This is a genomic window from Planococcus citreus, assembly GCF_003664125.1.
Taxonomy (GTDB): Bacteria; Bacillota; Bacilli; order Bacillales_A; family Planococcaceae; genus Planococcus; species Planococcus citreus.
In genome coordinates this window covers 861,424-919,094 of the sequence record NZ_RCCP01000001.1, presented here as the reverse complement: position 1 = coordinate 919,094, position 57,671 = coordinate 861,424, and the positions used below count along the sequence as shown (strand labels likewise).

The following is a 57,671-nucleotide window of genomic DNA, read 5'->3' as shown; positions in this document are numbered from 1 at the left end:
AGGGAGCTGCTTGGGGCTCGCAGGATGCGGGTCATGCAGTTGATACGATAGATAGCTATGAAATGAGAAGAAGCGAGTGGAAAAGCTTTCGCTTTTCGACTACGTTGCAGGGGGACGCTTGCCGGGGGGCGGGTGTTGAGCCAATGTGCCGAAGAGCTTGGCACATTTGTCTCGCCAGCCCGCGCGGTCCCCCAGGCGTCGCCCCCTTTCACTCCGTCTCTAGTTTTAGAGAGGAAGAAATTTTTTCTGTCCACTCAATAGAAAATGTTGAAATGTATCATGTTTTGTAGCTTGAGTAACTTTTGTTTTGGAGGGACGCTGGTTCTGACCAATTAAAATAATTTTTGGTTCAAGCACCAACTTGCCAGATGCTGCATTCCGGGAAGCGATTCCCCCACTAGCCGGCAACTGGGTATAGAAGCAGATATACCTAAACACACTCGACTCAACGAAATCACCAAGCCGCCTAGCGTAAAAGGGTGAGCCGACGCCGTAAGACAAGTGTTCTTCTTGGCTTATGGCAAGAGGCCAACCCAAAGCAAGGTGGCGACTACGAAGCTGAAGCACAAGTAGAATGCTGAAACACTTCAACACGTAAACCCTCACTATCCACTTCAAATATGTTCGCGAAGTGATTCCCCCACTAGCCGGCAACTAACTACAGAAGCAGAACAGCTTAAACAATAAACGTCCAATGAAATCTCTCAGCAGCCTAGCGCCAAGGGTGAGCCGAAGCCGTAAGACAAGTGTTCTTATTGGCTTATGGCAAGAGGCCAACCCAAAGCAAGGCGGCGAATGCCAACATGAAGCCAGAATCGAATGTCAAAACAGATTGGCATGCAAACTCTCCTATCTCCCTGAAAAAGCATTTCCCGCTGTCATTTTTAACTTCATCCAATAGAACTCTGGAATCTATCTACCTGATTTTCTATAATAATTTTCTGTAAAAGCTCAACAACTTGAAAATCTAGCGATGTCTTGCTACTCAAGGGATGGGGGCATAAAGGAACCTTGCGCCACGGTCTGGCGTCTTTACCTAATATTAGCGCTATTGTAATAATTGTAATAAAAGTGCTATGATGGATTCATTGATTATGAGGTGTTTATTATGAAAAAGACAAAAAAACTTAATTCCCCGTTGCTGGTTTTAGTGATTTTATCCGTCATTCTGCTCATCAAGCTAGGGGTATTCCGTACCCTGGTCTACGGTGAAGTCTCCTGGCTGCGCCTAATAGCCATCGATTTTCCGGTATTCATGCTCTTGCCGGTGCTATTGTTCGTTGTGCTGCGCCGGGTCAGCCCGCTAGTGGCGTTAATCTATAACCTGTTCGTCTCGGCGCTTCTTGTGTCGATCGTCTGGTATGAGCGCTATTTCCAGACCGTGCCGAGTTATTTTGACCTTCAGCAAGGCGATCAAGCCGGCTCGGTCATGGAAACGGTTAGCTTATTGTATGCACCGCTCGACTTCCTGTTCTTTGCCGATATCATCGTCTACATAGCTTTGTTCGTTTTATACTGGAACCGGCCGCTGACAATGAAAAACCGCAAGAAGATCAGCGTAGCAGCTTTTGTACTGGTGGTGCTGAGCGTGGTGACGACAGTGGTCGCCCTGCAAAAGCCGATTTTGGATATGACTTTATTCGCAAAGGAACAAGGATTTGTCCAGACCCAATTGGTCCAGGCAGCGCAGCAAAATAGCGCATCGGCCCAAATGCATTTGCTATCGGATGAGGAGCTGGCTAAGCTGAAAGGCAATGAGTTCGTGCCTTATACGGAACACGATCGCTTCGGCATCGCAAAAGATCGCCACCTGTTCATCATTCAAGTCGAATCCTTGCAGAACTTCGCCATTAACCAATCGATCGATGGGCAGGAATTGACGCCGAATCTCAATGAATTGCTTGGCGACAGCCTGTATTTTGACCGCATGTTCCAACAAATCGGTGCAGGCAACACATCTGATGCCGAGTGGCTATTGCATATGTCACTGTTGACGAGAGGCTTGGATCCGACGGTCAATTATTTGAACGGCAGCCCATTGCCATCGCTTGTCAATATGCTCAATGAGCGTGATTATTACACAACGACTTATCATGCAGACAAGTTAGAGTATTGGAACCGCGCGGAATTGTACCCATCGCTTGGATTTGATTATGCGTATTCGAGCGAGGAGATCCCGAATGAAGACCTGATTGGGTTATGGCCATCCGACCGGACGATGTTCGAGTTTGCAGAAGGTGAAATACAAGAGCAAATCGCCTCTGGGAAAAAAATCTATGCAAACTTGATGACCGTAACGAGCCATACGCCTTTTGAAGTGCGTGAACAAGACAAGTATTTGGAGTTGCCGGAAGAATACGTGGATACCTACACAGGAAATTACCTGCAATCCATCCGGTATGCCGATGAAGCGGTAGGGGAATTCATCAATTTCCTAAAAGCGGAAGGCATTTATGAAGACTCACTGATTGTCGTCAATGGCGACCACTCAGGGCTTCATGGCCGGCCGATGACAAAAGAGGACAACGAGCTGATGGCCGACTTGCTCGGGCATACTTATTCGTTAAAAGATCGTTTCCTTTTGCCATTCATTGTCGCAGCTCCTGGATTACTCGAGTCAGAAGTGAATTCGAATTTTGGCGGGCAAGTGGACATGATGCCAACCATCATGAATTTGATGGGCATCGAACCGCAAGCGCCGATGGTCGGGCATAATATGCTGCAATACGAGAATAACTTGCTCGCAGTGCGCTATTACTTGCCGGGGGGCTCATATATCACCGGCGACCATATGTACTTGGGCCAAAACGCCAGATATCCCGAACGCTATTATGACTTCGAGACGATGGAGCGGATCGAACCGGAGCCTGAAATCATCGAAGAGCAGCAGGAAAGAGCGTTGAAAATCTTAAACCATTCGGATGCATTGCTGAGCAATTTCCTGGATGATGACGAAGAAGCAGAGACCGGAGAAGAGAGTTAACTCTTCTCTGGTTTTTTTTGTTAATTCAAATTTACGAATGATAATGCAAATTTATTGCATAATCAATAAAAAGATATTGATTATAAATACCTAAATTGTGTATACAATTAAAGGATTTTTCGTAATTTACATAGGACTATTATCTTTGCGTCTGAAAAATTCACTTTTAAACGCTGTATAAAGAATCATTTTAAGAAAATATTGTAAAATTCTCTTGTTTCTCCTAATTTTCCCCCGTACTATTAGGTCAGAAAGAGGGGAATGTAGCATTGAAAAAGAAACTTTTGTTTGTGTTGTTGCTGCTGCTAGCCATTGGAATGGGAACCGGAACTGCTTCGGCAGCCGGTAAACCAACTGTTATATTAGACCCGGGACACGGAGGAGCTTACGGCGGAACGGCTGGTTACTCAGGAAACCGGACCGGCTATTACGAGAAACACGCCAATATGGAAGTGTCGAAGCGATTGAAATCCGAACTAGAGAAAAGAGGATTTGTCGTTCACATGACCAGAACATCCGATGTCCAGTTTTCACGCATTTCATCCAGTGCGGATCTCGTCGAGCGGATGAAAGTCGCAAACGGCATGATTGCAAGCGGAAATAATGACAATACCATTTTCATGTCCGTGCACCACAATGCGACGGGTTCACCTACATACGGTGGATACGAAACGTATTACTTCGATAATCGATATGCGAGTTCGTCATATCCACCATCAGTCTTACAGCGCCATTACTCGCCGGAAAGCGGCCGTTTGGCAACGAACACGCACCGCGCAGTCATCAACTCAGGCGTTAAGGAAGGCCGCGGCATCGTCGCAAACAGCCTGTACGTAACACGTACATCAAATGTGCCAGCTGTGCTGCTCGAAGTCGGCTATATGTCCAATCCGACAGAAGAAGCGATGATCAAGCAAGCTTGGTTCCAACAGAAAATTGCAGCGAATGTTGCAAAAGGGGTAGATGATTTCTTCAACGTTTATGTCGTCAACGACAAAAACGGCAAAGCGATCAAACACTATACATCGAAAACCGATGCGTTGAATTATTCAAAAACTATTTCAGGCAGTTATGTAATTCATAAGAAAACCGGGAAAGTGGACGGCGCAACGAAGCCTGATCCTGAACCAGTTGACCGCCCATTAGTCTATGGCATTTATCATCCATCCGTAAAAATGAGCAATAATCTATTCGGGACAGAACAAGAAGCGGTCAACGAAGCGAAAAAATGGAAGAACACAAGAGTTGTCCATACGACAACGGGAATTGTCCTGTGGTCCAACTACTTGCCGAAGAAATTCGTCGTCCTGGACGGCAGCGATAACGAAGTAGAGCGTTTCTATCAAGAAGAAGCAGCGATTGCCCGAGCTGGAAAATTATCGCAGGCATCTGTCATCGATGAGTCGACGCTCGAAGACGATATCGTCTGGTCGAACTTCAAACGCAAAAACTTCATCGTCCGTTCGAAAGATAAAGGCGAGATGGTCCACCTTTACAACCGCGAGGAAGCTCGCAGCTATGCCCGCAACTGGCCGAACTCGGAATTGTATGATGTGTGGGCTAAGAAAGTAATCTATACGAACACAGATGAAACCAAGTATTCGTATACTCCGCAAAATGTGCAAGGCAAGAGCCGCATCGATACAGCCGTTGCCGTGTCCAAGTTGCTCTACCCTAACGGATTTGCATCTACGAAGAGTCAGAAAACGGTAGTTTTAGCTACATCGAACCAATATGCTGACGCATTGTCAGCTGGTCCTTTGGCGGCACATTACGGCAATGCTCCTATCCTTTTGAGCAGAACGGATGCTCTTACTCCAGCCGTGGAACAAGAGCTAAAACGCTTAAAAGCCAATAAAGTGATTATAGTGGGCGGTACAATTGCGCTCTCTAGCTCTGTAGAAAGCAAGTTGAAGAATATGGGGTTATCGGTTGAACGCTTGTCTGGCCAAACCCGCTATGACACAAATGAGAAAATCAACGAAAAATTGCCTGCTACTGATGGCGTATTTGTTACCGCGGGCAATAATTATCCGGATGCTTTAACTGCTGCCAGCATTGCTGTAGTTAAGAACTGGCCGATTGTTCTTGTTGGCGATGGTCAGGCCGTACCGGCCAGCTTGAAGACAGCTTTCGGTGACGAAGTCGTCATCGTCGGTGGTACATCTGCAGTTTCAGCTTCATTGGAAACAGCCGTGAAACGTGAAATTGGTTCTGACGCTGTCCGCCGCCTATCAGGCAAAACGCGTTATGAAACAGGAACGGCTGCGATCGATTACTTCGCAGATGAATTCATGTCGAACCGTTTGATTGTCTCAACTGGCACGAACTACCCGGATGCGCTTGTATCATCCGCAGTCTCTGCCCGTTACAATGCACCACTCTTCCTGGTGCCCGATAAATCATTGCCATCTACACTAACGGATTCATTGACGCAACACAGCACAGAGAAACTGATCAACCGCACATATTACATTGGCGGCGCAGTCAACTCGTCTATTAAAACAACGATCAACGCAATGCAAAAATGATAAGGTGGTTAAATACATGAAGAAATTCAGTGGTCTTTTGCTCACAGCCGTCCTCCTCGGAGGCTGTGGTACCGCTGTGACCGATTCTGCAGAAGACGATAAAGTCAATGGCACAGGCGGCACAGAAACAACCGAAACCGAAGCCGCGGAAACAGAAACAACTGAAACAGATGTGGAATCAACAGAAGACGCACCAATCGAAGTGACAGACCCGACAGGTATCCAGTTGTACATGCCAGAACTCGGCCTCGTCAAGAACTTCCAAGTGGAAGACTTCGAATTGACGCGTGAAGTTCTTGAAGTATCCGGAAACCAAGTGCTCGAGGAAATCACATTCGGCGAAGCTGCTACGATCGAAGTGACTGAATGGACAGAGTCGTCCATGAACATGCTGATTGAAACATCTGAACTCGAAGGCGAGCGCGACATTTCGATCGAAGGTTTGGTGCCGATGAGTGCGCCGGTCGTCATGATCGATGAAGCCAACAGCACTGAAGGTGAATGGATTATTACGTCGAACGGCGAAACGCTGGAAACACAAGCGGGCACATTCGAAGACGTATTGGTCGTCGAGCAAGTCCTGAAATCCGAATCATCCGACCAAGTAACGACAATGACGCGTTATTTCGCGCCAGGTCTTGGATTCATCCAGGAAAAAACAGTAGTCGCTAACGGAGATGACAAACAGGAATCTGTTGTTGAATTGGTGAGCTACAAATAATACGAAGAACCATCTGCCTCTCTTGGTGGATGGTTTTTTTGTGTGGATGAAAGAGAGAGGGGCTATTTAGTTTTGGCGACTGCGTTGCAGGGGAGCGCTTTCCGGAGGGGGCGTAGGATACGGGTCATACAGTTGATGAGACATAAATTGTGAAGTAAATAAAAAAGAGATAGGAGAAGCTTCCGCTTTTCGACTGCGTTGCAGGGGGCTGCTTGGGGCTCGCAGGATGCGGGTGCCCAGCCAACGTACCGAATTTCTCTGTGTTCGAGCATCGCAGAAGAACCGTTGCTCCCACATCTGCGTAGCAGATGCGTCGCAAATGAATGGACTCGGCTACCCCTCGCCATCCATTCACCCCCTTCCACTCCGTCTCTAGTTTTAGAGTGGAAGATCGTTTCTTCAGTTCATTTAAAGTGAAGTGTGGAAATGCATCATGTTTTGTAGCTCATATCGTTTGGATCAAAGAGAGTGTGATTTTCAGTTCAAACACTTGTGTGTCAAATGCTGCATCTCGGGAAGTGAGTCCCCCGCTAGCCGGCAACTTGATATAGAAGCAGAACAGCTTAAACAGAAAACGTCCAAAGAAATCTCTCAGCCAGCCGGCGCCAAGGGTGAGCCGACGCAGTAAGACAGGCGTACTTTCTGGCTTAGTGCCAAAGGCCAACCCAAAGCAAGGCGGCGACTACTCAGATGACACTTCAATAGAATATCCGAACAATTCCACTGTCGAACTCTCACTCTCTGCTCTAAGCACGTCCAAGGAAGCGATTCCCCCGCTAGCCGGCAACTGAATAAAGAAGTAGAACAGCTTAAACAATCAACGTCCAAAGAAATCTCTCAGCCAGCCGGCGCCAAGGGTGAGCCGACGCAGAGGACAAAAAGTTTATTCGAGCATCACATCAAGCACCTTGCTCCCACATCTGCTATGCAGATGCGTCGCAAATGAAATGACTCAACTTCCTTTCGCCATTTCATTGGCTTAGTGCCAAAGGCCAACCCAAAGCAAGGCGGCGAATAGCAAAATGAAGATCGAATCGAATATCGAAACTGTTTAACACATAAACCCTCACTATCTGCTCTTTAGCCAAACCCCCATTTCCGAATCATCACTCTTGGATTCCCACAAATAAGCTCCCTGAATGAAGAGAATTGCAAGAAAACTAGCAAAAAGTAAAAAAATACTAGAAAAAATCAGAGGTTTTTTTCTGACACTCAGTTCTATTGGAAAAAGCATTATTTATACCTATTATTTTTCAAAAATCCAAATCGATAAAAATAAAATCGTTAAATATAGATATAAATACCTAATATTATTCGTAACTCGAAAATTTATTTTTTCGAAAAGGTCCCTTATACACATGCAATTCGCAGGAATATATTGTCCTATTAGTCATCTTTTATGCTTATATGATTTCTATTAAATTCCATTAATTCAATTCACAAGAATATTCAAATAACATATTGACATAATTGTATGACTATTGTTACTATTTTATCTGTGAGGAAATACGTACATAAGTGGGAAACATACATAGGGTGAATTTCCTCGAAAAAAACATTAGGGGAGGCTACATTGTGCAAAACGGTTCAAAGACTTGGAAAAAGTTTGTATCTGTTGCAATGATCGCAGGTTTAGTTGCAAGTAACGGTGTTATGACTGCAAGTGCTACATCTGGCGACAAAGAGAAAGCCAATGATAAGGATTTGCAGGCAATCAACGTTCTTTCCAACGAAAAAGCAGAGCTGATCAAGCAGCTTAAGAAAAAAGAAAATGCTGAAATGGTACAAAAAGATGCATTAGACCCGAACGAAGAAGTTCGTGTCATTGTTGAAATTGAAGGACAGTCAGCGGTTGAAGTAGCATCTGCAAAAGGTGTCCAATACAAAGAGCTTGCTAAAACAGAAAAAGAGCAGATTGAAGCTCAACTAGTGAAAGCGCATGCAAATGTGAAGAAATCCATTTCTTCCAAAGGCGTTGAACTAAATTCCCAATATGAATATACGACGGCATTCAACGGTTTCAGCGGCGTAGTTAAATTCAGCGATGTCCAGAAGATCAAAGACTTGCCGAACGTTAAGAACGTATATATTGCAAATGAGTACGAAAGACCAGAAGCTACTCCAGATATGACAACGAGCCACGATTTCATCCAGTCTCGCCAAGTATGGGCTGATAGCAAGTTCCAAGGTGAAGGTATGGTCGTTGCTGTAATCGATACAGGAATCGACCCTGACCATAAAGATTTCAACATCACTGATGAGTCAAAAGTTGATTTGACGAAAACTGATGTTGAAGGTCTGGTTTCCAAAGACGGCTTGAAAGGCGCTTACCAAAACGTTAAAGTTCCTTATGCATATAACTATTATGATAAAAACGCTGAAATCAGCGACGATGCTCCAGGCGCATCCATGCACGGCATGCACGTAGCGGGAACAGTCGGCGCTAACGGCGATGAAGAAAACGGCGGAATTAAAGGGGTAGCACCTGAATCCCAAATCCTCGGCATGAAAGTATTCTCGAATGACGTCAACTTCCCGTCAACGTTCTCAGATATCTATTTGGCAGCTATCGACGATGCAGTTAAACTTGGCGCGGACGTATTGAACATGAGCTTAGGTTCAACTTCCTCATTCTACGACGCTGACAGCGCGGAAGATAAAGCCATCACGAACGCTGTAAACAACGGAATCGTTTCTTCGGTGTCTGCCGGCAACTCAGGACACATCGGATACGGATACGATAACCCACATTATGACAACCCGGATTATGGTTTGGTTGGGTCTCCAGGGCTTAACAAAGACACCATCCAAGTCGCGGCTACTGGGAATGTTGTCAACCACTACACGCATGATGTTGAGTTCGATGACTTCACAGTAGAAGGATTCGGCGTAGATGACTGGACAGATTTCGAAACAGCTGGCGATGATTTTGAAGTAGTTTCTTTGAAAGAATTGACAGGTGATTCAACTGCTTTAGGATCTGCTGAAGACTATGAAGGCATCGATGTAGAAGGCAAAGTAGTTGTCGTTGAACGTGGCGAGCATACATTCGTGGATAAAACAAACTGGGCAGCGGCAGCTGGCGCAATCGGCATCATCGTTTATAACTCTACTAGCCCGATATTCTATAAAGACCAAGGCGGCTGGGATATTCCGTTCATGAAGATTACGAGAGAAGACGGCTTGGAGCTTGAAGAAGCGCTTGCTGCAGACGGGGAACTTGGCGCAGATGTTGAGCAAACAGGCAAAGAACTTGGACCTGAAGTGGGCCGTGCAACGGACTTCACATCATGGGGCGTAACGCCGGATCTTGAGTTCAAACCTGAATTGTCTGCACCAGGCGGAAACATTTTGTCTACGCTTGAAAATGACAAATACGGTGTGATGAGTGGAACGTCAATGGCAGCTCCACACGTTGCCGGCGGTGCGGCACTTGTCCAGCAGTACTTGAAAAACCATGACGAGTTCAAAAACCTTTCACTTGAAGAACGCACTCGCCTAGCGAAAGTATTGATGTTGAATACTGCAGACATCACACACGGCAAATCAGGCGACACGATCTCGCCTCGCCGCCAAGGTGCCGGAATGATGCAGCTTAACGGCGCTGTCACTACACCAGTTATCATGACTGAAAAAGCGACAAACGAAGCGAAAGTGAACGTCAAAGACTTCACTGGCGATTCCTTCTCCTTCACATTGAAAGCTGAAAACATGTCGGATAAAGATGCGACATACTCAGTCGACACTTCAGTACTTGTCGATATGTTCCAAGAAGAAGGCGCAGTAACTTCCAACTTGCTCCAATCAGGCGCACTTGAAGGAGCAAAAGTAACGGCTCCTGAAACAGTAACTGTACCAGCTAACGGAACGACAGATGTGACGGTGACAATCGATATCAGCGAAGGCAAAGTGCCAGGGCTTGATAAAGACGGCAACGCCATCACAAAAGCACTTGAAGAAGATGTTTTCGTAGAAGGCTTCGTGAAATTGACAGCTGAAGAAGGATCGTCTAATCCTGATTTGGTCTTGCCATACATCAGCTTCTACGGCGAATGGGACCGTCCGGACATCATTGATTCCTTCGGGGTTGAAGAAAAAGACGAGCCGCATTTCTACCAGCAGTACTATGATCTCTACAAGATTAAAGACGCTGACGATGGAGCTTACTACTACGATCTAGTAGAAGTTGATGGCGAATGGGTTTACCCAGTATCTCCAAACAACGATGGCTTGAACGATAAGATCAACGGCAACATCACGCTGCTCCGGAATGCGGATGAGCTGCAAACGAACATCTTGAACGAATCGGGCGAAAAAGTCCGTACAGTAAACATCGAGAAAGATGTCCGCAAGAACTACTTTAACGGCGGCTCTGGCACGTTCATCAGCTATTCAGAAGCCCGTGCTTGGGACGGCAAAGTGAAAGGTGAAGTTGCGGCAGATGGTTTGTACGAATATGAGTACAAAGCGAAAGTCGACTACGAAGAGGCAGATTGGCAGAGCAAGAAGTTGCCGGTCTACATCGATACAACTGCACCGAAAGCTTCTGTTACTGTAAATGAAGAAGACAACACATTGGAAGTTTCCTTGTCTGACGAAGGTGTCGGCGTTAAGGAATTCTCTGTGAATGTAAACGGGAAGCGTTTGCCGGCAGAAGGATTCTTCGGGGCTGATGAAACGGTAATCGACTTGGATGAGTTTGGCGTTGATGCTTCAGAAGCTGACTTGATTGAAGTCGCTGTCTACGATCATGCTTACAACATGGGTTACGCCATCTCGAACGCCGATGACACAGTTAAACCTGTCATCTACGTTGATGATAACGGCCCAGCAGCGCTTGGCCTTTACGGGAAAAATGAAGTGCCTATCAAAGGTTATGTAGTCGAAGAAAACTTGAAGACCTTGAAAGTGAACGGCAAAGAAGTGGCATTCACTGAAACGGAGAAAGGCTTCGCGTTCGATACAACAATCGAACTTGAAACTGGCCGCCACGATGTGAAGTTCGAAGCGACAGATTACAATGGCAACACATCTTCGATCATCCGCCCAGTCTATGTGGATACAGTGAACCCGACGCTTGCAATCGACGCCCCTGGCGTGGTTGACCAAGACGAGGAATCAGTGGAATTCGACATTACGGTGAAAGACAACTTCAACATGGTGAAACTATCACTTGATGGAGATGTTCTTTATAACCAGGACGTCTTTGATGAAATCACGTTGGCTAATCCAGTCAGCAAAACAGTAACAGCGAAAGTCGACTTGGCACCTGGCGTTAACACGTTCATGGTAGTTGCAGAAGACGGAGCTGGCAACAAGATCGAAAAAGAAGTGAAGATCGACCGTTCTGATTCTGAACTACGCGCTGAGCGCATTTCCGGTGTAAGCCGTTATGACACAGCTGTTGAGTTGAGCAAAGAAGGATGGGATTCTTCAGAAACAGTCGTCCTTGCGCGTGGGGATAACTATGCAGATGCACTAGCGGGCGTACCGCTTGCGAAGCAACAAGATGCTCCACTTCTTCTGACTCGCACAGCGAAATTGCCATCTGAAACATATGATGAAATCAAGCGTCTAGGCGCGAAGAAAGTTCAAGTCCTGGGTGGAACAATTGCCATTTCTGATGATGTCGTGAAGCAATTGAAATCTGACGGCATTGAAGTGGAACGCATCAGCGGGGCAAGCCGTTATGAGACTGCAGCTAAGATCGCTGAGAAATTCGGTAAATCTGCATCTGCTATCGTAGTAAGCGGCGAGAACTTCCCGGATGCACTTAGCGTAGCAAGCTATGCAGGTTCTGAAGGCACGCCAATCCTATTGGCACGCGAAGGATCTATTCCGAATGCTACAAAAGCGGCGTTAGTGAAAATGGGAGCGGAAAGCAGCTTGATCATCGGTGGTACTCAAGCGATCAGCGAACAAGCAGCATCCGAACTTCCGAATTCGTTCCGCATCAAGGGCTCTAACCGCTATGAAACTTCCCTTGAAGTAGCGAAATACTTCGGCAGCCCTACTGATACAGTGTACATCGCGACAGGCACAGCGTTTGCGGATGCTCTAGCAGGCGGCGCGCTGGCAGCGAAACATGACACTGGCGTTTACTTGGTAGGAAAATCCGTACCAGCAGAACTTGGCGAACACTTGCAGAAGAATGGCGTCGAATACGCGAAAGTGATCGGTGGATCGCAAGCAGTATCCGATGAAATCCTGAAGCAATTGGACGAGTACTTGAACAATAAGTAAGAGTTATGAAAGCGGAGTGCCTAAAGGCGCTCCGCTTTTGTTTTTTGCTTTATTGAGAGTAGTCATGTAATCACTATTATAATAGTAGAAACTCATCACATAAAAAGAAAGGAAGTATAAAAATAACCAGATTTGCATGTTAAAGGCGCTATGTTATTTTTCCTTTATATGGAATTAATTCAATAAATTTATTGCAATCTGAAAAAATGTAAACGTTTTCGAAATATTTATCAAAATTTTACTTACCTTCGAAATATTTTGTAGTATCATGGGTAATAGGGACAAACGTCTTCATACATAGTCAGAAAGATACAGCCCTGAGAGACGTTCGTCAAAAAAAATTGATAGGATGGTGTAGAAATGCCGAAAAAGATTTTCACTTCTGTAATGGCGACGACACTGGCTTTGACAGTCGTCGGGATCTACGATTCGCAAAAAGCGGAGGCAGCTGAAGGCGATTTCGAGTTAACGATCATGCACACGAATGACACGCACGCGAACCTGGACAACGCGCCGAAACGCGCAACATTGATCAAGCAACTCCGTGCGGAGAATGCGAACAACCTATTGCTTGATGCAGGCGACGTCTTCTCAGGCTCATTGTATTTCAACACCTTCGAAGGGCAAGCGGATTTGGCGTTGATGAATTATATGCAGTATGACGCCATGACGTTCGGTAACCACGAGTTCGACCTTGGTTCGAGCGAAGAAGGCCACGCTTCACTAGCTGAATTCGTTGGAGGAGCAGACTTCCCGTTGGTCGGGGCTAACGTTGATTTCTCAGGCGATGCGAATATGTCACCGCTGGTAGCAGGCGAAGCGTTTACGAAAACGGCTGCTAACGGACAAATTTACAGCGGTGTTGTAAAAGAAGTGAACGGCGAGGAAGTCGGGATCTTCGGTTTGACGACTGCTGAAACCGCAGACATTTCCAGTCCTGGCAATGTTGAATTCACTGATTATCTTGAAGCGGCAGAAGAAGCTGTAACATGGTTTGAGGGTCAGGAAGTCAACAAGATCATCGCTTTGACGCATATCGGCTACGATGACAACGCGGCAGTCGACAACGACCGTACACTAGCTGCAGAAGTTGATGGCATTGATGTCATCGTCGGTGGGCATACGCATACGAAACTATTGCCGCCGCAGCAAGTCGAAGATACAGTGATTGTTCAAGCGAATGAGTACAATAAATTCCTCGGCCAACTGGACGTAACTTTCGATGAAGCTGGAAATGTGACAGATTTTGTCGGTGAACACCATGAAGTTGCACTTGCAGAAGCAGATGCTGAAGCAGCAGAAATTCTTGCGCCATATAAAGAAGAAGTGGATGCATTGAAAGACACGGAAATCGGCGTTGAAGCGAATGTCTTCTTGAACGGCACACGCGGAGAGTTCGGAATCCGTGCAAGCGAAACGAACCTTGGAAACTTCATCACGGATGGCATGCTCGCAAAAGCGAAAGAAATCAACCCTAACACGACAATCGCACTTCAAAACGGCGGAGGCATCCGTGAGTCTATCGACGAAGGGCCGATCACTTATGGTGAAGTCTTAACAGTCTTGCCATTCGGCAATGCCTTGGCAATCATGGAAGTCACTGGCCAGGAACTCAAAGACGCACTCGAGCACAGCGTCCGTGAATACCCGAAAGAAAACGGTGGATTCCTTCACGTGTCCGGCATGTTCTTCAACTATGACGGCAAAGCGCCAGCCGGCGATCGCGTCTTATCAGTGTTCGTAGACACAGGGGATTATTACGATGAATTGGATCTTGAAGAAACCTATACAGTCGCAACGAACTCCTTCACTGCTAAAGGCGGCGATGGTTTTGAATCGTTTGGAAAAGCTTACGAAGATGGCCGTGTCACAGAGCCAGGATTCACGGACTGGGAAATGTTCGAAGAGCACGCACAATCATTTGCTGACGAAGGCGTAGAGCCTTACGAAGAGCGCCGCATCAACCAAGTGCGCTTGTCAGGTGAAAGCCGCTATGACACAGCGATTTCCGTTTCGAAACAAGGCTGGGATTCTGCGGACACGGTTGTCATCGCTCGCGGCGACCAGTATGCAGATGCTTTAACAGCAGCACCTTTGGCTGATCAGGAAGACGCACCGGTGCTATTGACTCGTTCTGGTTCATTGCCAAGCGCGGTAGCCGAAGAAATCGAGCGCTTGGGTGCAACAAAAGCGATCGTATTGGGCGGTAGCCTAGCGGTATCAGACGATGTTGCTGACCAATTGGGCGATTTGGGACTGGAAGTAGATAGAGTCGGCGGAAAAACACGCTACGACACAGCTGTAGCAATTGCCGATGAATTGGTAACTGATGCTACTGACGCGGTTGTCGTAAGCGGAATGGACTTCCCGGATGCACTATCAGCGGGATCTTACGCAGCGGTTAACGATAAGCCGATCTTGTTGACGCGCCCGGATAGCGTCCCGGCTGTCATCGAAGCAGAGCTTGAAGAATACGAAACGACTACTGTAATCGGCGGAACTTTAGCTGTTTCCGAAGATGTAGCAGACTCGTTGCCGAACGCTACACGCGTCAGCGGCGCAAACCGTTACTTGACTTCACTTGCTGTAGCGGAACAATTGTTTGAAAATGCTGTAGAAGGCTTGGCTGCAAACGGCCAGAACTTCCCGGATGCTTTGACTGGAAACGTCCTCGCAGCAGCTTATGATGCGCCTATGCTTCTTGTGAAACAAGACAGTGTAAACGAAGCCGTTGAAACAAGAGCCCATTACTATGGCACAGTGTTCACGACAGGCGGAACTTTGGCAGTATCACCAGAAGTTGTGAAAGCTTTGCACCAAGAATAAATTTGCACCTCATTACCAGGCTTTAACCGGATTCATAAAAACGGAGCTCCCATTTAAAATGGAAGCTCCGTTTTTATTTTTATTCGATTAATCCTACGAACTCTTCGACATTTTCAAAAGTGCCTTCAATAGCAATATCTTTATTTTGCAAGTTCTGCTCTTTCACTTCAATCAAATAATCGAGTGTTTCTGAAGCGGGGAGCTCAAGTTCGTTTCGAAGTTTTTTAGTGTAAAGCAAATCATAATAAGTAACCAGGTTATAATCCTGGCCGCTCATCGTGCCATCGGGCCGCATTTGGTAAATGATCGTGTTTTCCTCATCCACCCATCCGGTGCCGGTATGGAGAAGAGCGGAAAATTGAGCTTCCGCATTCTCCAGGTATTTCTCGTCTCCAAGATGAAGATAGGCATCGTATTGGTAATTCATCAAGCTGAGTGCATGATTCAAGGAGCTGTGGGTATCATGCTGCATATCGAAATAATCCATTAAATAATAACCGGGGCCTTGGGGAATCGTATAGCCCGCTTCAGACATCTCAATCAGAAAATCAGCATAAACGGCGCGCTCTTGCGCATAATCCTCATAGCCCAATTGTTCAGCGCGTTTTAATTGTGCCCGGAAAATATTGTCGTTATGCCTCGTATCGATGTATTCAGGGCCTATGTCATAAGCGCGTTCAAGCCAGGTGCTGGTGTAGTCGCTATGCCACAAGCCATCTTCGTTTCGCGAGACTTCCAGTGCCGCGAATTGGTGGCGATTGATATTTTCCCAAATACGGGAAGGGTTTGTCTCCAACATGACTGCACTAGCCCGGCCGCTTTGCCTGACGAGGGAGCGGACGAAGGCACGATCGGTTTTAGGAAAGATGGCGTTCAATCCATGTGACCACAATGTATCTGGTGTAATCCAGCGGAATTCATCTGCAGCGATTTTATGGACTTGTTCAAATTGTTCTTTGCTGCTAATCAATGGCTCTTCTGATATCATGAGCCAGGTTGAAAATTTTTCTTCACCAGGAGCGAACTCAATCGTCACTTTCCATCCCTCTTCACTGATATCCAAGGTATCCGCTTCCCGCTGGAATTCAACGACGCGGCTTAATTGGCCATTTTCGTAAGTGTGGGAAATATCATTATAATAAACAGATGTGCCAATGAGTGCACTATTCATTTCATTTTCCATATATTTAAGTGTTGTAGATAAGGGGTCTTCAAGTTTCCGTTCTTTCCGGTGTGGATACAATTCGGGCACCGTCTGCTCTTCTAAATACTCCAAGTCGCTTTCACCGCTAAGGGGCAGTTGGAAATCGATCGGTTCAAGATAGCCATCTGTTTCCGCTTCAAGGTAAACCATCGTATCTCCGTTTGGGAATTCCCGTGTAGTTAACGTGATTTCGGCTTTATTCTGTTCTCGATCCAAGACATTATATGAAATCACTTCTTGATAAATATCTTCTATATGTAATTGTTCAGTATCAGTGCTTGATAGGTCTTCTCCGTCTGCCGTAACTTGAAATTCACTCCCTGATGTAAAAGGGGCGTACGCAATAAGTACCAAACCAAAACACACAAAAAGACTGAACCAAATCGCTCGCTTTTTAAGCTTCACTAAAAAAATCCTTTCTATTTCAATCATATCTCTATTATAAACTAAAATAGAAAATAAAATAAATAAATGAAAATCAGGTCATTAATTCCCATACACCCATATATAGGATAAACAGCATGTAATTTAGCAGCCCATGGCATTTTTCACGCTAAGCGATCGAGCTAGACAATGAATGTCACAACTCAGTGCATGGTTACGGGAGGATGAAATGCATGAGGCTCATTTACTGTTGAGGAATATTAAAGAAGGGTGAAGAAATGGTTAAGAATCCATGAGATTGCGTATTTCCCCCATATTCTATAGTAGACTGTGCATAGAGATTTTTTAGGGAAATGGACGTGACAACTATGCAAAAAATCGTGACACTCTTAGCGGCAATCATGGTCGGCTTTACCGCATTCCTCATTTGGCCGCAAAAAGACCAAAGCGAAGGTCTCGGGGACGCTGAAGCACCGGATCGAGACGAAACAGCTTCGTCAGGTAGTGAATCAAATGAATCTCCGGAACCCGAAGAACCCGAACCGTTCGAGCTGACCTTAATCCACACAAACGATACCCATACCGTGATGGATAATATCTCACGGCGCGCTTCACTGATTGAAGACATCCGCGAAGCCAGCACCCATCATCTTTTATTGTCGGCAGGGGATATGACGTCTTGGGAAATCGGGCGGAAAGTGCAGGACTCACTCGCAAATGCGGTATTCATGAACCACCTCGATTATGACGGGATGGTGCTCGGCAATCATGAGTTTGACCTAGGCGAAGGCGTCATCGACCACGGCCCGCTCAGCACCTACGTTAGAAACGCGGCGCATCCGGTGCTTGGTGCCAATGTCGACTTCTCTCAAGATCAATTCCTTGAGCCCTTTGCAGACTATAGCTACACAGACGAGCCGGTGGACGGCCGCATCAATAAAGGCTTCGTGCAAACAGTCGGCGACGAGCAGGTCGGGATATTCGGCATCACACATTACAATGAAGTGGTGACCGTTCCTGGCCATGTTTCATTCGCAGATTACACCGAAGCGGCCAAACAAGCCGTCGCCCATTTCGAATCGATTGGCATCGATAAAATCGTGGCGCTGACCCATATCGGCATCGGCCATGATCGCACATTGGCGAAAGAAGTACCAGGCATCGACGTCATTATCGGTGGCCACTCGCATGTCACAACCAACCCACCGAACCAAATCGGCGACACATTGGTCGTACAGACCGGCGAATACGACACCAACCTCGGTGAACTGAACGTCGTTTTCGATGAAGAAGGCAAGATCGCCGGCCATTCAGGCAAATTGCACCCGACCAAAAACGCAGATATCCATCCGGACACAGCACGCGTGCAGGAACTGTTTAATGAAGCCACAGCACTCGGCATCATCAGCTACGAAGACTTTATCGGACATGTCATCAAAGCCGGCGAACTGGATACATATGAAGCGTTTATCGAGTGAATAGAGAACAGGCACCCATTCGCAATGAATGGGTGCCTGTTTTTTGATGGGGTGGGAAGTATGGAATTAAAAGGAGAGAGTAGAAAAGTTTCCGCTTTTCGACTGCGTTGCAGGGTCATGCAGGCAATGGGTCATGCAGCTGATGCGACAAGAACTGTTAGATAGAAAGAAGAGATTGGAAAAGCTTCCGCTTTTCGACTACGTTGCAGGGGGCTGCTTGCCGTGGGGCGGGTGTTGAGCCAACGTGCCAAAGAGAGCGGCACGTTTGTCTCGCCAGCCCGCGCGGTCCCACAGGCGTCAGCCCCCTTACACTCCGTCTCTAGTTTTAGAGAGGAAGGAAATTTCTTCTGTCCACTCAATAGAAAATGTGGAAATGCTTCAAGCTTTGTAGGTCGTATCACATGTATCAAAGACAAGGCAATCAAGAGTGCTGATTTCACCGAAAGCTTTTCGATTTAACACCATGTTCTGATGCTTCATCCTGGGAAGCGATTCCCCCACTAGCCGGCAATTATCTAAAGAAGCAGATCCGATTAAACAATCTACAATAATGAAATCTCTCAGCCAGCCGGCGTCAAGGGTGAGCCGACGCAGTAAGACAGGTGCTCTTCCTGGCTTATTGCCAAAGGCCAACCCAAAGCAAGGCGGCGACTACTCAGATGACACTTTAATAGAAGATCGCACAATTTCACAAGCAAACTCTCACTATCCCATCTAAACTTGTCCCGGGAAGTGATTCCCCCACTAGCCGGCAACTCCATACAGAAGCAGATTTGACGAGACATACCCCAATCAACGAAATCTCTCAGCCTCCGAGCGTGAAGGGGTGAGCCGACGCAGTAAGACAAGTGTTCTTCTTGGCTTGCTGCCAAAGTCCAACCCCAAGCACGGCGGCGACTAGCAACATGAAGAATAAATAAAACCTCGAAACAATTCCGCAAGCAAACCCTCATTATCTGCTGTCCAATGTCCAAGCTCCGCCTTCATTTCCAGACTCAAAAAAAGCCCTCCTCCCGGAATCCCGGAAGAAGGGCAAGCGTTAATACGAATCAACATCTGACTGCGACAAATGCCAGTCAGCCAGCTCGTCATAGGAACCCGTGCCGGTGAAATCCTTGATGACAAACGGCATCGGGCTATTGATATGGAAAAAGCCGGCTTTCTTCAGTGCACGGTAGCGCGGGCTGTCCGGCACTGCCCAGCAATTGAGCGCATCCGCTTTTGTATGGCGACGGATGGCCTTCAATTGATCCGCAATGATCGCTTCATCATTCGGTCCGAACAAATCGACAATCGTGGCGAACGTGACGCCATTATCTTTCGTTTCCTCATGCAACACGCAATAGCCTTCTGCATAGCCATTCTGCTCTAAGGTATACACTTGGTAATCCTTCGTTGGATGATCAAGGAAGCGGCGTTGGATATAGCCATCGTTGCGCTTGGCATGAAGCGGGTACTGGTTTTCAAAGCGGCCGTACAACATTTCCGCTACTGCCAAACGGTCGCCAAGTTCACGCAATCGATGCGTGCTCTTTTTTGGGACACTGAGAGAAAATGCTTTGTCGACTGGCGACTGGATCGCTTTTAACTTGCTGACCTTAGCCGCAAGCAAAGCTCCTGGCTTATTGACTGCAAGAAAGCGCGGAACGTTCCCGAGATCCTTGCCGCCGGCCACTTTCATGAACACTTGCTTTGCCGTTTCAGCGGGGAAGCCGTACAGGATATCGAGCCCTTCGGCTTCACATTCCTGGATCACGCGGGAAACGATTTGCTTATAGATGCCGCGGCCTTGCGCTTCCGGATCGACCATGATGTCAACCCGTTCACCAAGAGCCAGTTCTTTGCCTTGGTGGCGGGCTGTGAGCTTCAAGAAAGCGGCATGTCCGTTGATCTGGCCGTCTTCTTCAGAAACGACAATCGTGGCGCTCTCCGGAAAGGTCTCGAACTTCCATTGCCATTCAGCAAGAGACCGTCTTTTCTCGAATACTTTTTCATAAAGGGTGTTGATGCCGGTCTCATCACCCGGCTGGTACAGGCGAATCATAATGTTTCACCGTCATCCTGCAGTCCGAAATCTTCGCGGCGTGACGCGGCCGCAAGAAGCGCGAAGAACGCGAGGCCGAAAATATCGGATTCCCATAGGTTGTAGACGAGACCCATGAAATACGCGCCGAGCAAGATGCTGGCGGTCAGTGAATACAGATAGCTTTCTTTATGCTTCTTCGCGTAACGCCAAAGCATCATCAATAAGAAAGCAGCAAAGGCGATGACGCCGAGTACGCCGGTTTGGACGATGATTTGGATATATTGGTTATCGGAATAGAACTTGTGGCCGATTTCGTATTCATCATAGATCGGCGAACCGTTCGAAAGGGTGGTCGAATCGCCGAACGTCGCAAAGCCCGTACCGATGATCGGATGGTCCTTGAATACTTCAAAGCCGGTTTTGACGATGAACAAGCGGCCCGAACTTTGACTGCCGGTGACGGTATCTTCACTGAACGTGCTGCCGATGCGGTCACGGAAGCCCGACTCGCCGCCGACATCGAATTGCTGGATATTGGTGACTTTCTCACTGCCGACATCGGTGCTTTCAATGAAGTTGGTCAATAAATTCAATGGCAGCACGACAAGGACGAGTGCAATCGCCGTGTATTTCACGAAGTCGATGAGTATGCTCATTTTGCGCGTCATGATCAAGAATGCGACGGCAGCGATCAGGAAGCCTAACCATGTGCCGCGTGAATACGTCAAGACAAGGATGCCCACCAACAGTACATTCAAGATATCCATATAGCGCGGGTTGAATTCTTTTAATTTATTCTTCGCATAATAGAACGCGATGAACGCGAACATCAAGTAGATACCGAGCACGTTCGGGTTGCCGAGCATGCCGTAGATGCGCACGCGGTTTTTCGCCGACAAGGCCATCGCCTGCCATGACTCAGGCAGGAAGAAGTTGCGGATGGACAATTTTTCAGCCATTGCCTGGATGATGACTAGGATTGCCGTCCAGACGAAGATCCAGACGAGATTGACCAAATCCTTGCGGGTGATTCCGAGGCGATAGACAATGTAATAGACAAGGTAAAAGAGCAGGAATTGGCGTAAAGTCATCGCAATCAGGACCGGGCTGATGCCGGTGATGAGTGCGGAAATAGAGCCGATTGCCAGAAAAGCGAAATAGGCGTATTCGAAATTCTTGAAACGGAATAACTTCCCGATCGATTTGCGGTTCATCCAGAAGACCTGCAACAACGCACCGAATACGAGTGCTTCGGTTAAATAGTTAAGGCCTGGATTGTATTGCGTGATGAACTCACGGACCGGGATGTAAACGAACAGCAGCAAGATGCCGTGTTTCGGATTGATGAACGCATAGGCGAACAACACAACTGTCAGGGCATAGCCGATGATGGCGAGCTCTGTGTAACCTATTAGCATGATGGCGATCAAGGCGATGAGCCAAAACCATTTTTCGTTATCGTTCTTAAAAAAGTTCATAATATCCTCCAAATGCATTTATAATTAGCGGCTTTGATAAATCGCCTTTTTCAACTTCAAATTCTTGAAGATCGCCCACCACAAAGTGACGGTGCGATTCGCTTGCTTGAAATGCTTTTCATATTGGCGGTCTTGCGTCTTCAAGTGATCTGCCGCCTGGATAAATTGTTGCGGTGTGTTTTCGATGAAGGTCTCTACGTAGCGTGCTTGTCTTTCATTAGTCTGTGCAGCTTTGATTTCAGCGAGCGCCAAAAATCCATCGAATGCGATGACTTGGCTCTTGAAAGCCTCGGTTGCCCGCTGCTTGAGCGGAAACTGATCGGTAATGTCCATAATACAATTGATTTCCTCCGGCGGCACAGGGCAATTGATCTCATATTCGCGGACGATTTCCGGCTGATGGGCCGTGTGCTTAAGTGCATCGGCCACCAAATGGGCGCTGTACACATGATCCGGATGGGCGTCGATCAAGCTCGTCGTATAGACTGTATCGGGTTGGATTTCATCGATCAGCTCAACGAAACGTTCGCTTGATGCAACATGTTTGATTTCGCTGTCAGGATAATCAAGGTAACGAACATCCGTAAAGCCGAGCAGATCCTGGATCGACCGCAATTCCTGTTTGCGCGTTTCGGCCAAGGCATCGGCTTCCACCGGAGCGGCGTTGCTGTTTTTGCCGTCGGTGATGATGGCAATGGTGACGTGCGCGCCGGAATCGGCATAGCGGCGGATGGTCCCGCCGAGCCCGATCGTTTCATCGTCGATATGTGGCGCAAATACCAATACACGCTTTGCCGGTTCAAGCGGAGTGAGCGGTTTATTGGCTTTGTAAAAGCGTTTCAAGGACGTTTTAATTGCCGGATTCAGCACCGGCGCAGCGTTTTTCATTAATGCCTGTTTCATAATGCAAAAAACTCCTTATGATTTTCTAAGCTTGCTGATGAGAAAGCGCGCGATCTCCGTTTTCAAGGCGAGCGCCGCGATGACGTAGACAATGGCGCCGATGATCGCGGTCAGGCCGAAGCGGATATAGATATTGAGATCCTCGAGAATTCCTGAAGCGAGCCATAAAGCCAATAGCATCACAGCGGTCGCTGCAAAAATCTTGGCCGCGTCTTTAACGATAAAGTGCGAGTTGAGCTTGCCTTGCGTCCGGTTAAAGACGACCCAGTTGAGCGCAAAATAGACAAGCGCCATGACGGACGAAGCGAGTGGAATCGCCAAATACGAGTCAAGCAATGCGATGAACAGGAAGTTCAATGCGACATTGAGCGCGATGGAGAATAAGGAAATGCGCAAAATGACATGGCCTTGCTTTTTTGAATAGAAAGCTTTGTTCAAGATGTTCTGCAAACTGAAGAACAATACCGATCCCAGATACAGATAGCCAACATTTGCAGTGGCTGCCGTCGCATCCGCTGTAAAAGCACCGCGTTCATAGACGATTGTGATGAGATCTTGCATCAGCCACATCATTCCCGCAACAGCAGGCAGCAAAACCAAAAGCGTCAACATCAAGCCGTATTCGATACCTTGCTTGAAGCTTTTTTCATTGGCATTCGCAATGGCTTTCGACAAAATCGGGAAAATGATCGTCCCGATGGTTACGCCAATAATCGCTTGCGGGAAGTGGACGATGTTCTTGGCGTAGTTAACGTAGTTGACTGCTGAATCACTGAACGAACTCGCAAAGATGTTGTCGATTGTCAAATTGACTTGGCCGACCATAACCGTAATGGCGACCGGGATGAAAATGATTGAAAAGGGCTTGATTTCCTCCCAATCCAGTTTGCCGATTACTTTATGGCTGCCTTTAGGCACGAACCAAAGCCGTTTGGCGATATACGATAATAACGCACCGGCCAAATAACCAAACGCCATTGAGTAGGCGCCGATTTCATCTGCAAACAATAAAGTACTGAGAATGGTGCTGCCGATAACAATGATCTGTGAAATGACCGACAAAGAAAATTTGTTCTCTGCATCAAGATAGGCCTCGTAAACCGAGTTCAACGACACGAGGAAGACAGCTATAAAGAAGATAATAGCTAAAGCAACACTCAATTCAATCGCTTCAGCTCGAACGTCGGGCTGAAGGTTAGGAAATTGAAATAGCAAAGGTAGCAGCAATGGCGATACCAATGCACCGAGCGCGGAAACAATCAATCCGAGCACCATCGTCCCGCGGATGATTTGTGAAAAATGATGATGGCCTTTGCCATCCGCCTGTGCATGGATGAAACTTGGCACAAAAGCGTTCTTCATGCCGGTAGTGAAAAATAAAATAAAGGTATTTGCCAAAGCGAATGCAGCGAAATACGCAGCAGATTGATAGGAATCCCCGAATTGATAGGCAATAACCATATCCCGGAGAAGCCCCGAAACTTTCAAAAACAGCGACGCAATGACAAACAAAATTCCGGTAATAGCGAGTTTTCTGCCCAAAACAAAATCCTACTTTCTTCAAATGGTTTAGCGGTGAAAAGCGAAACCAAATTCTTTCCTTATATATAGGAGCAATAATCTCCCAATTCCATTTCCCTATCTTATCACGAAACCTCTCTTTTAGACGTCCCTAAGCCGATTATGTTGCGGAAAAATTCACATATGACTAGCTAGCAGGACTAATGAATTAATCAATGTGCAAAATTAGAAAAACGACTCTTCTTAATCCTAATATACAGGATAAAAAAGGAAATATTATAAATAATTTGGTCAAAAATAAAAGAAATTTACAAATATTCAATAAAGCGTTTACATATGTCTAGTATACTAAATCCGTATGACAATAAATTATCAGAGGAGTGAAGGTTTGTGACAAAAAGCGCGTTCAGCAAAATCTTTTTGAGTCTCTTACTGGCTTTATCAGCTGCCTTGCCATATATGGCGACAGCCGATGCAGCGGAAACCATTTCAGTTGCAGAAGCCATTGAAAACAATACAGGAACGGCAACGGTGAAAGGCTTTATCGTTGGGACTGTAATAAGCGGAGGAAGTTATCAGCAAGAACCGCCGTTTGATTCAGCGACTAACCTTGCTTTGGCTGATTCCCCAGACGAAACGGATCCAGCTAAAATTTTGACGGTTCAATTGCCGTCCGGCTCAATTCGTTCCGGCTTGAACTTGGTCGATAACCCAGCCAACTTCAAAGCAGAAGTAACGATTACCGGTTCACTTTCAGCTTATTTCTCAGTTCCAGGTCTTCGTTCACCGACAGCATTCACAATCCTGTCTGAAGGCGAAGCACCTCCGACCGCGACACCTGTAGACAATGTACAGGAAGCACGCGACTCTGAAGGATTGATTTCAGTGGAAGCGACTGTGACAACTGGAACAGGCTTCTGGGGCGGCAACGCTTTTTACGTACAGGATGAAACAGCGGGCATTTATGTCTACACATCGAGCGCAACTGTATCGCCGGGCGACATCGTCCGTTTGGAAGGTACCGTTTCTGAATACAGCGGCGAGCTGCAATTGCAGCCGAATACAGTAGAAGTCGTGTCTTCTGGAAATGAATTGCCGGAAGCACAGTTGATTTCACCGGCAGGCGTCAATGAAGAGACTCAAGGCGAACGCATTTCGATCGAACGCGTCGAAATCACTAACTTGAAAGCCGTTAACAATTATGGAACGTTCGAGTTCACGGCAGTGGCGGAAAATGGCGAGCAAGTCGTCGTCCGCAACGACAACCGCAATGGCTTGACGTTCGAAGATTTCACAAAACAATACAAAGAAGGCGACTTGATCTATCTTTCAGGCATCGCTTCGAAATATAACGAAACGTACCAAGTGAAAACGCTCGGCTTCGACAGCTTCGAGCTCGTCAACAAGCCGGCTGTTTACACAGACATCTTCCCGGGCGTCGTCTCGGAAGGAACTGAAATCACGCTCGCAAGCGGCTTGGACAATGCAACGATCTATTACACGTTAGACGGGTCAGAGCCGACAACGGACAGCGCAGTTTACGCTGAGCCGATCGTCCTGACACAAGATACAGTGATCAAAGCGATCGCAGTAACAGGCGAAACATCGGAAGTATTTTCATTTGATTACACGGTCCTGAAATCAGAGGACTTGAAAATCCGCGACATCCAAGGGCAAGGACATTACTCGAAATATGAAGATGTAGCTGTCAATGAAGTGACAGGCGTCATCACACATTTCTATAACGGCGCAAACTTCGTCATCCAAGATACAGAAGGTGACGGCAACTGGAAAACGTCAGAAGCGATCATTGTCAACCGTTCATCTGCATCAAGCGACTTTGCAGTTGGGGATGTCGTAACAGTCGCAGGTACGGTCGAAGAATGGTTCTATAAAGGCTATTCCGATATGCGCGACAACGATTTGCCGCTCACACGCATCCGTTCAACGGATGTCGTGAAAGCTGGAACGGCGGCACTACCTGAACCGATCGTTATCGGCGAAGACGTGTTCCCGCCGACTCAAAACATCGAAAACGACGGCTTGACAGAATTCCAGCCGGAAGAAGACGGCATCGATTTCTGGGAAGCGCTTGAATTGATGCGTGTCGGCGTGGCCGATGCACAAATCGTCGGCCCACAAGATTATGGCGAAGTATTTGTCGTATCGAAAAATGCGACTAACAACGAATTCCACAAGCAAGGCGGAATCCTGCTTGAAGAAGACGATTTTAACCCGGAACGTATCACTGTCACTACAGGTGAAAACGTTGTCGCAAAAGCGGGCGATACATTCGCTAGCATGCCAGTCGGCGTTCTCGGCTATGGATTCGGCAACTACCAGATCTGGACGGACGAAACGGACGTACCGGAAATCGTAGACGGCGGAACACAGCCGGAACAGACATGGATCGAGAACGCAGACGATAAATTGACGGTTTCCACGTATAACGTCGAGAACTTCTCTGCAGACCCGAATCACACATCGGATGAAAAAGCACAACGCATCGCAGAATCATTCGTCAACGACTTGAACTCACCGGACATCATCGCGATGGTCGAAGTACAGGACAATGATGGGCCTGAAGGATCTGAAAATAGTGATGCATCGGCTTCTTATGAGCGTCTCATCGCAGACATCCAAGCAGCAGGCGGGCCTAAATACGCTTGGACAGATATCGCCCCGGAATACAACCAGGACGGCGGACAGCCAGGCGGTAACATCCGCGTCGGCTTCTTGTACAACCTGGAACGCGTGACACTTTCTGAAGGCACAAAAGGAACAGCGACACAGGATAACTCGTGGACAGATTCAGGCGATCTTGAATTGAACCCTGGACGCGTCCAGCCAATCGCAATGCCGAACACACGCAAGCCACTAGCAGCACAATTTGAATTCCAAGGCGAAGAAATCGTCGTTATCGCCACTCACTTGAACTCAAAAGGCGGGGACCAAAGCTTGTTCGGACAGAACCAGCCGCCGCAGTTCACGTCTGAAATCGAACGCATTGAATTGGCGAAAGCCATCAACGGATTCATTGCAGAAGGCCTGGAAATCAATCCGGATCTCAATGTCGTCGTCACTGGCGATATGAACGATTTCGAATTCACACCGGCACTTGATGCACTAGAAGGCGACATCTTGATGAACAAAGTCAACGATGTGCCGGAAGAAGACCGTTTCTCTTATTACTACCAAGGCAACTCTCAAGTGCTCGATCATTTATTGGTGACGAACAACTTGGCGGATAACACAGAACTTGATATGGTCCACATCAACTCGATGTTCATGGAAGAACACGGGCGTGCATCGGATCATGACCCATTGCTTGCACAAATTACTTTCGATAAACCGCAAGTGCCAGGCGAGCAGCAAGCGGATCCTGATTTGTCAGGTGAAGAAGCAGTCATCACAGCGGGTGAATTCGATGAAGATGGCACACTCGACATTACATTCACAGAAGGCACAATCGATGAACTTCTTGAAAGCGGCAAGGATTTGACGGTCCAATTGGAACAAGCGAACTTCACGTTCACAGCGGCCAACCTTCAGCAATTGGCTGAAGCGGCCGGGGCGGAAATGACGCTTGCCCTAGCAGTCGATGACGCAGAGCAAGTCGATAAGCGCCCGGCACTCAGCGACCAGCTTGATATCGCTGTACTGGGAGCGGGTGGCGAAGAACTCGGCTTGACACTCAGCGAACCGATGGAATTGAACTTCCTGACAAACCCCGATGTCAAAGTCCAGTTCGGCGCACGCCAGGATGACAAAGGCAAATGGAAAATCATCCAAGGTGACTTGAACGGAGAAACATTCACGCTTGAAGTGAACGAATTCGGCAACTACACAGTCATCACGAACAAAGGGCAACTGAAGAAAAGCAAAAAGTAACAAGGGAAAACTGCCGGAAACCCAGTATCTGCTGGGGATTCGGCAGTTTTTTAAATAGGAAGAACTAGAATTGTGCCTTGAAAGAAGAATTACTTGATTGTCTTATCATGAAATAGTGAAAATAATTGTCATGATTTATGATTTAAAAGGAAGAATATGCTAATATAAAATTTGTGTGATTTATGAAAATGCAAGGAGCTGTAAATTTTTATGGAGACTGAAAGACGTATCCGGCCGGAACTAGAAGGCATACGCACAATCGCTGCATTATTGGTTGCGATCTATCATATATGGTTTAATCGTGTGTCAGGCGGAGTCGATGTATTTTTTGTCGTATCGGGATTTTTGATCACGACTTCATTGCTTTCGATGTACCGAAAAAATGGTCGTATTTTATACTTTTCCTATATTGTAAAACTATTAAAACGTTTATTGCCGACGGCTTGGTTAATCGGGATTACCGTCTTGATTGCTAGCCTGTACATATTGCCCCCATTTACGAAACAGCAGAATATCAATGAATTTTTAGCTTCCGTTTCCTACTTCCAGAATTGGCGGCTTGCGATGGATTCGGTGGATTATTTAGCACAGAACAATAGCGCCTCGCCGTTTCAGCATTTCTGGGCGCTGAGTATTCAGTTCCAGTTTTATCTGGTATGGCTTGTCGTCTTCTTTGTGGCCATCTCGGTGCTGAAGCTGATTTCAGGAAATAATATGAAACGCATGCTGACGGTATTGATTGCCGTGCTTGCCTTGGCATCATTCAGCTATTCGGTCTACTTGACCGCAGCCAATCAGCCAGTGGCCTATTACCATACATTCACTCGTGTATGGGAGTTTGGGATTGGCGGCTTGGTCGCATTGACAATCCACAAGCTTGTCGTCTCGAGCCGTGTGGCCTGGCTATTCGGCTGGATGGGCTTAATCGGGCTCATCAGCTGCGGGATCATCCTTCAAGTGTCAGAGCTATTCCCGGGCTATGCTGCGCTATGGCCGGTGCTTTCAGCCGTTCTGATCATCATCGCGGGGAATAATTCAACGAACTATTCAGCTTTCCAACTGCTTAGTTGGAAGCCGCTCGTCAAGTTCGGAAGCATTTCCTACGCCTTCTATTTATGGCATTGGCCATTGCTGATTTTCTACTATGCGCTATTTGACGTCGAATCGGTTTCGCTCCAGGGCGGATTGGCGATTATCGCTGTAGCAACGATTTTTGCTTACTTTACGATTTACGGTTTCGAGTTGCCAATCCGGAAAATCCAGTTCCCGGTCTGGAAAACCGCCAGCATTATTGCGGTCTTCTCTGCCGCCATTTGGGTCTCGACCATCGCTTATCAAGAAACTTACTTGGCGGGACCGCCCGTCAGTTCCGAGTTGCTCAGCGAAAGTTTCGAGACGCATCCAGGTGCCGTCACTTATTTGGAAGACGGCCGCCTAACGCCTCCTGCGGAATTTGAGGAATCCTTCCTGCCGAGCTTGGACTTCGTGAAGCAGGATCGATCTGAAATATATGAAGATGGCTGCTTGTCCGGCAAGGGAACGACAGAAGCCGAGCCGTGTGAGTACGGGGCATTGACCGATTACAGCCATACGATCGCGTTGGTCGGGGGATCACATGCCGCCCATTGGCAGCCGATGCTTGCGGAACTAGCCGATGCCCATGATCTAAAGATTGTCACTTATTTAAAAGGCAATTGCCGATTTACGGAAGAGAGCAGAAAAGGTTTTGAAGAATGCGATGTCTGGTTCCAAAATGTAAAAGAGGCATTAATTAATGAAAAACCTGATCTGATTTTCACGGTAGGGAATGTAGGGAGCTCGAAAGAAGATTTCGATGAAGTTTCGGATGGATTTGTTGAAGCTTGGAAGTTTTTCGAGCAGCACGAAGTTCCGCTATTCCTCGTGCGTGATACGCCTTGGTACGATCAAAACGTGTTGACGTGCCTAAGTGAAAATCCGGATAACCCCGAAAATTGTAAATCCGACCGTGAGGATGTCATCCGGGACCCGAGTCCTTTAGAAGAAGTGGACTATATGCCGGAAACTACTAACACGATCGACCTGACTGATTATTTTTGTGACCAGGAATCCTGTTATTATGTCGTCGGAAACGTCGTCACGCATTTCGACAGCAACCATTTGACAGCGACTTTTTCCAGAACGTTCGCGCCGGTCTTCGAAAAGCCATTGCTAGAAGCATTGGAAGCTCAAGAAAAATAATGGATTGAAAGCTGCCTTGGCTGCTGCGAAAGCAGTGCGCCAAGGCAGCTTTTTTGATTCCGGCCGTTCAATGCCGAGCGTGGAGTGGAACTACATTCCCTTTATTTCAGTGTTCTTTCCCGTTCCTTTTTCAATTATGGCTTGCTATAATGAATGCACATTAACGGAAGCGGGTTGAGACTATGGACAAACGGATGATGCACTGGCTGATGATTTTCCTGTCAGCGATGATCCTCGCGGCTTGCGGAGGGACAGATACAGAAGCACCGCCGGCAGCTGAAACTGAGCAGGCAGACTCACCGGTTGATACGGCCGCTCAGGAAAAAGCGGTGATGATCGCGAATGCGAAGACGCATGTCTACACGATCTATACCGATTTCGAGCAAGGGTCCGGCTTTTTGTACAATGACCAAGGCGACATCTTGACGAATGCCCATGTGGTGCGCGATGCGACCTTTATTGCACTCGTCAATAGCGACGGCCAGGAGTTCGCAGGCAAAGTGATCGGCATATCGCTTGATGAAGATCTGGCGCTGGTCCGTGTCGAGGACCTCGCAGGAAAAGAGCCGCTCGAGCAGGAAATGGAACCGGTCGATATCGGAACGCCGGTCATCGCTATCGGCAGCCCGGAGAACGAAGCGAACACTGCGACCGAAGGGGAAATTACCGATACCGGCGTCGATTTCTCGGAAATGTTCGTCTATACGGATCTCTATGAAATGAATGCCTTGATCAAGCAAGGCTCGAGCGGCGGGCCGCTTTTGGATGCAAGCACCGGCAAAGTGCTCGGCATCAATTCGGTCATGCTCGAGGACAATCCCGAAATCGGTTACGCGATCCCGCTGTACTTGAAAAAGGAAATGTTGGATAGCTGGGCGAATAATCCGGAACCGTTTCCCGAGTCGCAATTGGTCGAACCGTCCGTAAAGGATGCCTATTTTGACGAAGCGTTGCTGGAGAGTTTCATCGAAGCCTATTATGACTTGCTGCCGTATTCCATGAATGATGAGCAACTGAATTATTATTCTTCGTATTTAGTACCGGGAAGCCAGGCAGTTGAAGAAGTCGACAGTGTTATACAAGAGTATTCAACAGAGGGCCGCGTGTATGATTCGGTCGTGCCGGAAGTCACTTCCGTCGAGATTGAAGGAGATGCCGCATATGTGGAAGCAGGCGCTGTGTTCAATTACCATGAAGCAAATGGCGAGACCGGGACGATCGACCACCGCCGCCGTTACACTGTGGTGATTGATGAGTACGGGGATTATCAGATTGAATATGTGGAAGAACGATAAAGGGCCTTCAGTTATGGAGGTTCTTTTTTTTTGTGAAGGAATTAAGTGTGGATGAGCTTACGTTGCAGGGGCATGCTTGCCGAGGGGCGGGCGTCGAGCCCTTATGGCTATGCCATATAGGTCTCGCCAGTCCCGCGCGATCCCTCCGGCGTCAGCCCCTTCCACTACAGCTCTATATTTGAAATGACAATGAATTACATAGCCCATTAAATTTCATATGCATAAAATGATGACTTCTAAGAAAATGGATTAAAACGGACGAAGTCAACAAAATGACTAACCTAATCACATATTTGGCAAACCCAATCTCTCGCATTATGCATTCCAAAAAAACCTTAATTTCAAAAAGTTTTGAATTCAAAAGCCAGTTATGGTATTCTATTGCCGACAATAAAAAATATCGCTATTCCACTAGGGGAGCCATGTTGGCTGAGACGGACAAGAGTCCGGACCCTTTGAACCTGATCTGGATCATACCAGCGTAGGGAAGTGGGCGAATTGTGAGCCTTTCTCCAATTTTTTCAGCTGACCTTTATCGCCGCTTCCTTACCTGGGAAGCGGTGTTTTATTTTGCCCAAAAAAGGAGAGAGCCACATGACATTTTGTAAAGAAGTTCGGTTGGAATGCGCAGATTTATGGAACGCCAGTTTTGAACACCCGTTTGTAAAAGGCATCGCGAAAGGCGATTTGCCGCTCGATGTCTTCAAATTCTACGTCATGCAAGACGCCTATTACCTGACCCATTTCGCGAAAGTGCAGGCGATCGGTGCCACAAAAGCCAAAGACTTGAAAACGACGCAGTCATTTGCACATCACGCAGAACAGACTTGCGCCGCGGAACTCGCGCTTCATGAATCGTTTATGGAATTGCTTGGAGTGACCGAGGAAGATTGGAAACTATTCGAACCCTCGCCCCACGCCTATGCTTATGTTTCGCATATGTACCGCTCCGCAGAAGGTGACTTGGCAGACGTACTCGCGGCCTTGCTTCCGTGCTATTGGCTTTATTACGAAATCGGCGAACGTTTGAAGACGGCAACGCCGGAAGAACCGATTTTCCAAAAATGGATCGGCACATACGGTTCCGAATGGTTCGGGGAACTGGTGAATGAACAAATCGAACGGATGGACCGCTTAGCTGATGGCTTGCCGGAAGAGCGGCGCCAGGAATTGAAAAAGCGCTTTATGAGAAGCAGTTATTACGAATGGCAGTTCTGGCAGCAAGCGTGGACGATGGAAACCTGGGAACTGCCCGTGAAAAAGGAGAGTGTCCGCCATGCTTAGGGAATTGCGCGCACGAAAACCATTGATTCATTGCATCACCAATCACGTCGTCTCGAACTTCCAGGCAAACGGCTTGCTCGCGCTCGGCGTCTCGCCGGTCATGGGCGACGAACAACAGGAAGTCGCTGAACTCACAGGACACGCCGATGCCTTGTCACTCAATATCGGCACGATCACGGAACGCTCTTTCGAAAGTATGCTTATCGCTGGGCGCGCAGCCATGGAAAAAGGCATCCCGATCGTACTGGATCCGGTGGGTGCCGGAGCGACAGCTTACCGGTTACAGGCCGTGAAACGATTGCTGACGGAACTCGATATCACGCTACTCCGCTGCAACGCAGGCGAACTCGCGGCCATTGCGGGAGAAGAGTGGCAAGCACGCGGCGTCGATGCCGGAGAAGGGCAAGGTGATTTGGAAGCCATCGCTAAACAAGTGGCTGTTGAATATCAAACAATTGTTGCGGTGACGGGGACCAGCGATTTGGTGACGGATGGTGAACGGACCGAGCACATCACAGGCGGAGACCCGTTGATGGCGTCGGTCACTGGAATGGGTTGTTTGCTCAGTGCGGTGCTTGCCGCATTCTTGACGGACGAAGAATATGCCCCTATTGATGCGCTTGCAAATGGTTTGCAGATTTACGCGAATGCAGGAAGCCATGCATCGAAAATCGCTTTGAATCCTGGAACTTTCCAAATGGCTTTTTTGGACGAGCTATCGAAACGACAGGAGGCGGCACTTAATGGACGCTAAAGCGCAAGTATTGACGATCGCGGGATCCGATTCAGGCGGTGGTGCGGGGATACAGGCAGATTTGAAAACGTTCCAGGAACTTGGCACATTCGGCTGTTCGGCAGTAACGGCGGTGACTGCCCAAAACACACGAGGCGTTCACGGTATTTACCCGATGGACCGACAAGCGGTCAAACAACAGCTCGATGCGATCGGAACGGACTTCGACATCCGTGCGCTCAAGACCGGCATGCTGTTTGACGCCGGCATCATCGAAGAAACGGCGCAAGGCATCAAACGCTACGGCTGGGACAGGCTCGTCATCGACCCTGTGATGATCGCAAAAGGGGGTGCTTCCTTGTTGCAGCAAGAAGCGGTCGAAGCAATTAAAACCTTGCTCGTCCCGCTCGCTGCCATCATCACGCCAAATATCCCGGAAGCGGAAGTATTGAGTGGAATAGACATCACAGACGATGCCTCACGCAGAAATGCGGCGGAAGCGATTTTATCGCTGGGTGCGGAAGCCGTGGTCATCAAAGGCGGCCATAGCACTGACCCTGACGTTGCGGAGGACTTTTATCTAGATCAGCAAGGCACGGTAATCTTGCTGCGTTCGGAACGTCTCCAGACGGAGCAGACGCATGGCACGGGCTGTACGTTTTCAGCAGCATTGACAGCTGAACTCGGCAAAGGCAAACCAGTGGAAGAAGCCTTGTTCACCGCCAAGGAGTTCATCCAGGCAGCACTCGCGTATCCGCTTAACATCGGGCATGGCCACGGCCCGACGCATCATGCGGCGTACAAAGAATCTATCGAAAAGGAAGTGGTTCATCTTGTTCGGGAATCCAGCGATTTATTTTCTAATGGGTACGACAAACGCAGGTACTAAAGAGCCGCTCGCCTTGCTTGAAGAAGCGCTTCAAGGCGGCATCACCCATTTCCAGCTGCGCGAAAAAGGGCGAGGCGCATTAACGGGCGATGCGCTTGTGGAGTTCGCCGCAAAGTGCAAGGGCCTATGCCGTGAATACGATGTGCCGCTATTCATCAATGACGATGTCGAACTCGCCTGCATAATCGAAGCGGACGGCATCCATATTGGCCAGGACGATATGGACTGCGGACAAGTGAGAAAACAAATCGGCGCGTCGATGGCTCTTGGCGTTTCGGTGCATTCAGTCAAAGAAGCGAACGAGGCGCTGACGTGCGGCGCCACCTATCTCGGCATGGGACCGGTATTTGGCACGCGCACAAAAAGCGATGCGAAACCGCCCGCGGGTGTCGCTGAAATCATTAAAGTGAAAGCTCAATATCCGCACGTACCCGTCATCGGCATCGGCGGCATCGAACCGGGCAACGCTGAAATGGTCTGGCGTGCAGGCGTATCAGGCATCGCCGTCATTTCGTCAATAGCACAGGCACAAGATGTCGCAGGTCAAATCGAACGGTTTAAACAATCGATTCCGGGGAGGTAGGTCGGATGAACACGAAAAAACTCGTACTCATGGCGATGTTCGTCGCACTCGCCGTCGCCGGATCCGCGTTTGTCTGGTTCCCTGCAGGCATCGCCCGCGCCTATCCGGTACAGCATGCCATCAATGTCATCGCAGCTGTCGTCTTCGGGCCAGGGCCTGCAGTCGTCATCGCCTTATTGACCGGTGCGGTTCGCGTCTTGACGGGGACCGGCTCGCTGCTCGCTTTTCCGGGAGGCATGATCGGCGCATTGCTTGCCGGTATCTTTTACCGCTACAGCGGACGGCTCGGTTTTGCAGCAGCCGGTGAAATTCTCGGAACCGGCATCATCGCCTCACTGGTCGCGGTGCCCTATGCACGTGTTCTCATGGGAACCGAAGTCGGCGCCTTGTTCTTCATGCCGCCATTTCTTGTATCGAGCATCAGCGGTGCGGTGCTTGGCGTGGTATTAATCTACCGTTTGGAAAAAACGAAAAGCAGTAAATTATTGGCGTGAAGATAAGGATCGGCTCACAAAGCCGATCCTTATTTACGTCATCAAATCCTTCTACTTGAACTCAGAAAACGATTATAGTATTATTAGTTTTCGTAAAGGGGGTTCGGCTGTGAAAAACCGTATTATACAGGCGTTTATCGAAGAAACGAGAAATAACGGCATCAAATTTACGATGGATGATTTGGCTAAACGGCTAGGTATCAGCAAGCGCACCTTGTATGAGAACTTCTCATCCAAGCTGGAAATCCTGGAAACGATCATCGACCAGGCCTTTTCTGAGTACGAACAGCGTGCCCGCATCATCCGTGAAGACGAAACCCTCGACTTGCAGGAAAAAATCCACCGGCTGATTGTCATGATTCCGAACCATAATGACTTTTTCGATTTGCGCGTATTGGAGCAGTTGAAGCGTTATTACCCAGAACAATGGCAGCGCGTCGACCGGGAAATGAACCAGTGGGATGACTTGAAGCAATTACTTGAAGAAGGCATGGAAACTGGTCTGATCAAACAACAAAACATCGACCTGTTAATGAAAATGATTTTGAACGTCGTCAATATTTCCTTGGACCAGCAGTTCTTCTCAGAACAAAGCATTTCCATCAAGGAAGCTGTTGAAACGATGAGTGAATTATTATTGGATGGGTTCGTCAAAAACGAATAGGAAAAATGCTGGCTAACTAAAGCCAGTATTTCTTCGGACTAATAAAACTAAAAAAACAAATATAGTTTTCAGTGTTTTAGAAAGCTAGGAGGCATTTCAACATGGCACAACCATCTATTCACCGTCTTGATACCGAGTCGGTCGGCAAGGCATTCGTCCGTTATTTGGTGCCCTCGACCATCGGCATGCTGCTGATGGCAATCAATATCGTCGCAGACGGCATCATGGTCGGCAACCGCCTCGGGCCGGTCGCATTGGGTGGCGTTGGGATTGCGGCTCCGGTCTATACATTATTCGTCGCGATGTCGCTATGGATCGGCATCGGCGGCGCTACGAGATTTTCTGCTCTCATGGGGGCGAAGCGGACAGCAGAAGCACGCGTCGTCTTTTCGCATGCGATGGCGTCGATTTTTGCGGTGACGCTCATCATCGGCCTCGTGGCATTCCCGTTCCGCACGGAGCTCGCTTATTTGCTAGGAGCGAACGCGGAAACCTATCCATACGTCTCCGATTATTTATACTTAATGTTGTTGTTTGGCTTCGTCTTTACGATGGAAAATGCGCTCAGCATCATGGTGCGCAATGACGGCAGCCCGAACCTGGCGATGGTGTCGCTCATCACGACTTCCTTATTGAACATCGGCTTGAATTACTTGTTCTTGTTCGTCTTGGATTTCGGCGTAAAAGGTGCGGCAGCTGCGACCTTGCTCGCTGCGTTTGTCGGCATGCTCGTCTTGTGCACGCATTTCTTTAAAAAAAGCAATCAATTGCGTTTTGTCCGGTTCAAGCCGAACCGCAAATTGTTGCTTTTGATTCTAGTGATCGGCTTCCCGAGCTTCTTGGCGGAAGTCGGCATGTCGGTGTTCACGATTTCGCATAATAATGTCTTTGAACGCCTGGCAGGAACGGAAGGCGTTGCGGCATTCGCGATCCTCAATTACGTTCATAGCGTCATGCTGCTCGCATTCCTCGGAATGGGTTCGGCCATCCAGCCATTGGTCAGTTATTACAGCGGGGCGAAAGACCAGGCGAAAATCAAGAAGACGCTGCAATTGGCGATCGGAACGGCATTCGTGGCAGGCTTGCTGTTCTTCCTCTTCGGGCAATTCTTTGCCGCAACCATCGCCAGCGTATTCGGCGATTTCCCGGACGCCGTGATGGATCTCGCGACTTCCGGCATCCAGCTGTTCTTTATTGCCTACCTGTTCATGGGCGCAAATTTCGTCATGATGACTTATTATCAATCTACCGGTGAAATCCGCATGGCGACATGGATCACCGCAGCGCGTGAAATTGTCGTGCTGTTGATTTTGCTGAGCATCTTGCCCGTGTTTTTCGGTGTGACGGGCGCATGGCTTGCGATACCCTTATCAGAATTGATTGTGCTATTGACGATCGTTTATTATCAAATGAGGCAGAAAAAGAAACTGCAGTTCACTGCGGATATGACGGGTTCATATAAATAACCGATTCCAATAAGTTAGGGGAAGATGAGATGCAACTAGCGAAACAGCTGTTTCAAGTGAAAAGCTTGGATTACTGCATTCGAAGTGCAGAAATCCAAGACGCAGCGCAATTGGAGAAAGTCCGTTTGCTGATCGATGGCGAGACGGAAAATATGGACCGCGAGCGGGGAGAAGCGTATTTGAATGCAACGGCATTCAAACGGCTCATCGAAGAAGATGCCAAAAGCAGCTGCAATATATTCTTGGTGGCCGAAGTGGGCGGGCAGATCGTCGGGTTTTCCAGATGTGAAGGAAACGAACTGAAACGGACAAAGCATCAAGTGGAGTTCGGTGTCGGAGTGCTCAAGGAGTATTGGGGCTATCGTATCGGCCGCAAGCTCTTGGAGTCATCGATCCACTGGGCGGATGCACAAGAAATCAAAAAGATGAATTTAAAAGTGTTGGAAAGTAATGAAAAAGCGATTGAGTTGTATAAAAACTGTGGCTTTGAAGTGGAAGGCATACTGAAAATGGACAAGCGCTTAGCGGATGGAAACTATTACGATACCGTAGTAATGGGGAGGATCCGTTAACTAAAAAACCACGATAAAAGGCCGTGTTTACGCAAAAGCGCAGACACGGCCTTTTTTATTTCCTTGCTTTGATGATAAAACTCGTCGGGAATTTCTGCGCTTTGTAAAGCGAGTAATAACGGTCGGACACTTCCGGCTCTAAATCCTTCAAGTCATGCGGAACATCCGGTTCGACCACTTGCTCGATATTGAATCCGGCTTTCACCAAGGCATTCAAATACGTGCTGAACTTGCGCTTCGGAATGGTCATCGGCGCATCTTCACCTTTGAAATTGGCATAATGCACGCTGTCTTCATCCTGATAAGAGCCGTTCAGTGAAACGAGCCCGTCCTCGCTTTTCAAATGAACATAGAGCGGATGGTCCCAACTGAAGATGAAAGTTCCGCTTGGCCGCAAATAGAAATAGATCAATTCCAATGTCCGGTCAAGGTCCACCGTCCAGCCGATCGCATAAATCGAGTAGACGATATCGAAATATTGTTCCGGCAGCCCGATATCTTCTTCCATCGCTGCGCAGTACAGCTGTGCATCCAGTCCGCTCAAAATCTCTTGTGCGCGATCGATTTGACTGTCGGACAAATCGACGCCCCATAAATCTTTTGCCCCTTGCTTGCTCATATAAAGCAAGGAATGGCCGCTCCCGCAACCGATATCAAGCACATTTTTGCCTTCAATCGAATCAAATAAGCGCAATTCGTCTTCGCTTTGAGCGAAAGGACCGTAGCCAGGCAGCGCATCGACGCCGTTAAAATGATCGGCGACCGTGTTCCAGCTTTTGCGGTTTTGTTTCAAAATATCTGTATTCACTTAAACTCCTCCTGTCTTTTAATCATTCTCGGGAAGTGAAAGAATCTCCTGCTAGCCAAATAAAGCAGCAGCGAATAACAAAAGCACGTTAAGGGTAAAGATAGAGAAAGACAGATAGCCAACGCAAGGAATGAGGGAATCACATGCCCATGATCTATCATGAAACGTATATTGAAGCACCGATTGAGCGCGTATTTGACTTGGCCAGAAGCATCGAAGTGCATATCGAAACCGTCCCGAACACCAATGAATGCGCCATTGCCGGCACGACAAGCGGTTTGATGGAACTAGGCGACTGGGTTACGTGGGAAGCGACGCATCTCGGTGTCCGCCAAAAGCTCACGTCAAAAATCACTGAAATGGAGCGGCCGTACCGATTCAGCGATGCAATGGTAAAAGGCGCTTTTCATTCCTTTCACCACACACATGAATTTACCAAAAGCGGAAGCGGGACGTTGATGAAAGACTGGTTCGTCTACCGGGCGCCGTTTGGGGTCATTGGAAAACTGGCCGATAAATTATTTCTCGAACGCCATATGGGAAAATTCCTGTCGACGCGCGCTGCCGAATTAAAGCGCATCGCTGAAAACCGATAAGCATAAAAGAAATCCATCCGGATGTATGCCGCGGATGGATTTTCTTCTAGGGAAATTTAGTTTTTCGTAAACTCCAATTTGTGATAGCGCAAGGCCTGGTCTAATTTATTGTAGACATCGATTTCGCCGAAATTGACGCCTAATTGAATCGCGGTCTGTGCGATTTCTGGGCTGATGCCAGCAAGTGCGGTGCGCACGCCGATGATTTTCAAGCCTTCGATCAGCTGGAAGATCTGGTGGGCGACCATCGTATCGATGATCGGCACTCCGGAAAGATCGATGAACAGGCGCTCGATCGATTTCTCATGGCATTGCTGCAGGACTTTCTCGAATACGATTTTGGCACGGTACGTATTGATTTCGCCGATCAGCGGAAGCAATCCGCTGTCTTTTGAAAGCAAGATGACCGGGGCGCTCATTTCGACGATCATTTCCTGCTGGGCATTCAAACGGCGTTCCGCCGCTTTCGTGTTCTGGTCGATAAACTCGAGAATGATGGCATTCGTCGTATCAACCACGGCTTGGTTCCACGCATTCACCTGGGCGTGCGAAATGGTTTCTTCCTGCAATACCGCGAATTCTTCGATCAGCTCCAAGTATTGCTTCTGGGTACGGAAGAATTCTTTGATGACCGAGTTGAACGGCGTCGATAAATGCGCTTCATCATTGGCGACGCGTAAAATCCATTCCTTGAAAATTTCGATGCAATCGCTTTTATCCTTGCTGAAAGCCGAACAGAACAGCTCGTGGAACTCGTAATTCTGCTGCTTTAGCTTTTCGATTGCTTGGGGTTCGGTTTCAGCGTAGACGCCACCGGAACTCTTATCGAGCGTTTCGTACCATCGTTCCGTTAATCCCTTAGTTTTCTCCAGCAAAAAATCCTGCAATTCAACATTTTTGAACATTTTTTCTTCTCCTTAATAGCACAATGCTTCATTTACGAAAAATCATGCGTCAAATAAACTTCATGAATTCAAACTAGCAGTATTATACATACATGATATAGCAGTTGAAAAAAATATGCACGAAGTCTGATGTTGGAATTGCAGACAAATTTTGTTGAGGGAAGAACACGTCCTTAAGACGAAGTGCTTTGCTTAGCTTTCTGATGTTGGAGAAACGGTTTTCGCTCCAAGACAGGTCCGAGTTGGAACAACAAGATGCCCGCGCTGATCAAAAGCACGCCAAGCAGCGATTGCCAAGTGAACGGAACTTGCTCGAGCCCGAACCAGCCCGCTGTGTCCCACATCAACCCGAAAAAAATTTGCGACACCATGACAATCGAGATTGCACGGCTCGGGCCCAATGTCTGGACGCCTTGGGTGACGCAGACAACGACCCCGACACCAAGCACGCCGCTGAACCAAAACCACGGCTCTGCCTCGAAGCGAAACAATCCCATCCCATTCACAGCAAGGCCCACGACAAACGAGCCGATAAATCCAAGAAACAACACCAGTGCCGTCGTCGCCCAGACGCTGACATGTTGTTTCACATTCGCGTTGAATATATTTTGCAGGCAGACAAAAACACCACCTGAGAGTGCCAGTATGATGCCAACAACCATGAGATTTCCTCCTATTCGTATATATTATGGCCCGCCTGATCCAATAAAGCGCCCCGGTCGAGCAAATCGATTTTGCCGTTGTTGCGCTGAATCCAGCCGGACTGCTCGAATTTTTGGAGCACCCGGTTCAAATGGCGATAGCTCGTGCCGATCAAGTCCGCCATATCGACGAGTGAAGGCGAATCGAGTCTCGGCTTATCCGGCGTCATGGAGAGCAAATAACTCGCTACGCGCACATCGACAGCATAGAGCAAATTGAAGTTCAATTCCTGTGCTTTCGTCACGAACTTGCGCGTGATTGTCTCCAATAAAAACTGCTGGAAGAGGGCGTTGCCGCTCATTTCATGATCCAGGGCTTTATGCGGGACGCGTAGCAATACTAAATCGGTGACAGCTTCGACCGTATTGATGAACGGGCATTTCTGCACGTATTCAATATCACCGACAATGTCAAAAGGCGTCTTGAACGCCAAAATCAGCCGCTTGCCCTCTGGAGACAACATGGAAATTTTCAACTTGCCTTCGACGAGCAAGTACAAATTATCCGCAGCGTCTCCTTGTGAGAACAATCGATGTCCTGCCGCATACCGTTCGATCTGCATCGAATCGACGACGGCAGCGGGGAACAAATCCGCCAAGCCATACTGTTGAAGATACTCGTTAATCGGCTGCATCGTTTTTCCTCCTTACCATTTCAAGATGAGAATGCCCCCAATCATCAGCACCACTCCAGCGATTTGCGTTTTTCCGACGTTCTTCTTCGCCATATGGAACCAGCCTTTGCCGTCGATGACGATCGCAGCGATCAGCTGCGCGATAAGGAACAGGCTAATCGTCAGTGTCACGCCCATGCGATGGATGGCGGTCATATTGCTGAACAAGATGAACGCCGCAAGCAAACCGCCTGAGGCATATAGAGGAGAAACTTTTTTCAAGTGTTTGATCGATGTATCTCTTAGCGCCAAAACGATCAAGATCCCAAGTACAAAGCCCGTCAGCTGGGTCATTGCCGCTGCTTGCCACGTACCGATCTGGTCGCTGATCGTCGCGTTCGCCACGCTTTGGAAGGTCAGGAAAAACCCTCCCGCTAAAGCAAATAAAATTCCTTTCATCCGGTCCACCGCCTTTCGTTAACTTAAGGATAATGGGCATAGTAAAAGGATGGAAGGACATATGTCCCTATGAATGGAAATTTACAAACCTTATTCAATTGGTTAATTCCCTCTTTGAGATAGCTGAATTGGGGTATCTAATTGATTTATTTCCAATATTATGTAGAAATAGATTAGCCTTACTAGTATATTGGAAGCATACGTACAACTATGAAACTAAAAATTAACTACTAAAATGCAGAAGGCGGAATTAAGGAGGTATGATATGGCTGCTGACTTAAAGAGATTTTTGAACGAGAACTTTAAAGGACTTATTTTAAACCCAGCATTAGTTTATGCATGGGATATTGGCATTCGATTTCAAATTTCAAATCCAGATATCCCATACGATTGTCCAACTTTTATCGAAGGGGCTCATCGGCGCGCCTTGACTTTGTTTGATGAAATAATAGAGCCTGAAGATGCCATATTAGTTGTAACTAAGGTTTTGACACAAAAGAATAATTATTTTCTGCAAAGAAAACCTTTGAATATTTATCGGAAATATATAAAACAAAGACCGAATCTGTATAAATTGAGGTTGGAAAAACTAACGGAAATTGAGGAAGGGTTTGGAGAGGACGATTCACTGGTCTATCGCTTTGTTTACGCCGGAAAAAAAGGGGATATCCGTTATCCAGAACTATTAAAAGCTCTTTGCTATCAGGATTTCGAGCATCCCTCGACTATCTTGAAGAACCAGCAGGAAAGCGGATATGATATTTATTTTATTAACCTGACCAAAAAAATCATCTATCATTTATATGATGATCGAGGGTGCGATATCCTTGCTAAGGACAAAGAAGATATACGCTTCTTGTATGAAGAATATAATGACTGGATACTGGAATATGACCGCGAAAAGATTGATGCTTTGTTCGAAAAGAATTCTACGAAAGAGTAGCGCAGGTAATATTCAAGTTAGAAAATATTTAATGCAAAATGCTAACCGTGTACAGACGGACTGAACCTATCATGGCAAAAGGGGCTGGTACCAATGCTCTTCAAAAGGAAGTACTATATTTGTTCCGTTTGCGGTTTCTATAGACTTCGTGGACCACTATATAAAAATGGAATTCCTGACTATAGCTTAATTTGCACGTGTTGCGCTTTCCAACCAGGTTACGATGATTTGGATCAGGGATACACATTTGATACCTATCGAGCGGAATGGTTGGCGAACGGGGCAGAGTGGTTTATGGAAAAAGAACAACCGAAGAACTGGGATTTGAAGGCACAATTAAAAAATATAGGTATCGAATTGTAACACTGAACACCATCAATGAATATTGCGAAAGGGGAATTGCATGAAATTCAAACACATCATTTACCTGATCGGCGCTTCTCTCGTATTTATCTTTTCGACACTTGCCAGTTGGTATGAAGGCGGGCAACTGCGCGATATTTCATGGGAATGGAAATACTCAGCCGGATTTTCTACTTGGCTGAACGGGCCAGTGAATGAGGCGAGTGACATCTTGGTGATTGACCATTTCGTCTACGCTGCGAAATTCGAGCCGCTGTTTCCGTTATTGATGGCGGCTTCATTCCTGTTCATCATCTTCCAACTATCGGCTTGGCTGTTGAAAGACCGTAAAACGACGCACATCATTTTCCTGTCGCTGATGGCGGTAGGCTTACTGTTGATGAGCGCTATGTTGCTCAATTCGCCAACGATTGGGCTCACTTTGTTCTCCGGTTTCTTCGGGCTGTCAGGGCTTTTGACGCTACTTCTAATCCCGTACCGCAACAACCAGAAATGGCTGCGCAGGGCAGCCCAACGGACAAACTAAAAATTCTTAATTTGGAGGTGTTCAAATGGAATGGTTGGTGGATCTCGTTCCGATACTAATCATCGCAGGGTTTGCTTACGGCGCATTTGGGCAAATCAAACAATCCATTGCTGTTGCAAAGTCGGTGCCATGGGATTCGACAAACGATAAACGAATAATCGTTGGAAGTCACTTGTTTACTTTGTCCTATGCAGGATTCGTCGTGGCCTTGATCGTCAATTTAGCCGTCTATAATTATTCGTTTCCTCAACCCGCTAGTACAGCCAATGCCGCTAGCTTGACTGCGTTCTACTGCTTGTTGATGATGTTCGTTGCTGAACTCGGAATCATGCCAAAACGGCAAGGCCCTAAAGAACTGCCCTCCTTCAAATTAAACAGCCTCCGGTTCGAGCCATGAACGGTCTCGAGCGGAGGCTATTTTGGAATCAAAGTAGGAAAAGCAATGCACATAAGCTCACGACAGTCGCGCCGAATGAGATTTCTATCTTCGTTTCTTTCGCGCTATCATGTTTTACTTTGTGCACGGCCGACAGCACGAACAGGCTGTATAGGAACAAAAATAAATAAAGAATCCCGTATAAGATCCAGCGGCCATCCGTAATCCAGTCATTTAAAGAAGTGAACATCCCCGCTGAAATAAACGCGACGACAAAAATTGCGAGCAGCAGTCCCGACAGCACATTCATCTTGTTCCACAAAGGATGTGACAAGAAGCGCTCGCTTTTTTTGCTGTGGAAAACGAAAAACAAATGGATCAAGCTCGTGCTCAGCAAGATGAAAGTCAGCACGATCAGCATCGAACTGATGGGACCCGACGTGAGCGCGTTTCCGATATTGAATGAATAGAATTCGGCCACAACAGCCAGCGCAATCAAGCCTGCCAAAGCAGCCGCTTGGCAAATAGTCCATTTTGAAAATAGCATCCAATTCTCCTTTATCAATGAAGTAAACCGTTCATTCTTTATTGGCTTCTGCATAGCGAATGCGTGTAAAAGAAGTTCTTGAATCTGAACTTTTCACAGAATCCCGAGCATCTTCTACTTCCGGTTGAACCACAGGCAATTGTTTCTGCGTAAACCCTTCAGCGATCGTGATAAAGCAATAGATCAGGATCATGAACACGGCTAAAGGCGGAAGGATCATCCAGAATTGATTGGTGGAGAAAACTTCCCGGGAAATAGCGATCATCCCCGATAGCTCGTAAATTTCCGGAATGAGCCGCGGCGAATCGGATTGGGCAAGAGCACCGCCGACAAAGATGTTCAAGATCCCTAGGTGAACGAACATCTGCAGCACTTGAATGATGTGCTGCACCCACATCAACACGAGTTTTGGCCATAGCTCCGGCTGGATGTGCTTTGACAGGATCCAGCTCATCGACCCGCCCATCAAGACGGAACTGATGACATACTCTTTTTTCAAGGTGTCGTTCATTTCATTTCCGATGGCGCTTGTGGTGATTGGCAAAACAACGAGTGACATGATCAATGCCTGGAAGAGCAGACGCTCCGATAAGCTTAGCTCCCATTGGCCGTAACTGATGAGGACCGGCAGCAATAAAATATAGGTCACTAAAGTCAGCGGCAAGAAATGCATGCCTTCTGCGATCGAATTGACGAAATGCCGCAATTTGTCGGTAAAGAAAAAAGTGTACACCACACCGAATAGATAACCAAAGACGATGCGCAAGCCGGCAATCAATAAACTCAGAACAATGGTGTATTTCATGCCGACCAATAATTGCTGGCCGATGGAATAGCCGTACGGGTCGGTTCCGAACAGGATCTCTGCAGAAGGGGAATGCGGCGCGCTGCTTTCAATGCTGCCCTCTTCGTCGTATAGATAATTCGTTTGTGCGATGGCATCGCCTGTGAACACGGCATAAAGGACACTCGTTGTGAACAAGCCGAGCACGATAAATGAAGGAATCAAAATGCGCGGATTTTTGAGAGTTGCTAAGCGCGTCGAAGCGGACCGGCGATTGACGAAAAGCGAACGGAAACCAGCCCGGATTTCGTTCAAGTCGAAAAGGCGCAAATTGAATTTGCTAAATACCGCATTTCGCTCGATCTCGTATTTACCAAGCCATAACTCTACCAGCGCATAGAAAATATAGAGCGGGATGAACACCGTCAAGAGAATGAACGCAATGCCTTTCGGGCTGAAATCATTGCGCAAATAATACAGGATGCCTTCGACCCCGAATAAATGCTCGATGATCAATAACGCAGAAAGCGCCAGCCATACAATCGATTTGGATTGATAGAACGCGCTTTTCAATACATTGGAGGTACAATGCTTCCGCAGAACCTCAAAACGGCTCAATCCTTTGGAACGCGCGAGTTCGACGTAAGGGTGCCGCTGTTCTTCTTCATACAATAAAATGAACAACTTCAAAAACAATACCGCAGGCACGACCGATAAACACACGACAGGCGCCAAGTAAATTTCCTCGCCGCCTAAGCTGTAAAAGCTAAGAAGCAAAAAACCGGTCTGTTGAAAAATGGCGATGACGCCGATTTGAATCAAGAATATGTAGGCGAAGTCAGGGAAAGACTGAAGGACCTTAATGATTTCCAGCATCGAGCGCTTCAAGGCGCCTTTCGATAATAAGACGGCAAAGGAAAGGATAAAGGCTGAAACGAAAGCTAAGGCCAGTGCCATGAGGAAAATGGACATCGAATACACATATGGGCCGCTTAAAAACTTTTCGAAGGATACCGGAATCGTCTCAAGAGAACCCGGAATGCGGTAACTCAAGGTCCACTCAGAAGCAGTCGTAAACCCGGTGAAAATCATTTGCAAAGCCTCTCCGTATGAACGAAAATCCAAAAACGAACTACCATTGAATAAAGCTGGAGCAGCACTGATTAAAATGATGCCGATCACGCCGAAGAGAAATTTCGTTAAAATAGTCCATAAACGTTTCATATTCGCCCCCCTTAATCAAAATGATAACCGCATCGCACTTAATTTAAAAAATACTCCCGGTAGGCGAAAAACGTAATCCCGACCATCAGCACCAAATACAAAATGGCGCCAATCAAAATATAGGAGCGATTGGAGACAGGCGCACTCTGTTCCATCCGGATGCCGGTCGCCCCTTGAATCGACATATCCAACTGGCGGCTGGCCATCCCGCCTCTCGATTTGAAAAAGAACACGATGACGACCGCAAGCCCTGCGAACGGGATGGCGATGTCCAAAAACCCGAGCGGCATGAAAAAGCTTGCAAGCCAATTGCCAAGTACGAGTACAAGCATGGAAAGTGAGACGATGAGTACGTTTTTCATAAGAACCTTCAGATGGTTTTCTGAAAAAAATGTTAATTCCCTTAACATACTGTACGGTATAATGAGTAAATGGTTTCAAGAATCAGACAATTACATGTCATACGAAAGATTTTTGGGCAAACGATTCTATTGGATGAGGGGAAGATGAAACTTGCCGTTATGGGGAATAATTGCGCTAACGGTGCTTTTGGCTGGCATCGCGATTCAAAATATATACGTAGCCGTCAAGCCAATGAAAGATGGAGAGAAACGAGACTTGGAGGAAGTGTTTTCGTATGGAGAGGGCCCTCTTTTCAGTTTCGGGTTATTGTTCAGCTTCCTGTTCTGGTGCAGCGAGAAACTTTTTCCGGAACGGTTTCAACTTGCGGCTTTCCGTTTGATCAGTTTGTTGATGGCGGCTTCACTCATCGGATTAATCATTTTAATTTGGAATCTCGATATTATGGCAGATTTTCTACTAAGCCTGTGAACAAGGGCGCGATTCTCCATCTTTGGTGGCATTTGCGCCCAGAAAGAGCTATCATGAAATCAACTGATACAAGCCGCATGAACAGAATTTCATGGGAAACAGTCAGCTATCAATTTACGAATTTATAATTTGCTGAAAGGGGAGTTGAACGGTGGCTTATCAATTAAGAGACAACTTCAAGCTATTTTCATTGAATTCAAACCAGGAACTGGCTCAGGAGATCGCGGATCACCTCGGCTGTGAGCTGGGCAAAAACTCCATCACCCATTTTAGCGATGGGGAAATCCAAATCCATATCGAAGAAAGCGTGCGCGGGGCGGAAGTCTACGTCGTCCAATCGACATCGCAGCCAGGACATGAGCACGTCATGGAATTATTGATCATGATCGACGCGCTGAAGCGGGCATCCGCAGACTCCATCACAGCGGTCATTCCGTATTACGGATACGCACGCCAGGACCGGAAAGCGAGTTCACGTGAACCGATCACGGCGAAACTTGTGGCAAATATGCTGGTCAAAGCGGGGGTGGACCACGTCATCACGATGGATTTCCACGCACCGCAAGTACAGGGCTTCTTCAATATCCCGGTTGACCAATTGCTCGGCATTACCGAACTGTCCCAGCATTTCATCAATAAGAACCTCGAAGATGCCATTGTCGTAGCACCGGACAACGGTGGATTGACTAGAGCGCGCAGACTTGCGGATCGCTTGGACGTCCCAATCGGCTTTATCGACAAGCGCAAGATGCCAGGCGAAGCTGAGACGATGAACATCGTCGGCGACATCAAAGGCAAAAACGCCGTCATCATCGTCGACATCGTCGATACGGCGAAGACTATTTCAGACGCAGCGAACCTGCTCGTGGAAAACGGCGCGAAAGCAGTCTACGCTTGCTGTACGCATGCCGTATTGTCTGGCGATTCCATTCAACGCATCCAAGACTCCGCGTTGACGGAACTTGTGGTCACGAACACAATCCACGTGCCGAAAGAAAAACGCATCCCGAAAATCACCATTCTCTCGATCGCGCCATTGCTTGCAGAAGCAATCGAGCACGTGCACAATGAAAAGCCAGTCAGCCCTTTGTTTGAAGGATGACAATAGAGAAATGACGGAACCCCAAATGAGTGCCAGTAAGACGGCGCGCATTTGGGGTTCGTTTTGTTTTAGCTAGCTTTCTTCAATTTAATCAGCAATCTCTGGACTCAATATCTTCTTTATAGAAATAGAATTCACCAGCAACCACCTCTATAAAGAGTATATCGATTCTGGAAGAAAACTGTTAAAGTTAAATTATGGAATTAAAAGTGTACAGAGCTCGACCTATGCTTTATTGAGGAGGGGTGAAAGATGAACACGTTGAAACAATTTCATTTAGTGATTCCACTCGCGTTGCTCGCCATCAACCTCGTACTATTTTCATTTCTGATGGAAGAGTTATTAGACGCATCGCCCCCGAATTATGGCGGCGGCATGCAATTAATGACGCCGGTTTTCGGACTCATTTCATTTCTCTATATCCGGAAGACTGAGGGCCCGAAACCATCAGGTATATGGATTCTCCAGGCTTTGAACTGGCTGTTCATTATTTTTCCGATTGCTGTCATTTTTATTTTTATGCTGGCATTCATTTGATTAGAAATAAAACGAAACGCTTTGCCATTTTTAACAGTATATATACCACCTAATTAATTTAAGGAGGAAAAGAAAATGAAAAGATTTTTCTATTACTTCATCTGGAGCATCGCAATCATCTTTATTGTGTATGCAGGATTACAGCTTCAACAAGTATTGGATGAGAGGGCAGCTGCAGCATTCAACCCAACACCTCTCTGGATTTACGTTGTTATTTTTCCAGTTATCATCGGCTTATTATTGCGTACGCCCAAATTCATGCTGGAAAGAAAAGAAAGCCGGATCGGCGGTTTCGATTGGAGTAAATTTTTAGCGGTCGGCGTGCCGGCATTCATCGTATTAGCGTTATCTATTTTGCCTTTATTGCCTATCGGAAACCTGATTTTTTCTGATGAAATCTATATTCAAATTGACATGCTTCTTTTTAGCAGCACTACGGCACAAACAATCGCCGGGCTCGTCTTCGGATATACATTACTCGACAGCTTCAAGAGCGAGGAGCGGGGATTCCAGGAGTCGACTTCCGACCTGTTCAACGCAGTGATGAAGTTTACGCCGAAAGGGTGAGTGGATGATGATTAGAAGAGCGAGAGTTTTGGACGCCCGAGGAATAGCAAAAGTCCATGTCGACAGTTGGATTACCACTTACCGCAATATTGTCCCAGACAAATATTTGGATGGGTTGAAATACGTTGAAAGAGAGAAGCAATGGGAGCGCAACTTGCAGAATTCGACAGCGTTCGTAGCAGAAAATGTAGCCGGAGAAGTCATCGGCTTTGCAGACGGCGGCAAGGAGCGTTCCGGTGACTACCCGGATGTAGGCGGAGAGATATATTCCATCTATATCCTGAAAGCTTATCAAGGGCAAGGTGTCGGCAAACTGCTGATGCAGGCAATAAGCAAGGAGCTGTTGGATCGCGACATTCAGTCCATGCTCGTTTGGGTGCTCAAGGAGAATCAATCCAGTGGCTTTTATGAAAATTTAGGCGGCAAAATCATCGACGAAAAATACATAACAATCGCCGGCAAACAAATACCCGAACTTGCTTATGAATGGGCAGATGTCAGCGTGATAGTAAAGCAGAATTGAACGACATTGTTTAACATCGTTATGAACAAGGAGTGGCTTTATGTGAAAAAAGTAATGATACTCGTTTCTGTATTGCTATCAATTCTTATGCTGACAGGCTGCTTTGCCGAGGATTACGATGTAGGCGTTCCAAGAGCCTATTTACTGGCAGATGATGGTTTGCGGGGCGAGCCCATGCCATTAACAGAAGCCAATATCAGTTGGAGTTCATCGAGTGGAGAAGTCATGGAAACGATAGACGATATCGAAGAGTTTGGGTTATCCCAGGAAGTCACTACAGTCTCGCCAAGCCAGCCGACCTCTTTGGATTTCAAGGAGAATGAAGAGAACGGCGGGGACATTTGGACAGACCCAACAATTACGGCTTCTTTATGGAAAGACGGAGAAGAAACGAAGCTTGAACTAAACGAGTCGAGAGAATTTCGCTTTCCGCAAACCGAAGGGAATTATATTTTAGAAGTGGAGTTCATCGATCGAGCTGATGAAGCCCAATATGTAGGAAATATCGTTATCGAAGAAGCACCAGGCCAGAAAGCCGGACAGCTGCCGAAGTACACATATATGGAAATGCCTTCGATTACAAAAATAGGTTCCGCTGAGTCAAATGGTGAGACATTCGATCACACCTATTCTGAAGTATGTTGGAACAATTGCACTCCTGATAGCGGCTATGAGGTGCCTGACGTTCATTCTGGAGATGCAGAAGTGGGCGACAGCATTGTAATTGACTGGGGAAGGATGGAGCCGAATCCAAGCGAAATTATATTGCTCGAGTTTGATGGTGACGGAGAAGAAGTGAGTGAAGAAATCATGGCTACGGACAGTTCTACAGTTACTATTGAGGTGAATGAACAAAAGCTGGGGAAACAATATTCAGTTCAATACTTATGGCAGGACGGGGAAAAACTTCTCGGCCATAGCAGCTTGGATTTCAAGCTGAAATAAGTTGCTAAACGGTAGAATAGCGGAGAGTCATAAGTGTTCGGAAAAGCATGAGGAAATTCAAGGATGTTCGTAAAGTGTTTTGACACATTTACTAACGTCCTTTTTGGGTTTATGAAGCTATTTTGAGAGCGTTCGGAAATGTGTACTTTTATGAACGATTTTATTCTACTTAGGTTTTTTATCGTGTTAAGGAGTAAGAATTTTTGTTAAACTTTAGTTAAGGAATTTTATGGTAGATTCAATTCGTGAAATAGAATGATTGTTTTATAGAACTCCAAAGGAGGAGTAGTCGATGTTTAAATTCTTGAAAAGAGTCTTGTTTACGAGATGGGAATTGTATAATACAACGGCTAATTTAGATCAACATTTTTCTATGTTAGAAGAACTTAGAAGCAGTGGAATTGATTTTAAAACAAAGGGTTTAAATTTTGGTGGGGGATATGGAGGTGGAAGTGGGTTTAGTACCGTTTATCATATATATATACGAAAAACTAAAGAGCAATCAAAGTGAGAGAAGAAGTAAATCATATCTTCTCGCACTTTTTTTAGTGTAAAAGTGTACTTTTACGAGCGCTTGAGAAGGAGTAATTCAAATTCAATAAAGTTAATAGCTTTGATCAGCTGTCAGCATACTTAAAAACAATGCGCTGAACTAAATGTATTTATTAGATCCATTAGTAATGAGAGTTCTTGAAAAAATTTTTTGACAAAATTTCTGCTTTTAGAAAACTTCATAAGCTAGATTCTAAATCAGAACTATTGGTCAGTAAATTTTCTCATGCTATTAAAACATCTGTGGAAATTATAATAAGAGGGGGGAGATTATGAAACGATTATCTTTGGGCTTATTAATTTTTATTTTGATAGTAAGTTTTTTCGTTATGCAAAACAACATCGAACTTGCTATGAACGTGACGGGTCTAATAGGGCTCGCAGGCATCTTGATAGGAGGATTTTTGAAAACAGGTTTCATTAGCTCTACTGCCCCTGTTATTGGAAATTTAGCCATAATAAAATTAGATGAAGCACTTAACTTATCAAACACTATCTTACTGATGGCTTTGCCTAATTTTATCGGGTCCATCTTGTTGTATTTTTTAAACTAGACTATATATCTTGCGGTTAACTAGTTTACATATCATCACTTGTCGGAAGGGCTTTAGCATTGAGGTTCTTCTTTTTCTTTTGCTTATTAAAAAATACTTTCACGAATGTTTGAACGTATCCATGAAACAACATGAAAGTATTAAAAAGAGCACAAAGGACTTCCAAATGATTGGAAGTCCTTTTGTCACTGTGAATAACTATGTTCAACTTTTTTAAATAGCTTGTTAGGCTTGAAATCAAGGGAATAGTACGAACAGAGTTTACATTTGAGGAATCATCAGAAGTATTTAAATAAAAATGGATAGAAAATAAGATTGATTTAATAACTTTCATCCCTTATCAACGAGGATTGTGTAGTTATAAGCACTGTTTTGTCGATGGTGAAATTTTCAAAATAAAGTGAATGCTGCTACTTTGTAAAAATATAAACGTCTATTATTGTACAAAAGGGGGAAGAGAAATATGAAAAAAAGGACGGTGTTTATGGTTGTTGGAATTCTATTCATAGCAATAGTTATATTTAAACCATTTCGTTTAGAACCGCCGACTCCAAAAATTTCAGTAGGGGAGAGGGAAATTCCTACAACACAAGGCTCATATTGCTGGGATGCCATTTTACTTGCGCAGTGTGTAGATACCATTTATACTTCTGCAATCGATATGACAGAATCACATACCCCATCTTTAGTGTCCGAAAATGACGAAATTGAAATTGAATTTCCGATAGGGTATCAACCCGAAAATCTGAGATTAGAGCAATGGCTTGATGAAAACAATTCAAAAATTATTGAAATAAATAATGAAAGAATTAAAGCGCCTAATGAAAGTGGCGTATATGTATATCATGTAATAGCTGACTGGAATCAGGGGGATGGAAATTATGCTTTCTTGATAGAGGTAGAATAACATATCCAGATTGAATATATTTTTGATTCGGAAACAGAAAGTGAAGTGAATACTAGTGAGTCGGTAAGTCATTTAGAGAGGGGCTAGTAAATGGTTATCCAAACTTATGGGGGAAAACGGTCCGTAAAGAGTCGGATCCTAGAGAAATACTTAGTTTTACGAGGAACAAAGAAGGGCTTTTCCAGTATAGAAAACACGACAAAGTTCGTGCAGCAAAGAGGAACTGAAAATATCAAACCGTATGTGATTGAAAATATGAGTTTTTCCAACTCGTTGAAAGAAGAGATGTATGAAGACATACAGGTGTTCACCTTAAACAATCAGAATTCCCGGGAACAGAAAGTGGTGCTGTATTTGCACGGCGGAGCGTGGACGAATCAGCCTTTATCTTTCCATTGGAAGCTGATGGATAAGATTGCACAGTCAGTGAATGCAAAGATCATCGCGCCTATTTATCCAAAAGTGCCTCATTTTAATTACAAGCATACATATCCGAAACTGTTAAGCCTGTACAAAGAAATGCTTCGGACGGTTGAGAGTGCTAAGCAATTAACCATGATGGGGGATTCAGCCGGAGGAAATATCGCGCTTGGGCTGGCCCAACTGTTAAAGGTAGATGATTTGCCTCAACCGAAGGATATCATTTTGTTATCCCCAGCCGTAGATCTAACCCTTGATAATCCCCTTATCCCCAAATACGAAAAAGTGGACCCGATGTTATCGGCCGGGGGAATGGACGTGATCACTAATATTTGGTCCGATGATAAAAGCTTAGAGGATCCCTTGATTAGCCCGATTTTTGGAGATTTAACTGGACTCGGCAAGATTACTCAATTTGTCGGAACACATGAACTCATATATCCAGACGCAGTTAAATTGGACGAAAAATTAACGGAGCAAGGAATTGAAATCCAAACCTTTGTATATCCTAAGATGAATCATGTGTTTGTGGTTATGCCGGTTCCTGAAGCTGAAAATGCTCAACAGAAAATAATCAGTATAATTCGCAATTAGGAACACTTATTGCCGCTTCAAGGATCACTCATATTTCGTCTCACTTGAAAAATGAAAAAATCACATGTTTTTAATTGGAAAAAATGTATAATAAAGATAATATAAAATCGCTAAATTCAAGGAGGTCTCGAGATTAAAAACTCTATAAATACTATCTACCTTATGTTAAGCATACTTGTTTCTTTGCTAATGATTTTCCTAGACCCAATTGCCAACGCATCGTCAGAAGTTGTAGCCGGTTTGCTGATCTATCTCATTTTATTTGGAGCAGCCATCACGTTGATTTTTTCAATCCTGTTTCTTGCAAACAAAATTAAGCGCAATCTTGTTTCTATATGTGCTTTTGTTATTACTTTAATTAACACAGTAGTTATTGCCTTAGTATTAATTTTTGGTTCTCTCTTAACTTAAATATTTGGAGTGATTGCTAAAGAAAAGAGTGTTAAGCCATTCTGCGTACACTAATAAGAAGTGGGGGATTTATATCTGGCATCCAATTATATGGGGGATTCTCGCGCTGTCTATGGCGAGTGGAGCTATAACGTTTTATACGAAAAGAAATGAGCAATTATTTTGGTCGCTATTTGTTATAATGCTGACCAACCTTGTCTTGGGATTGTTTTTTCAAATCTATGTTAATACCTTTTTCGGCCTATTACTTTCCGTTGTGGTGATAGCTATGGTAGGACTCAATATTTTACGCTCTCAGCGAAGCAGCATTTGAATTGATTCCCTCTGATAGTTTTTAAGCACAAAAAAAGACCCTATATAATATAGGGTCTCTCTAAAGCTATTATTAAGCTTTTGTGACGTTAGTAGCTTGTAGGCCACGTTGTCCTTCTTCGATATCAAATGTTACGGTTTGACCTTCGTCTAAAGATTTGAAACCGTCGCTTTGGATAGCTGAGAAATGTACGAATACGTCATCTCCTGCTTCACGCTCGATAAAACCAAAACCTTTTTCTGCATTAAACCATTTCACTGTACCTTGTTCCATAATTGTTGCCTCCTAGTGTGGATCTCCACACAATGTGTTACTATCCTTGCTCAAATACCTTAGACGAAAAACAAAATGTATTCTCAATCTGAAACCGAACAAAAATAACTCTTCCTAAAGGTAACATGGATGTGTTGAAAAAGATAGCAAAAGGATTCGATCTTATTTTTTAGAGGTGACAATGATGCCTATCTTGTCAGCAAAATCGACTTGTATCCGTAGTTCAAGTGAAAGCTTCTGTGCGGAATAGGTGCCAGAGATAGAGGAAACGGAGAGAAAATGGATGTTCATTCAAAAGACCAGTTTAACTGCTGTTTCAATTATAGCTGTGTTGCTTCTATCTGCTTGTAGTGATTCAGTCTATGACGAAATGGGAGTAGACGAAAACAACATCCCTGCCTTTACTGAAACGGAAAGACAGGAAGGAGCTAATAAGAGCCTAATTACGGTCAACTTGGTAACAGAAGGCTCTGGGGAAGAAGCGGCGAAGAAATCGATCGCAGACTCTTTTGCCAAGCTGAAAGAAGAATACAGGGCAGTGTCCATTGAATTGGAAGATGCAGATCAGGAAGACTGGTATGGAGTTTATATGCAAGACGATACAGTTATTCAAAACTTGAAAAATTCAACGACCAAGCTAACGGCAGAAGAAAAAGCTGTTGTAAAACATTATGATGGGTTGGAAAATCCGGAATTTCCAATCGTTGAGTTTTCTCGAAATCCAATTTCACAATAACAGCGATGCTGGTTTTAGACAGAATAAAGGTTCACATATCATGTTGCTATTGAGTTGAAGTTTGTGTTAAAAAATCTAGAGGTTTTTAGTGAAGAAACACTTCTTCAATTATCAGAATATTGCTAAAAATGATATACTGAGAGATGGGAGGCTAGTAATAAGGGCGCGGATATCATGATTTCTTCTTCACTTTCCCTATAATTACAATCAATTATTTTAGTGAAAGATTTTTAAAGAAACAGAAGAGCATTGAAATACAAATCATGAAAGGAGCGAAACAATTATGTGGGGTTATGGAATGCACGATGGGGCCTGGGGCACTATGTTCTTTTGGATATTATTATTTCTGTTATTCATTTTCCTGTTTGTGGGATTGGTAATCTATTTTATAAGAAAAACCTCTTTTTCTGAAGGTGGAAATCCTTCTTCAACTGGTGCAACAGATTTGTTAAAAGAGCGTTACGCCCGGGGTGAAATCAATACCGAGGAATATAGAGAACGCTTAAGAGAATTAGAAGGGCATGAGACTGATAAATAAAGTGTTTATTGATTGGACAGTTGTCGCTTCTCGCCAACGAGTCAGTGTCAGTAATTAATCACCAGATTGATAATGTGCGAATGAACTCGAATAACAAACAAGGGAAAAGAAGCTGATCCAGTTATGGTGCAGCAATTTTCTCTTTTTTTGTGGAGACAATGTTTCTCACACAGTGTTACGAATTCAGTTCACGGATTTTCAGATTTAATCCATAACAAATCCCAAAGATAAGGCTGACTTGCGAAAGGCCGAGTATATAATGAACAGATAGGCCACAACCACCAAACTAAATAAATAGGATAGTACTCATACATATATGTTATTCTGGGTAAAATTGCGCACTCTGCTTAAAACAGGGTAATTATTATAGTTTGTGGTTCTCGTGCAAAAGATCAAGATCGCCGTGTTATTGGGAAAGGAAGAAGCAAATGAAGCGTATTCTTGTAGTAGAAGATGAGAAGTTGATGTGTGACCTTATCCGAATTCACCTTGAAAGCGAGTTCGATTTGGTATTTGCCTACGATGGCGCACAGACGCTGCAGATAACAAAAGAGCAATCTTTTGATCTATTGGTATTGGATATCATGATTCCTTTCACGAACGGGTTTGAAGTGTGTAAAGAAATCAGGCGCA

48 protein-coding genes and 1 riboswitch (1 of these 49 running past the window's edge) are annotated in these 57,671 nt (G+C 46.1%); of the genes, 34 read left to right on the top strand and 14 right to left on the bottom strand.

What is annotated here, in order from left to right:
- Nucleotides 1-1,108: 1,108 nt before the first annotated feature.
- From DFR62_RS04555 to DFR62_RS04535, 5 genes are all read left to right on the top strand, one after another.
- Nucleotides 1,109-2,983, top strand: a complete 1,875-nt coding sequence (locus tag DFR62_RS04555) for an LTA synthase family protein (RefSeq protein WP_121298277.1) — start codon at nt 1,109-1,111, stop codon at nt 2,981-2,983.
- A gap of 269 nt (nt 2,984-3,252) precedes the next feature.
- Nucleotides 3,253-5,514: a cell wall-binding repeat-containing protein gene (locus DFR62_RS04550; protein ID WP_121298275.1), complete on the top strand. Its 2,262-nt coding sequence runs from the start codon at nt 3,253-3,255 to the stop codon at nt 5,512-5,514.
- A 16-nt stretch (nt 5,515-5,530) separates the two neighbouring features.
- A complete protein-coding gene (locus DFR62_RS04545) occupies nt 5,531-6,235 on the top strand; it encodes a hypothetical protein (protein ID WP_121298274.1) in 705 nt (234 codons plus the stop codon).
- 1,575 nt (nt 6,236-7,810) lie between these two features.
- Nucleotides 7,811-12,478, top strand: a complete 4,668-nt coding sequence (locus DFR62_RS17565) for a cell wall-binding repeat-containing protein (protein WP_277751595.1) — start codon at nt 7,811-7,813, stop codon at nt 12,476-12,478.
- 360 nt (nt 12,479-12,838) lie between these two features.
- Nucleotides 12,839-15,304: a cell wall-binding repeat-containing protein gene (locus DFR62_RS04535; protein ID WP_121298272.1), complete on the top strand. Its 2,466-nt coding sequence runs from the start codon at nt 12,839-12,841 to the stop codon at nt 15,302-15,304.
- A 79-nt stretch (nt 15,305-15,383) separates the two neighbouring features.
- Here DFR62_RS04535 and DFR62_RS04530 read toward each other — a convergent pair whose 3' ends face one another.
- Complete coding sequence (locus tag DFR62_RS04530) at nt 15,384-16,742, bottom strand: hypothetical protein (RefSeq protein WP_135449359.1); 1,359 nt, start codon at nt 16,740-16,742, stop codon at nt 15,384-15,386.
- Between the two features lie 518 nt (nt 16,743-17,260).
- Between DFR62_RS04530 and DFR62_RS04525 the strand changes: the two genes are divergently transcribed.
- Complete coding sequence (locus DFR62_RS04525) at nt 17,261-18,370, top strand: bifunctional metallophosphatase/5'-nucleotidase (protein WP_158290786.1); 1,110 nt, start codon at nt 17,261-17,263, stop codon at nt 18,368-18,370.
- 1,039 nt (nt 18,371-19,409) lie between these two features.
- Here the strand turns inward: DFR62_RS04525 and DFR62_RS04520 are convergent.
- Genes DFR62_RS04520 through murJ form a run of 4 tightly spaced genes read right to left on the bottom strand, consistent with a single transcriptional unit; the run spans nt 19,410 to nt 24,319 of the window.
- Entirely contained in the window at nt 19,410-20,414 is a 1,005-nt protein-coding gene (locus DFR62_RS04520) for a GNAT family N-acetyltransferase (RefSeq protein ID WP_121298265.1), read from the bottom strand.
- Nucleotides 20,411-21,874 (bottom strand): O-antigen ligase family protein, encoded by a 1,464-nt coding sequence (locus tag DFR62_RS04515; protein ID WP_121298263.1) that lies wholly within the window; start codon nt 21,872-21,874, stop codon nt 20,411-20,413. Before DFR62_RS04515 ends, DFR62_RS04520 begins: the two co-directional genes overlap by 4 nt.
- A gap of 24 nt (nt 21,875-21,898) precedes the next feature.
- Nucleotides 21,899-22,777, bottom strand: a complete 879-nt coding sequence (locus tag DFR62_RS04510; RefSeq protein WP_121298262.1) for a PIG-L deacetylase family protein — start codon at nt 22,775-22,777, stop codon at nt 21,899-21,901.
- Between the two features lie 15 nt (nt 22,778-22,792).
- Nucleotides 22,793-24,319 (bottom strand): murein biosynthesis integral membrane protein MurJ, encoded by a 1,527-nt coding sequence (murJ, locus tag DFR62_RS04505; RefSeq protein ID WP_121298261.1) that lies wholly within the window; start codon nt 24,317-24,319, stop codon nt 22,793-22,795.
- Between the two features lie 369 nt (nt 24,320-24,688).
- Between murJ and DFR62_RS04500 the strand changes: the two genes are divergently transcribed.
- The 11 genes from DFR62_RS04500 (at nt 24,689) to DFR62_RS04450 (ending at nt 38,389) form a co-directional block, all read left to right on the top strand.
- A complete protein-coding gene (locus DFR62_RS04500; protein ID WP_121298260.1) occupies nt 24,689-28,189 on the top strand; it encodes a DUF6359 domain-containing protein in 3,501 nt (1,166 codons plus the stop codon).
- Between the two features lie 210 nt (nt 28,190-28,399).
- Nucleotides 28,400-30,409 (top strand): acyltransferase family protein, encoded by a 2,010-nt coding sequence (locus DFR62_RS04495; RefSeq protein WP_121298259.1) that lies wholly within the window; start codon nt 28,400-28,402, stop codon nt 30,407-30,409.
- Nucleotides 30,410-30,591: 182 nt separating this feature from the next.
- Nucleotides 30,592-31,704, top strand: a complete 1,113-nt coding sequence (locus tag DFR62_RS04490; protein ID WP_121298258.1) for a S1C family serine protease — start codon at nt 30,592-30,594, stop codon at nt 31,702-31,704.
- A gap of 403 nt (nt 31,705-32,107) precedes the next feature.
- Nucleotides 32,108-32,209: riboswitch (TPP riboswitch) on the top strand.
- A gap of 89 nt (nt 32,210-32,298) precedes the next feature.
- Nucleotides 32,299-32,988 (top strand): thiaminase II, encoded by a 690-nt coding sequence (tenA, locus tag DFR62_RS04485; RefSeq protein WP_121298257.1) that lies wholly within the window; start codon nt 32,299-32,301, stop codon nt 32,986-32,988.
- A complete protein-coding gene (thiM, locus tag DFR62_RS04480) occupies nt 32,981-33,742 on the top strand; it encodes a hydroxyethylthiazole kinase (protein ID WP_121298256.1) in 762 nt (253 codons plus the stop codon). The genes tenA and thiM overlap by 8 nt, the downstream gene beginning before the upstream one ends.
- Nucleotides 33,732-34,610 (top strand): bifunctional hydroxymethylpyrimidine kinase/phosphomethylpyrimidine kinase, encoded by an 879-nt coding sequence (gene thiD / locus DFR62_RS04475; protein WP_121298255.1) that lies wholly within the window; start codon nt 33,732-33,734, stop codon nt 34,608-34,610. Before thiM ends, thiD begins: the two co-directional genes overlap by 11 nt.
- Entirely contained in the window at nt 34,585-35,193 is a 609-nt protein-coding gene (gene thiE / locus DFR62_RS04470; protein ID WP_241663158.1) for a thiamine phosphate synthase, read from the top strand. Before thiD ends, thiE begins: the two co-directional genes overlap by 26 nt.
- A 5-nt stretch (nt 35,194-35,198) precedes the next feature.
- A complete protein-coding gene (thiW, locus tag DFR62_RS04465) occupies nt 35,199-35,687 on the top strand; it encodes an energy coupling factor transporter S component ThiW (protein WP_121298253.1) in 489 nt (162 codons plus the stop codon).
- 109 nt (nt 35,688-35,796) lie between these two features.
- Nucleotides 35,797-36,351, top strand: coding sequence for a TetR/AcrR family transcriptional regulator (locus DFR62_RS04460; RefSeq protein WP_058383020.1), 555 nt, complete (start codon nt 35,797-35,799; stop codon nt 36,349-36,351).
- A 101-nt stretch (nt 36,352-36,452) separates the two neighbouring features.
- A complete protein-coding gene (locus tag DFR62_RS04455) occupies nt 36,453-37,817 on the top strand; it encodes an MATE family efflux transporter (RefSeq protein ID WP_121298252.1) in 1,365 nt (454 codons plus the stop codon).
- 29 nt (nt 37,818-37,846) lie between these two features.
- Entirely contained in the window at nt 37,847-38,389 is a 543-nt protein-coding gene (locus DFR62_RS04450) for a GNAT family N-acetyltransferase (protein ID WP_121298251.1), read from the top strand.
- 55 nt (nt 38,390-38,444) lie between these two features.
- Here DFR62_RS04450 and DFR62_RS04445 read toward each other — a convergent pair whose 3' ends face one another.
- Entirely contained in the window at nt 38,445-39,197 is a 753-nt protein-coding gene (locus DFR62_RS04445) for a class I SAM-dependent methyltransferase (protein ID WP_121298250.1), read from the bottom strand.
- Between the two features lie 143 nt (nt 39,198-39,340).
- On the opposite strand from DFR62_RS04445, the gene DFR62_RS04440 reads away from it, so the two are divergent.
- Nucleotides 39,341-39,793: an SRPBCC family protein gene (locus DFR62_RS04440; protein ID WP_121298249.1), complete on the top strand. Its 453-nt coding sequence runs from the start codon at nt 39,341-39,343 to the stop codon at nt 39,791-39,793.
- A 56-nt stretch (nt 39,794-39,849) separates the two neighbouring features.
- On the opposite strand, the gene DFR62_RS04435 is transcribed toward DFR62_RS04440, so the two are convergent.
- From DFR62_RS04435 to DFR62_RS04420, 4 genes are all read right to left on the bottom strand, one after another.
- On the bottom strand, nt 39,850-40,698 hold the full coding sequence (locus DFR62_RS04435; RefSeq protein ID WP_121298248.1) for an STAS domain-containing protein: 849 nt from the start codon (nt 40,696-40,698) through the stop codon (nt 39,850-39,852).
- A 173-nt stretch (nt 40,699-40,871) separates the two neighbouring features.
- Nucleotides 40,872-41,360, bottom strand: coding sequence for a DMT family transporter (locus tag DFR62_RS04430; protein ID WP_121298247.1), 489 nt, complete (start codon nt 41,358-41,360; stop codon nt 40,872-40,874).
- A gap of 11 nt (nt 41,361-41,371) precedes the next feature.
- Nucleotides 41,372-42,034, bottom strand: a complete 663-nt coding sequence (locus DFR62_RS04425; protein ID WP_121298246.1) for a Crp/Fnr family transcriptional regulator — start codon at nt 42,032-42,034, stop codon at nt 41,372-41,374.
- Between the two features lie 12 nt (nt 42,035-42,046).
- Nucleotides 42,047-42,472, bottom strand: a complete 426-nt coding sequence (locus DFR62_RS04420; RefSeq protein WP_121298245.1) for a DMT family transporter — start codon at nt 42,470-42,472, stop codon at nt 42,047-42,049.
- 265 nt (nt 42,473-42,737) lie between these two features.
- Between DFR62_RS04420 and DFR62_RS04415 the strand changes: the two genes are divergently transcribed.
- The 3 genes from DFR62_RS04415 (at nt 42,738) to DFR62_RS04400 (ending at nt 44,701) form a co-directional block, all read left to right on the top strand.
- Nucleotides 42,738-43,415, top strand: coding sequence for a DUF3885 domain-containing protein (locus DFR62_RS04415; protein WP_121298244.1), 678 nt, complete (start codon nt 42,738-42,740; stop codon nt 43,413-43,415).
- Between the two features lie 403 nt (nt 43,416-43,818).
- A complete protein-coding gene (locus tag DFR62_RS04405; protein ID WP_121298242.1) occupies nt 43,819-44,304 on the top strand; it encodes a DUF4306 domain-containing protein in 486 nt (161 codons plus the stop codon).
- 25 nt (nt 44,305-44,329) lie between these two features.
- Nucleotides 44,330-44,701 (top strand): hypothetical protein, encoded by a 372-nt coding sequence (locus DFR62_RS04400; protein WP_121298241.1) that lies wholly within the window; start codon nt 44,330-44,332, stop codon nt 44,699-44,701.
- A gap of 28 nt (nt 44,702-44,729) precedes the next feature.
- Here the strand turns inward: DFR62_RS04400 and DFR62_RS04395 are convergent, their stop codons facing one another.
- From DFR62_RS04395 to DFR62_RS04385, 3 genes are read right to left on the bottom strand one after another with little or no spacing between them, the layout of a single operon-like run.
- On the bottom strand, nt 44,730-45,227 hold the full coding sequence (locus DFR62_RS04395) for a hypothetical protein (protein ID WP_121298240.1): 498 nt from the start codon (nt 45,225-45,227) through the stop codon (nt 44,730-44,732).
- A 31-nt stretch (nt 45,228-45,258) separates the two neighbouring features.
- Entirely contained in the window at nt 45,259-47,235 is a 1,977-nt protein-coding gene (locus DFR62_RS04390; RefSeq protein ID WP_121298239.1) for an ABC transporter permease subunit, read from the bottom strand.
- A gap of 38 nt (nt 47,236-47,273) precedes the next feature.
- The gene (locus DFR62_RS04385) at nt 47,274-47,597 is read right to left on the bottom strand and encodes a hypothetical protein (protein ID WP_121298238.1); all 324 of its coding nucleotides are present in this window, start codon (nt 47,595-47,597) and stop codon (nt 47,274-47,276) included.
- A gap of 144 nt (nt 47,598-47,741) precedes the next feature.
- Here DFR62_RS04385 and DFR62_RS04380 point away from each other — a divergent pair, with 144 nt between their 5' ends.
- The 10 genes from DFR62_RS04380 to DFR62_RS04335 all read left to right on the top strand — a co-directional run bounded on the left by DFR62_RS04380 (nt 47,742) and on the right by DFR62_RS04335 (nt 54,767).
- Nucleotides 47,742-48,194: a hypothetical protein gene (locus DFR62_RS04380; protein ID WP_135449606.1), complete on the top strand. Its 453-nt coding sequence runs from the start codon at nt 47,742-47,744 to the stop codon at nt 48,192-48,194.
- Between the two features lie 23 nt (nt 48,195-48,217).
- Nucleotides 48,218-49,168, top strand: a complete 951-nt coding sequence (locus tag DFR62_RS04375; protein WP_121298236.1) for a ribose-phosphate diphosphokinase — start codon at nt 48,218-48,220, stop codon at nt 49,166-49,168.
- Nucleotides 49,169-49,420: 252 nt separating this feature from the next.
- Entirely contained in the window at nt 49,421-49,705 is a 285-nt protein-coding gene (locus DFR62_RS04370) for a hypothetical protein (RefSeq protein ID WP_121298235.1), read from the top strand.
- A gap of 75 nt (nt 49,706-49,780) precedes the next feature.
- Nucleotides 49,781-50,272, top strand: coding sequence for a hypothetical protein (locus DFR62_RS04365; protein ID WP_121298234.1), 492 nt, complete (start codon nt 49,781-49,783; stop codon nt 50,270-50,272).
- Nucleotides 50,273-50,300: 28 nt separating this feature from the next.
- Nucleotides 50,301-50,795, top strand: a complete 495-nt coding sequence (locus DFR62_RS04360; protein ID WP_241663157.1) for a GNAT family N-acetyltransferase — start codon at nt 50,301-50,303, stop codon at nt 50,793-50,795.
- 42 nt (nt 50,796-50,837) lie between these two features.
- Complete coding sequence (locus DFR62_RS17465) at nt 50,838-51,740, top strand: EexN family lipoprotein (RefSeq protein WP_175578542.1); 903 nt, start codon at nt 50,838-50,840, stop codon at nt 51,738-51,740.
- Between the two features lie 292 nt (nt 51,741-52,032).
- The gene (locus DFR62_RS04350) at nt 52,033-52,251 is read left to right on the top strand and encodes a hypothetical protein (protein WP_121298232.1); all 219 of its coding nucleotides are present in this window, start codon (nt 52,033-52,035) and stop codon (nt 52,249-52,251) included.
- A gap of 313 nt (nt 52,252-52,564) precedes the next feature.
- On the top strand, nt 52,565-52,846 hold the full coding sequence (locus DFR62_RS04345) for a hypothetical protein (RefSeq protein ID WP_121298231.1): 282 nt from the start codon (nt 52,565-52,567) through the stop codon (nt 52,844-52,846).
- Nucleotides 52,847-53,309: 463 nt separating this feature from the next.
- Nucleotides 53,310-53,753: a hypothetical protein gene (locus tag DFR62_RS04340; protein WP_121298230.1), complete on the top strand. Its 444-nt coding sequence runs from the start codon at nt 53,310-53,312 to the stop codon at nt 53,751-53,753.
- A gap of 90 nt (nt 53,754-53,843) precedes the next feature.
- Nucleotides 53,844-54,767, top strand: coding sequence for an alpha/beta hydrolase fold domain-containing protein (locus DFR62_RS04335; RefSeq protein ID WP_121298229.1), 924 nt, complete (start codon nt 53,844-53,846; stop codon nt 54,765-54,767).
- A gap of 796 nt (nt 54,768-55,563) precedes the next feature.
- On the opposite strand, the gene DFR62_RS04325 is transcribed toward DFR62_RS04335, so the two are convergent.
- Nucleotides 55,564-55,764: a cold-shock protein gene (locus tag DFR62_RS04325; RefSeq protein ID WP_058383049.1), complete on the bottom strand. Its 201-nt coding sequence runs from the start codon at nt 55,762-55,764 to the stop codon at nt 55,564-55,566.
- A 283-nt stretch (nt 55,765-56,047) separates the two neighbouring features.
- Between DFR62_RS04325 and DFR62_RS04320 the strand changes: the two genes are divergently transcribed.
- The 3 genes from DFR62_RS04320 to DFR62_RS04310 all read left to right on the top strand — a co-directional run.
- Nucleotides 56,048-56,500: a hypothetical protein gene (locus DFR62_RS04320; protein WP_121298227.1), complete on the top strand. Its 453-nt coding sequence runs from the start codon at nt 56,048-56,050 to the stop codon at nt 56,498-56,500.
- Between the two features lie 283 nt (nt 56,501-56,783).
- Nucleotides 56,784-57,038 carry an SHOCT domain-containing protein gene (locus tag DFR62_RS04315; protein WP_121298226.1) on the top strand — a complete coding sequence of 85 codons (255 nt, stop codon included), beginning with the start codon at nt 56,784-56,786 and terminating at the stop codon, nt 57,036-57,038.
- A 428-nt stretch (nt 57,039-57,466) separates the two neighbouring features.
- Nucleotides 57,467-57,671, top strand: the 5' portion of a protein-coding gene (locus DFR62_RS04310; protein WP_121298225.1) for a response regulator transcription factor. The gene runs 506 nt beyond the window's last position; only the first 205 of its 711 coding nucleotides appear in the window; it begins with the start codon at nt 57,467-57,469; the stop codon falls past the right edge of the window.

Excerpts from the sequence above, each read along its gene's own strand:
- DFR62_RS04455 (WP_121298252.1), top strand. The coding sequence starts at position 36,453 with ATGGCACAACCATCTATTCACCGTCTTGATACCGAGTCGGTCGGCAAG.
- DFR62_RS04345 (WP_121298231.1), top strand. The coding sequence starts at position 52,565 with ATGAAACGATTATCTTTGGGCTTATTAATTTTTATTTTGATAGTAAGT.
- tenA (WP_121298257.1), top strand. The coding sequence starts at position 32,299 with ATGACATTTTGTAAAGAAGTTCGGTTGGAATGCGCAGATTTATGGAAC.
- DFR62_RS04340 (WP_121298230.1), top strand. The coding sequence starts at position 53,310 with ATGAAAAAAAGGACGGTGTTTATGGTTGTTGGAATTCTATTCATAGCA.
- DFR62_RS04390 (WP_121298239.1), bottom strand. The coding sequence starts at position 47,235 with ATGAAACGTTTATGGACTATTTTAACGAAATTTCTCTTCGGCGTGATC.
- DFR62_RS04440 (WP_121298249.1), top strand. The coding sequence starts at position 39,341 with ATGCCCATGATCTATCATGAAACGTATATTGAAGCACCGATTGAGCGC.
- thiE (WP_241663158.1), top strand. The coding sequence starts at position 34,585 with ATGGGTACGACAAACGCAGGTACTAAAGAGCCGCTCGCCTTGCTTGAA.
- DFR62_RS04525 (WP_158290786.1), top strand. The coding sequence starts at position 17,261 with ATGCAAAAAATCGTGACACTCTTAGCGGCAATCATGGTCGGCTTTACC.
- DFR62_RS04385 (WP_121298238.1), bottom strand. The coding sequence starts at position 47,597 with ATGAAAAACGTACTCATCGTCTCACTTTCCATGCTTGTACTCGTACTT.
- thiW (WP_121298253.1), top strand. The coding sequence starts at position 35,199 with ATGAACACGAAAAAACTCGTACTCATGGCGATGTTCGTCGCACTCGCC.
- DFR62_RS04400 (WP_121298241.1), top strand. The coding sequence starts at position 44,330 with ATGGAATGGTTGGTGGATCTCGTTCCGATACTAATCATCGCAGGGTTT.
- DFR62_RS04490 (WP_121298258.1), top strand. The coding sequence starts at position 30,592 with ATGGACAAACGGATGATGCACTGGCTGATGATTTTCCTGTCAGCGATG.
- DFR62_RS04365 (WP_121298234.1), top strand. The coding sequence starts at position 49,781 with ATGAAAAGATTTTTCTATTACTTCATCTGGAGCATCGCAATCATCTTT.
- DFR62_RS04380 (WP_135449606.1), top strand. The coding sequence starts at position 47,742 with ATGAAACTTGCCGTTATGGGGAATAATTGCGCTAACGGTGCTTTTGGC.
- DFR62_RS04335 (WP_121298229.1), top strand. The coding sequence starts at position 53,844 with ATGGTTATCCAAACTTATGGGGGAAAACGGTCCGTAAAGAGTCGGATC.
- DFR62_RS04495 (WP_121298259.1), top strand. The coding sequence starts at position 28,400 with ATGGAGACTGAAAGACGTATCCGGCCGGAACTAGAAGGCATACGCACA.
- DFR62_RS04420 (WP_121298245.1), bottom strand. The coding sequence starts at position 42,472 with ATGAAAGGAATTTTATTTGCTTTAGCGGGAGGGTTTTTCCTGACCTTC.
- DFR62_RS04520 (WP_121298265.1), bottom strand. The coding sequence starts at position 20,414 with ATGATTCGCCTGTACCAGCCGGGTGATGAGACCGGCATCAACACCCTT.
- DFR62_RS04545 (WP_121298274.1), top strand. The coding sequence starts at position 5,531 with ATGAAGAAATTCAGTGGTCTTTTGCTCACAGCCGTCCTCCTCGGAGGC.
- DFR62_RS04515 (WP_121298263.1), bottom strand. The coding sequence starts at position 21,874 with ATGAACTTTTTTAAGAACGATAACGAAAAATGGTTTTGGCTCATCGCC.
- DFR62_RS04320 (WP_121298227.1), top strand. The coding sequence starts at position 56,048 with ATGTTCATTCAAAAGACCAGTTTAACTGCTGTTTCAATTATAGCTGTG.
- DFR62_RS04430 (WP_121298247.1), bottom strand. The coding sequence starts at position 41,360 with ATGGTTGTTGGCATCATACTGGCACTCTCAGGTGGTGTTTTTGTCTGC.
- DFR62_RS04435 (WP_121298248.1), bottom strand. The coding sequence starts at position 40,698 with ATGTTCAAAAATGTTGAATTGCAGGATTTTTTGCTGGAGAAAACTAAG.
- DFR62_RS04535 (WP_121298272.1), top strand. The coding sequence starts at position 12,839 with ATGCCGAAAAAGATTTTCACTTCTGTAATGGCGACGACACTGGCTTTG.
- thiM (WP_121298256.1), top strand. The coding sequence starts at position 32,981 with ATGCTTAGGGAATTGCGCGCACGAAAACCATTGATTCATTGCATCACC.
- DFR62_RS04510 (WP_121298262.1), bottom strand. The coding sequence starts at position 22,777 with ATGAAACAGGCATTAATGAAAAACGCTGCGCCGGTGCTGAATCCGGCA.
- DFR62_RS04370 (WP_121298235.1), top strand. The coding sequence starts at position 49,421 with ATGAACACGTTGAAACAATTTCATTTAGTGATTCCACTCGCGTTGCTC.
- DFR62_RS04555 (WP_121298277.1), top strand. The coding sequence starts at position 1,109 with ATGAAAAAGACAAAAAAACTTAATTCCCCGTTGCTGGTTTTAGTGATT.
- DFR62_RS04315 (WP_121298226.1), top strand. The coding sequence starts at position 56,784 with ATGTGGGGTTATGGAATGCACGATGGGGCCTGGGGCACTATGTTCTTT.
- thiD (WP_121298255.1), top strand. The coding sequence starts at position 33,732 with ATGGACGCTAAAGCGCAAGTATTGACGATCGCGGGATCCGATTCAGGC.
- DFR62_RS04450 (WP_121298251.1), top strand. The coding sequence starts at position 37,847 with ATGCAACTAGCGAAACAGCTGTTTCAAGTGAAAAGCTTGGATTACTGC.
- DFR62_RS04425 (WP_121298246.1), bottom strand. The coding sequence starts at position 42,034 with ATGCAGCCGATTAACGAGTATCTTCAACAGTATGGCTTGGCGGATTTG.
- DFR62_RS04325 (WP_058383049.1), bottom strand. The coding sequence starts at position 55,764 with ATGGAACAAGGTACAGTGAAATGGTTTAATGCAGAAAAAGGTTTTGGT.
- DFR62_RS04350 (WP_121298232.1), top strand. The coding sequence starts at position 52,033 with ATGTTTAAATTCTTGAAAAGAGTCTTGTTTACGAGATGGGAATTGTAT.
- DFR62_RS04415 (WP_121298244.1), top strand. The coding sequence starts at position 42,738 with ATGGCTGCTGACTTAAAGAGATTTTTGAACGAGAACTTTAAAGGACTT.
- DFR62_RS04405 (WP_121298242.1), top strand. The coding sequence starts at position 43,819 with ATGAAATTCAAACACATCATTTACCTGATCGGCGCTTCTCTCGTATTT.
- DFR62_RS04395 (WP_121298240.1), bottom strand. The coding sequence starts at position 45,227 with ATGCTATTTTCAAAATGGACTATTTGCCAAGCGGCTGCTTTGGCAGGC.